The following is a 56,657-nucleotide window of genomic DNA, read 5'->3' on the forward strand; positions in this document are numbered from 1 at the left end:
ATCATCGCCCGCGACCAAGGCTGCGCCTTCCCCGACTGCACCATCCCCGCACCCTGGTGCGAAGCCCACCACATCACCTACTGGTCCCACGGCGGAACCACCGGAACCGACCAGGGCGTCCTGCTCTGCAGCCACCACCACCACGTCATCCACAAAGAACAATGGACCATCACCACGGACTCCGGCGTGCCATGGTTCAAACCCCCGCCCCACGTCGACCCCCGCCAAACACCCCGACGCAACCACCACTTCAGACCCACCCGGACATAAAGCTGCTATGGCGGTCCGGCCACCGACACGGGGGTTGACCGCCGTCGCGCAAAAGCAGGGCAGGCGCGGGCGAATCACCGCTTAGGCGGGCGTCCCGCCGTCGACGTCTGCCATCGCCTGTTCGCGGACGGCCGCCATCCTTTGGACGACTGTGACGCCCGTGGCGGCGGCGAGTACGACAAGGGTCACCAGCAAGACGACGGGGGGCAACCCCAGTCCGGTCAGGCCTGTGACTAGGAGTACCGAGATGAGCCGCTCCGCGCGCTCGGCGATGCCCACATTGGCGTAGAAGCCCAGCGATTCAGCCTTGGCACGGGCGTACGAAACCACCATTCCGAGCACCAAACAGGCCAGGGACGCAATGGCAATCGCGCTGTTCCCGCCGCCCGTGAAGAACCAGATTGCGACGCCGGCGAAAATGGCGCCGTCTGCCAATCGGTCCAGCGTGGAGTCGAGGAAGTTTCCCCAAGGGCCGCTGCGTCCCTGCTCCCTTGCCATGATGCCGTCTACGACGTCGGACAAAGCGAAGATGGCGATCAGCAGCGAACCCCACCAGAGCTGGCCCATGGGGTAGAGAATCAGGGCGCCGAGAACTACGCCAGCGGTGCCGATGACGGTAACGGCGTCAGGCGAGACCCCCACCTTGAGCAGGAATCGGGCAAGGGGCGAGAACAGCCCGGTGAAAAACCCGCGGGCGTGCCGATTAAGCATCCGTCTCCCCGGACAGATCCGAATCTTCCGGCCAGGCGTCGGCCACCTGTTGGCGGACCTCGTCAAGGGTCTGGGTGATGGCCTTCGTCTGGGCGATGATCGGGAAGAAGTTTCCGTCCCCACCCCAGCGCGGAACTACGTGCTGATGGAGGTGGGCGGCGATTCCCGCCCCGCCGGCCACACCTTGGTTCATGCCCAGGTTGAAGCCGCTCGGGTTTGCCACCTTTCGCAGCACCCGCATTGCGGTCTGCGTGAGCTCCGCCATTTCCGCTGTTTCCTGCACGGTAATGTCCGTGTAGTCCGGAACATGCCGGTACGGGCACACCAGCAAATGACCAGGGTTGTAAGGGAACAAATTGAGCACCACGTAGCACGTCTTGCCGCGGCGCACGATGAGGGATTCCTTGTCCGTGCGGCTCGGAGCCACGCAGAACGGGCAGTCGTCCTGATCTTTGAACTGGTTGGGACCGCCCTTGATGTAGGCAAGCCGGTGCGGAGTCCACAGGCGCTGGAAGGCATCGGGAACACCTGCCAGGCCGAAGTCGTCAGTCACTTCGGCATCGCCCGGATAGTCAGCTGTCACGCCCGTGTTCTCCTGCACTGTTTCCTGCCCCCCGCGGTGTCCGACTCGTCAGCTCTCGCGGTTCTTGACGGCGTCCACAATCCTTCGGACGGCCTCGGCAACGGGCACACCGTTGTCTTGGCTGCCATCACGGAAGCGGAACGACACGGCACCGGCCTCTGCGTCCTCTCCGCCGGCAATAAGGACGAAGGGAATCTTGTCCTTGCTCGCAGTGCGGATCTTCTTCGGGAAGCGGTCCGAGGAAATGTCCACCTCGGCACGGATGCCCGCGGCCTTGAGCTGGCCAACGACGTCGAACATGTAGTCGTTGAACGCCTCCGCCACCGGAATGCCAACCACCTGCACGGGCGAAAGCCAGGCGGGGAAGGCCCCTGCGTAGTGTTCGGTGAGTACGCCCATGAAACGCTCCACGGAGCCGAACAAAGCACGGTGGATCATGACCGGACGCTGGCGGGTGCCGTCGGCGGCCTGGAACTCCAGCTCGAACCGCTCAGGCAGGTTGAAGTCCAGCTGGATGGTGGACATCTGCCAGGTGCGGCCCAGCGCGTCCTTGGCCTGCACCGAGATCTTGGGACCGTAGAAAGCGGCTCCACCTGGATCCGGAACCAGTTCCAGCCCCGAGGCCTCAGCTACTTCGGCCAAGGTACGGGTGGCTTCCTCCCAGGCGGCGTCCTCTCCAACGAACTTGTCTTCGTTCTTGGTGGACAGTTCAAGGTAGAAGTCGTCCAGTCCGTAGTCCTTGAGCAGGCCGAGGACGAAGTTCAGGGTGGTGGTGAGCTCGTCCTTCATCTGCTCGCGGGTGCAGTAGATGTGGGCGTCGTCCTGTGTCATGCCGCGCACTCGGGTCAGCCCATGGACAACGCCGGACTTCTCGTAGCGGTACACAGAGCCGAATTCGAAGAGCCGAAGGGGCAGTTCCCGGTAGGAGCGGCCGCGTGAACGGAAGATGAGGTTGTGCATGGGGCAGTTCATCGGCTTCAGGTAGTAGTCCTGGCCGGGCTTGCGCACGGTGCCGTCGTCGTTCAATTCCGCGTCGATGTGCATCGCCGGGAACATGCCTTCCTTGTACCAGTCAAGGTGGCCGGAAACTTCGTAGAGGTGTCCCTTGGTGATGTGCGGGGTGTAGACGAACTCGTATCCGGCGTCCACGTGACGCTGGCGCGAATAGTCCTCCATCGCCTTGCGGATAATCCCGCCCTTGGGGTGGAACACCGGCAGGCCGGAACCCAGCTCATCCGGGAAGGAAAACAGGTCCAGCTCTGCGCCAAGCTTGCGGTGATCGCGGCGCTCGGCCTCGGCGATGCGCTCTTGGTAGGCCTTCAGCGCGTCCTTGGTGGGCCAGGCGGTGCCGTAGATACGCTGCAGCTGCTGGTTGTTCTGGTTGCCCAGCCAGTATGCCGCCGAGGAGCGGGTCAGGGCGAAGGCGTTCGAGATCAGTTTGGTGTTGGGCAGGTGCGGGCCGCGGCAAAGATCGCACCAGACGCTGTCACCGCTCTTGCGGTCCACGTTGTCGTAGATGGTGATGTCCCCGGCGCCCACCTCGACGTTGACGCCCTCGCCGGCGTCGGCGGCGTCGTTCTTCTTGCCCAACAGTTCCAGCTTGTAGGGCTCGCCCTTCATGGCTTCGCGGGCTTCGTCTTCGGTGACGACGCGGCGCACGAACTTCTGGTTCTGGTTGATGATCTTCTGCATCATCTTTTCGAGCTGGCGCAGGTCTTCGGGAGTGAAGGGCTCGGCGACGTCGAAGTCGAAGTAGAAGCCGTCAGTGATGTAGGGGCCGATTCCGAGTTTGGCGTCCGGACGAAGCTGCTGCACGGCCTGGGCCATGACGTGTGCGGTGGAGTGGCGCAGGACGTTCAGGCCGTCCGGCGAGTCGATGGTGATGCCTTCAACCTGGGCGCCCTCGGGCAGCACTTGGTCAAGGTCCTTGAGTTCGCCGTCGACACGGGCCACTACGACGTCGCGGCGCTCAAAGAAGAGTTCCGCGCCGGTGGTCCCTTCCGTCACCTTGGTCTCTTCGCCATCGACGATGAGGGTGATCTGCTGGGCATCTGACACGGGTGTCTCCTGTTCATTGATAAGGCTTCATAGCTTGTGGCGTACGGGGACCACAGCCAGCCATCGTCCATCGTATCCGCTCAAGCAGGGGCAGCCAAAGCAGGCACGGGCGTGCCGTTTCCTGGCCTGCACACCAATGCTTAGTCGGCGGTGGCCCTTGAGTTCGGCCCTACTGAATCTTGTCGCGGAATGGGCGGTCAGGGCTTGGCCTGCAGCAATGCCAGGAGAGCGCTCCCGTCCGGACTGCCCAGGCCCGTGCAGGGATCCCAGCCGGTCCCGGCATGGTAGCTTCCGTTCGAGCCGGTAGTGATGTCGTGGAAGCCCGACGCCGGTTGGGTGCCGTTTTGGTAGAGCAGTGGCTGGATCAGGCCGAATTGCCTGTTGGTTGCCTGGGCGAGCCGGGCGATCAGAGCCGCCCAGAGCGGGGCCACCGCACTGGTTCCGCCGATCACCATGTCTTTCCCGTCGACGCGCACCTGGTAGCCGGTCTGCGGGTCTGCGACACCGCTGACGTCGGGCACGCCCCTTCCGGCCTTCTTGGGCGCAGGCTTGTGCTTGGCGTGTCCAGAGATGCCCGATTGCCAGGACGGAACCGGAAAGACGTCGCTGTATCCTCCGCCGGTAGCCGAGTTGGGGCCGTCGTTCCAGACAGTTTCCGCGTTGATGACACCTGTCGCGGTGTCTGCTTGAAGGCGGGTTCCGCCACAGGCCAGCACGTGAGGGCTCGACGCCGGGAAATCGGCGTGATCCTTGTTGTCCGTTGCGCCGTCCGCACTGCCGTTGTCCCCGGCTGCGGCTGTCACCGTCACTCCGAGGGCCGCAGCGTCGGCCATGGCTTGGTCGAAGGCCGTCCGGGCTTGGGCGGTCCAGGCGTCTTCGCTCTGGCCCCAACTGATGCTGATCGCGGCTGGGGCGGGGTTTGCATGGGAGGCTGCGACAATCGTGTCCAGGAACCCGGCGTCGGTATTGGGAGCGAAATAGACCACAATGTTGGCCTTTGGCGCCAAGGCGCCGACCACTTCGATATCGAGCAGGACTTCCCCGTCGGCGCCCGCCGGATCCTGCCCCGGCTGGTTGGCCCCGCCGTCGACTCCCACTGCGGAGATGTTCGGCGTGGCGATACCAAGGCCCTGGAAGTAAGTGTCAAGGTCTTGCTGCCCGAACCCGCCGCCCAGCTCGAGGATGGCTACGGTTTGGCCGGTCCCGTCAGTTCCCTCGGGGAAGTTGTAGATCTTTCCCAGCTGGGGCGGGGTGTAGCTGGTACCGGCCGCGGCCAGCGGAATGACGCGGAATTGGGCCCGGGCCTGCGGCCGGTCGTCAAGGCCGAGGACGGCAACTACGACGCCGTCGAGGGCTGCAGGTACTTGGAGCTCTCCGGTGCGATGCCGGTGGGTGACAGCGGCGCCGTCCGGGCTGCGGCTCGTCAGCTCGTCAAGGGACGTCCCGAATATGCTGCTCATCCGCTCGACAGTTCCAGCCAGCCGAATCCTGCGGCTGGCTGCGTCCTGCTCCACAACGTCGAGACCTAGGTTCGCGAAAGTCTGTACAGCCAGATCCAGGTCTGCGGCCGATGCGCCGTATCGGGATGCCAGTTCGTCCCGCGAAAGCGCTGCGGACGGAACTTCGGTCATTTCTTCCTGGCGCCTCAGGATTACCGTCGCCTCGATCCGGCGGGAAGGATCAACGGGACCGAGAATGTCCCGGACGCCCGGAGCGGGAGCCCTCTCTGATCCTGGCAGCGGAACGCTTTGCGTTTGCTGGGGGTTTGAACTTTCGGGGCTGCTCTGATTCGACACTTTTTCTCCTATCGTCGTGCCGCGGTGACAGACTCCGTCCGCGGCCGAACACGGCACCTTTGTGCACTGTTAAAAGGATTCGGGTTGTCATACGTCCCGGTTTTGGGCGATGCATCGTTCGGGTTGGCGTGGAACGCAATGGCTTGGGACGGCCAGTCCCACCAGCGCCGGGGTGCCGGTTCCGCGCGCCATCGCATCGCCTTTTGGCTCTTCTGCTCGCCATGAGGAGACCTCTCTCGGCCTGGCAGTGAGGACCGTAGCCGGCCCTACTTGAGATTATGCCCCCGGACGCGAGCGGGAACCATGCCTTTAGTAATGATGGCCAACGAAGGGCTTGGGCACGGCGGCCACCCGCGGTAGCGTGGGGCCTTGGCGGGCCATGCGACTACAGCGGCCGGCGCTGCGGCGAGTCAAAGGAGCGAACCATCAATAGGTCACACCGAACATCAGCCCATGAACCCGACACTGCAGTTGAGCTGAATCCGGTGTTCAGCCGACCGGGAGAATCCAGTATTTTTCCACGGTTCACCATTCCGGACGGGGAGTCCCTCCCTTCGACTGCCTATCAGGTTGTCCACGACGAAGCCATGTTGGACGGCAACTCCCGCCTGAACCTGGCCACGTTCGTTGGAACGTGGATGGAACCGGAAGCGTCGAAACTGTACGCCGAGACGTTCGACAAGAACATGATCGACAAGGACGAATACCCCCAGACGGCCTTGATCGAGACCCGCTGCTGGCGGATGCTCGCAGACTTGTGGAACGCACCCGATCCCGCCAAGTCCGTCGGCACCTCCACGATCGGTTCCTCGGAGGCCTGCATGCTGGGCGGCCTGGCCTTGAAGCGTCGCTGGCAGCACGCGCGGCGGGCGGCCGGCCTCCCGACAGACAAACCAAACCTGGTCCTCAGCTCGGCCGTGCAGGTGTGCTGGGAGAAATTCTGTAACTACTGGGACGTGGAAGCCCGGTACGTTCCTGTATCAAAGGAACACCAAGTGCTGGACGGCTACGAGCTGGACAAGTACGTGGACGAGAACACCATTGGCGTTGTAGCCATCATGGGCGTGACCTACACGGGGGCCTACGAACCCGTGGAAAAGATCTCGGCGGCGCTGGACGAAATCCAGGAAAAGCACGGCTTTGATGTTCCGATCCACGTCGACGGCGCCTCCGGTGCCATGGTGGCGCCCTTCCTGCAGCGCGAGACTGTCTGGGACTTCCGCCTGCCGCGGGTTGCCTCGATCAACACATCCGGCCACAAGTACGGCCTGGTTTATCCCGGCCTTGGCTGGATCATCTGGCGTGACGAGCAAGCGCTCCCCGAGGACTTGATCTTCCATGTCAGCTACCTGGGTGGGAACATGCCCAGTTTTGCCCTGAACTTCTCACGGCCCGGCGCCCAGGTGCTCCTTCAGTACTACCTGTTCCTTCGGCTCGGATACGAGGGATACAAGTCCGTTCAGGCAACCTCCCAGGACGTGGCGCTCTACCTCTCCGGTGAAATAGGGGCGATGGAGTCGTTTACCTTGTGGAGCGACGGATCGGACATTCCGGTCTTTGCCTGGCAACTCGCCGACGGCTACACGGAGAAGTGGAACCTCCACCACTTGTCCGAACGGCTGCGGATGAATGGATGGCTCGTCCCCGCCTACCCCATGCCGGAGGGACTGAGCGAGATCACTGTCCAACGGATCGTTGTCCGCAACGGTTTCACTCGCGACCTCGCCTCCAGTTTCCTGGCGGATCTCAAGAAGGAAGTCGCCTACTTGGACGGCCTCACTGCACCGATGCCCGCCGGTGGGCAAACCCAGGCGTTCCACCACTAGCCAGCAGCTTCACGTAAGCCGCTTCAAGGAAGGATGCGTGCCATGTGCCGATTGTTCGGCTTGCATGCCGGTTCGCAAGCAGTCCGGGCCACTTTTTGGCTTTTGGACGCACCGGACAGCCTCGCTGACCAGAGCCGGCGCGAGCCCGACGGCGCCGGCATAGGCACCTTTGACGGTGACGGTAAGGCCCACGTGGCCAAACAGCCGCTCGCCGCATGGGAGGACCACGCCTTCGCGCGTGAGGCCAGGGTCCTGAAGAGCACGACGTTCCTGGCCCATGTGCGGTATGCCAGCACCGGTGCGCACACCATGGTCAACACGCACCCGTTCGAGCAGGACGGGCGGTTGTTAGCCCACAACGGCGCCTTCGGCGATCTTGAACGGCTGGATCGGCGGCTGGCTGAGTTCGGAGTTGCGGATCTGGTGGAGGGCCAGACCGACAGCGAGCGCCTCTTCGCGCTGATCACTGCGGAGAGCAGACGAGCAGATGGCGACGTCGGTGAAAGTATCACACAAGCGATCAGCTGGATCGCCAAGGAGCTTCCAGTGTTCAGCTTGAACCTCATCCTGACGACGGCGAGCGACCTTTGGGCAGTCAGGTTTCCGGACACGCATGAGTTGCACATCCTGGAACGCTTGCCTGCCCGCTCCGACGAGGCGGCTCCCCTCGACGCACGGAGCCCCCGCATCCGCGCGCATAGCAAGGATCTGGCCCGTTCCGGCCACGTCCTCATCGCCACCGAACCGATGGATGACAATCCGGAGTGGAGTGAGCTGCCCGCCGGAGCACTGGTCCACGTCAATCCGGACTTAGGCGTGACTACCAGCTACCCTTTCCCGGAGGCGCCGACACATCCGCTCACGCTGTCCGATCTCTCCCCTTCCGCCGCCGCATCCCAGAAGCCATGATCCTCGAAGACAATGCCGCCGTCGGCGTCATACCCTGAACGCCGCGTGTTCAGCGCGTCCACGCACCCCGCCGCACATAAGATCGATCCATGACCGCTGAAGTCGAATCCGAAACCGCCTTCGTCCCGGCCGTGCAACTGGACGGACAAATGAGCATCAACGACGTCCTGCTTGAGTTGGGGCGGGAACCTGTGGTGTATCCGTCCGCGAACGCCGACGCCGGAGATTTCCACATTTTCTAGGACGACGCCGGGTCTCGGACGACGCCGGGGCCATCACCGCTGCTGGGGAATGTCCGCTGATAGAGGTACTGGCAGGGACTCCCTTCCGGCGCAGAAATGTCACTATCGTTGATCGCATGGACAACCGGAACGACGCTCGCGATTTCCTTGCTTCCCGGCGTGCGAAGATCTCCCCCGAACAGGCGGGACTGCCGACGTCCGGCGGCAACCGGCGCGTACCCGGGCTCCGTCGCGGAGAAGTCGCAACCCTGGCCGGGGTGAGCGTTGAGTATTACACCCGGCTCGAGCGCGGGAACCTTGCCGGAGTGTCTGAAAGCGTCCTGGAAGCATTGGCTAGGGCTCTGCACCTTGACGAAGCTGAGAGCGCACACCTGTTCGATCTGGCCCGCGCCGCTGGAACAAGCAAGCGGCAGCGTCGGTCGGCACCACAACAGGTCAGGCCAAGTGTCCAGTTTGCCCTTGATGCCATCACTGATGCGCCGGCATTTGTCCGCAATGCACGCATGGACATTCTTGCCGCCAACAGGCTCGGCCACGCATTGCACTCCGAGATGTACGTCAACCCGGTCCGGCCGGCCAACTACGCGCGCTTCATTTTCCTGGATGAGGAACGGGCGCGGCGGTTCTTCCCGGACTGGGAACTCGCTGCCAACAACATGGTGGCCATCCTCCGCACAGAGGCCGGCCGCGACCCCTTCGACCGCGGACTGAGCGACCTCGTGGGAGAGCTTTCTACCCGCAGCGATGAATTCCGCACCCGATGGGCCGCACACAACGTCCGCCGCCACTACAGCGGTTTCAAGCATTTCCATCACCCCGTGGTGGGCGAACTCCGTCTGCTGTTCGAGGCGATGGAATTGTCAGCGGACACCGGCCTCTCCCTTTTCATCTACCCGGCGGAGCCTGGCTCCCCCTCTGCAGATGCCCTGCGCCTCCTCGCGAGCTGGGCCGCTACCCAGGAAATGGCAGAGCAAGCTCAAGCCGCACCTACTGCAGGTGGAGTGTGACTGCTGTCTAGGGCGTTGGTTGGGCTGCAATCAGGCTGGCCTTCAGCCACGAAACGGCGTGTCCTCTCTGAGCGGACGGAAAAGCGTGGCCGCCGTCGAAGGAAACGAAATCGGCGACGCCTTCCCGAAAGGAACTGACGAGGCTCTGGACGTCCTGAAACGGGAACAGCGGATCTTCCTGTCCGGCGACGATCAGGACACGCTGGTTTTCGATGGCTTGAGCCACCAGATGCACGTCGCCGGCTTTGCGAAGATTGGGCACAAACCAGGCCGGGTTATGGGAAATGCCCTCACGTTCGAAGGACTCAAGTGTCCCGATCCCGCAACTAAGGACCCCGGCACGCAGTCGCGGATCGCAAGCGAGATTGAATAGCCCCACTTGACCGCCCAAGGAATGACCGACTATCCCGAGGGGTCCGGTCACGTCATCGCATGCTTCAAGCCACGAGGTAGCCATGGCAATATCCCTCGTGTGGACGCCCTGCAGCGTTGACCCACCAGCCAGGAGATCCTGCGCATCGCGGTTTTCGGCTAGCCGACCGTCCACTGCGTCACGCTGACGTTCTTCGAATCCGAGGAGGTCCGGGACAAGCGCCGGGACGCCGGACTCGGCCAATTCGGCGGCGAAAGCCATTTGCGGGTCACCTTCAAGCCCGGCAAGCTCGCTCTTTCCCAGGGCATAGTTTCCGGCGTGTTGGTGGACCGCCACCACGGCACCCACTTGATGATCGTCATCGATTGGCCGAAGGAACAAGCAAGGGACCATATCCCCTCCGTCCGTCCAAAGCTCGATCCGCTCCCGCAGGACATTCCCCTGGCGCAGGCGCGGGCCGCGAACTACTTCGTCCGCTACACAAGACCGGATAGGGCCCAGGCCAATAAGTGCGAGGACCTCAGACCGTGCTGCATCCACCACACGGTTCCCCTCAATGTCGGTGCAGTCGATTCACCAGCTGGACCGCCCTCAGCTATGCGATCCCGAGGAAGACCAACAGCGCCCGTTCCACTTCCACAAGCTGGCCAGAGGTGAGGCGCCCTACGCGGGACTGGACGTTGGACCGGCGCACTGTGGTGATCTTGTCGATCATGATGTGGCTTTCGCGGACTAGTCCTGACAGGTCAGAGGGTGTCACCGGGATACGTAACAAAGGGGCGTCCCGGAGGGTTGATGTCATTGGCAGCACGGTCAGGGACTCCGAATCGCTGAAGCGATCGTCCTGAATGACCAGCGCCGGACGTGGCTTCGAGGCGAAGACGCCGCCAGCGACCGTCCAGATCTCGCCGCGGATCACTCCTCTTCGTCCCAGAATACGGAAACGGCGTCGACAAAGTCCTGATCATCTGAATGCCGGTCCGCTTCTGCCACGATGGCACTCTGCCGCCTCGCTTCCTCGGCGAACGTCTTGGCCCGGGTGTCCGGCACCCACACCTGAATAGGCCGGAAGCCCTGCTCCCGCATCCGGCGCCGATACTCACTGACTCGATCCTTCACCGTTCCCATGCCACAATTGTTACATGTAACCGCTTCGGATGGTATAGAGCGATCACACTCGCGACGAAGGCCGCCCCGGCGCCCGGACTAGGCCCTGCTCTTGGCTCACGATCTCGGACCTCGGCCCTCCTCGTCGCCTTGGTCGTCGTCGCGCTCCCGTCGGGTTTCGCCGTCGTCCCTGTCCGAGCGGCCGCCCGCATCGGGTTCCAACTCCCCTGCCCGCCGCAGCCTGTCCTGCGAGACTTCATTGGCCCGCTCGGCAGCCTCCTGCTTGTCCGTAGCCTCTTTGTGCAACCGTTCCGCTTCGCTCTCGGCACGGGCGGCGTCGGCCGTCGCTCGAGCGGCCTCAGCGCTGCGCTCATGAGCTCCGAGGGCATCGGCACGGGCTTTCTCGCGGAGCTCCGCGGCGCGCTTGCGGTCGGCCGCGGTCTTCGCGCGGCGCCCAAAAACGACGACGGCGACGATCAGCGCGATGATTACAATCGCCACCACGATCCAAATCCATAGTTGCCCGTCCATTGCGGCCCTCCTCGATGGACTGTGCTTCCGCCGCCGCACCGGTTCCGCCTTGTGGCCGACGCCGCACATAATAAGTAAGCTTATGATATTCGGGATTGATGAGAGGTTGGTCGAAGGCCATGCGATTCGGGTCGTTTTTCGGGCTGATCGTGGCGATCTGGCTCGTCATAGGAGCGGTAGCCGCCGGCCAGCGGGGCTACTTCAACGCGGTTCCCGCGCAGTGCTCCCAGTTCGCAACGATTTCTTTGAATATAGTTGCCGGTCCACTGAACTACATGGGACTAGACCCTGTGACAGGCTGCCAACTGCCGCGGCCGTCGTGAGCCACCCGGAGGATCCGTTGCCGCCTGGGGCTCAGGCCGACACCAGGCATGAGTCCGAGGATCAGCGGATGGACCGCAACTGGAATGAGCTTCTCCAAGAACTACGCGTCCTGCAGACGGGTGCCCAGATCATTGGAGGCTTCCTTCTGACCCTTCCGTTCCAGCAACGGTTTAGCACCTTGACCGAACTGGAAAAGTGGCTGCACCTCGTGTTGGTGGTCCTGGCGACCATGACGACCGGACTCATGCTGGTTCTCCAGTGTTGCTCTCGGGCCGCCGGCCAGAACCAGAATCAGGCAAGGAGCCAGAAAACCAGCAACCCTAATTCGGGACCCAAAGCGGCCCAGTGTAGACCGCTTGGATAAGGATAGTAAGTTTGCTGATCGATTTTCCTAAATCCATGGACAATAGTCCGCCCGGCCAACTAGTTTCGATGTGGTGGCAGGCTCAATTGGCCTTGGTTCTTGGTAGCCGATTCCTGATTTTCCATCAAGGTTCAACTAGCACGGAAAGGACAGCGCGGACATGGACCAGCACCACGCAGCCGAGGAAGCGGAATACGGCGGCTACGGAACTCCGACCCCCGAACAGGAATTGCCAGGAGGCGAGCCTCCGCAGGCGGATCAACGAAAGGAAGAGGCCGCTTCGGCGTCAGAGGAGGACAGTGACGGTTCAGCCGCCGTGCCCTCGCCCGATGCCGAGCTGGACGATTCGAACACGGAACCCTCCGAGCCCGGCAAGTCTTTTTCGTCCGAACCGAAGGGCGACGCAACAGGGCTGCCCGAGGAGAAGTCGCCAAAGGACGACGACGGCGAAACATTCGACGCTGGCTAAAACGTATTCGCGACAAATCCCGGCAGGAACAAGCTCAAGCAAGGAGCATGAACATGGCTACCGTTAGTCAAATAGTCGACGTGGACGTTCCCGTTTCAGTGGCTTACAACCAATGGACCCAGTTTGAAACCTTCCCGGAATTCATGAAGGGCGTCGAAGCGGTCGAGCAAATCGACGAGACCGCCCTGCATTTCTCCACCAATGTCGGAGGTGTCAAGCGCGACTACAACGCCCAAATCCTTGAGCAGGTTCCGGATTCGCTGGTCAGTTGGGCCAGCATTGATGGACCGCGCCATGCAGGGACTGTACGTTTCGAGCCGCTTGGTTCGGATAGCACGCGTGTCAGTGTGGAGATTGAATGGGAGCCTGAGAGCCTCGCCGAAAAGGCGGGTTCGCTGGTAGGTATCGACGATTTGCGGGTTTCAGCCGACCTCGACAAGTTCAAGAAATTCATCGAGGCGCGCGGCTACGAGACGGGCGGCTGGCGAGGCTCCATGGCCGACGGCGACGTCGACGACGCCGGGGCAGAACCCCACGTCGGGCAGTACACCGAGGGCGACTACGGCACCGAGCGCGTCTCGGACCTCCCCGCTGAACGGATCCAAGGCGACTACACCGCGGAAGAAACACCGCGTTCAACCGAGCAGTGAGCAAACAATGAGCGAGTTCCCTCCCGACCCAACGCGGGACCCGGACCTGCCCTTCCCGCGCTCGCGACCTTTGGGAGAGCCGCCCCTCACGATCGTGTAGTCCCGCCGAGTGGGACAGGCCGCCCGCTCGGAGTGAATGAAAGGGAACTGAGATGTCAAAAGACCAAGAAATGCAGCCCGCACCATTGGAGGCCGGAGATGCGGATTTCATCCGGGCACTAGCCACGCAATTGCGTGTGGACTCCATCAGGTGCAGCACCCGCGCCGGCTCGGGTCACCCCACATCGTCTTTGTCGGCCGCGGATCTCATGGCCGTCCTCCTCACGCGGCACCTGCGCTACGACTGGGAACGCCCGTCGTTGCCGAACAACGACCACCTCATTTTTTCCAAAGGACATGCTTCGCCCCTTCTGTACTCCATGTATCGGGCCGTGGGCGTAGTCGATGAGGATGAGCTGCTAAACACCTACCGTCAATTCGGCGCCCGACTCCAGGGCCACCCGACCCCGGTGCTGCCTTGGGTTGATGTGGCTACCGGCTCGCTGGGACAAGGGCTGCCGGTTGCCGTCGGGGTAAGTATCGCAGGACGGTACCTGGACAAGCTGCCTTTCCATACATGGGTGTTGTGCGGAGATAGCGAACTAGCTGAAGGTTCCATCTGGGAGGCCCTGGACAAGGCGGCCTACTACAGACTCGGCAACCTCACCGCCGTGGTGGACGTCAATCGGCTCGGCCAAGACGGTCCGACCGAATTGCAATGGGACATGGACCGCTATGCCAGGCGCGTAGAAGCATTCGGGGCCCAAGCCCTCATCATCGACGGTCATGACCTTGGCCAGATCGACGACGCCCTGGGCCGGGCGCGCAGCGATCCTGACAAACCGACGGTCATTCTGGCCAAGACGATCAAGGGCAAAGGTGTGCCTGAGATCGAAGACCAAAACGGCTGGCACGGCAAAGCGTTACCGGCAGACATGGGCGAGAAAGCCATAGCCGCCCTTGGCGGGCCAAGCAGCGTCCACGTGACCGCCCGCCCTCCGGAACCGGGTACGCCGGCAATCACGCCGGACACCCAAGCTGCGGTCACACTGCCGCAATGGAAGGTTGGCGATAAGGTGGCGACCAGGGCCGCCTTCGGCGCCGCCGTGTCCGCGCTTGCGGCCCGACCCGAAGTGGTGGTCCTGGATGGAGAGGTGGGGAATTCCACCCACGCCGGGGACTTCAAGGAGGTGGCCCCTGAGCGGTATTTCGAAATTTTCATTGCCGAGCAGCAACTCGTTGCCGCCGCCATCGGCCTATCGGTTCGCGGCTACGTGGCCTTCGCCTCAAGTTTCGCGGCTTTCCTGGTTTCGCGGCCATTCGACTTTATCCGCATGGCCGGAGTCTCCGAGGTGAACATCCGGCTCGTCGGCACACATGCGGGCGTTGAAATCGGGCAGGATGGTCCTTCGCAAATGGCACTGGAGGACATTGCAGCCATGCGGGCAGTGCATAGTTCCACGGTGCTCTATCCGGCCGACGCCCCCTCGACTGCGCAACTCGTGAGCACCATGTCAGACATGCCCGGCATCTCCTACCTGCGCGCCACTCGTGGAGCCTATCCCGTGATTTACGGACCGGACGAGCAGTTCTCCCCCGGCGGCAGCAAGGTCCACGGAGCCAGCCCCGACGACCAGGTAGCGCTCGTCGGCGCCGGCGTCACACTCCACGAATGCCTCGCAGCTAACGAGCAGCTCGCCGAGTCAGGAATCAAAGCCCGCGTCATCGACCTCTACTCCATCAAGCCGATCGACGTCGACACTCTGCGCCGGACGTGCCTCGAAACCGGTGGCCGGATTGTTGTCGCGGAAGACCACTACGCGCAAGGCGGCATCGGCTCGGCCGTCCTTGAAGCCCTCGCGAGTGCAAACACCCCCAAACTCCATATGGCACTGCTCGCCGTCAGGGAACTTCCGGGTTCCGGCGAACCCAAGGACTTGCTCAACGCAGCCGGTATTTCCGCACGCCACATTGCCGCGGCCGCACGCGACCTCGTCATGGACTGACAAGCAACAACGCGACGGCCGCAATTGTGTTCGCGTCACAAATCGTCGTTTCGATGCCATATTCATCTTTCTGATCCTTAAGCGGTGAACAATCCGGGCGCCCTCATTACTATCGAGAGTGGATGGGGGCGAATTCCGGACTCAGCTGGGAATTGCCGGGATGAAATATCAGGAGCTGGCAGTGTCGGAACCTTTGGAGTCTCAAGACCCACTAGTCGAGCCGGAGCCGGTTCGGGTTTCCGCGGGCGGATGTGACAGCCTCGCAGGCCTGCGCGAGCAAGCGCAGGACATCATCGACGAAGTCCTGAGCGGAACCGAGCCTAGCGGAGAACATCTCCGGGCAAAACTCCGGTCCAGCATTGCCCGACACCCCGGATTCCCGGAACTTGCCCTGCTAGAGCACCTGATGAATCGGGCCAGCGGCAGCTGACTCGCTTGTCCTGGGTTACCTGCGGCCCGGGGGTTGCACACGTTTTACACAGCGTTTACCCAACCGGTCTTGTTAGCCTCAACGGAGTTAGCACAGACTGAATATCACGTGATAAACGATTCACGGTGGTTGTTCAACCAGAGCAGCGGACGAGGAATGCAGCGATGCTCCGTCCCGCTCGGTAGCGAAGTCGCTACCGGTGGGATCCGCAGACCGGGAGGGTGGCAGTGGCCGGCATATTCGAAGTGTTTGTTGACGGGGAGTCCTTTTTCAGGTTCCGCCTCAAATCACCTGACGGAGTGGTCATAGCTGTTTCGGCGCCGTTCGAGGACAAGCACGCGGTTGTCGCCGGCATCGCCGCCGCGCGGGAGTGCGCAGGCATGGGACTGGTCACCGACCTTTGCCCGGCGGCGAGCGTACGGGAATCCACCGCGACCGTTCGTCCGAGCGCAATTCCCCAGAGCACAGTTCCGCACGGCGCAATTCCGCAGACATGTGAGGAGCCGCGCAAGACGGGCGACGGATTCCGCACCCGCGCCAGGGAACTCCGGCGAGCGGCAACCGCGCCCAGATGGACCGGCGCGGCGTAACAGGTCGATCAATGTCAGGACCGACGGCGCACTGGGGGACTCACCTGGGTCTCAGCAGGCGAGATGCGCCGCCGGCCGTTTTGGTCCAGCCCTAATTCTCCCACTGTTTTCCCATGATGCACAGCAAGGCTTCGCCCTTCAGCCAGTCGTGCGGCGCGCTCGACTCGGCTGTACCCGCGGCGGCTCGCCCGGCATCTTTGGGTAGTCAGGCGGGAACGGCATCTCCCCGAGCCCCGCGCCGACGTCGCGTTCCCACCATTGAAGCAGGATGTCGATCTTCCCCGCTTTGGAATTCATGTCACTCCACGGATCGCCAACGGCTTTCAACCTGCCGGGCACGGTGAGGATGGTGAAGTTCCTTGGATCCGCCGATTCGAGTTCGTCCCATGTGATGGGACACGAGACGGAAGCATGTGCGAGCGCCCTCGGGCTGTAGGCGCCGGCTATGGTCCGGTCACGGTTGGCTTGGTTGAAATCGACGAACACCCGTTCACCCCGTTCTTCCTTCCACCAGGCCGTGGTGACTCTGTCCGGCATTCGGCGCTCGAGCTCCCGGGCGCCGGCAATCACGGCATGCCGTACGTCCAGGAACTCATGCGAGGGCTCGATCGGGGCATAGACGTGGAGCCCACGGTTTCCGGAAGTCTTGATGAATGTAGTCAGCCCGGCCTCCGAGAGAACGTCTTTCAGCTCAAGGGCAGCGCGAATCGCGTCGTCGAAATCTGTTCCGGGCTGCGGGTCCAAGTCAATCCGCAGTTGGTCAGGGTTGTCCGTGTTTTCGACCCGTGAGGGCCATGGGTGAAAGACCACCGTGTTCATTTGGACGGCCCACACGGCAGCAGCTGGTTCATCGAGCACCAATTGGGGATGCGAGCGCGCACTCGGATAGACAACCTTCACGGATCGGATGAAGTCCGGTGTCCCTTTGGGCGGATTCTTGGAGAAGAACTGTTCGCCGTCGATGTTGCCCGAAAAGCGCTGCAGCGAGACCGGCCGGTCTCCGTTTGCAGAGATGAATGCTTCTCCGACATCAACGAAGTACCGCGCGAGATCCAGCTTGGTCAGGCCCAGCTCCGGCCAAAGGACCCGGCTAGGACTGGAGATCCGTATTTCTCGGGGACCGTTCGGTCCGTCAACGGTGAGAGTTGTTGCTTCGGTAGCCATGGGGTCAAGCTACTCCGGCGTTGCCCCCGGTGTCAGCACCATCCAGTAGCGGGAGGGCCGAATCGACCCTCCCGCTAAGGGATGCGGGCGCCGGAGCCAGCCTTCTGGCGGGGAACCCCTAGCGCTTATCGGCGTCCGAGTTGCCCTCAGCGTGGGCACGGTCCGGCTTGTGCTGGTCCTCGCCCTTGGACTCGTGGTCCGCCTTGCTGTGGCCAGCGTCGTCGTCCTTGGCTTCCTTCATTCCGTTGTCGTCACGATCAGCGGGCTGAACCGCCGGGGTTTCGGACGAAGGTGATGCCTCGGTAGGAATGTGTGCTGGTGAACTCGGAGCGGGCGCCGGGGCGCTGGGCTCCTGCTCAGCTGGCTCCTCAGTTGCGCGAGCCGACGACGATGGACCCGAGGGCTCCGTCTCGGGAGCCTTCGCAGGAGGCACCGCCGTCGTCCGGGGAACTGTTGTCGTCGGGGAGACCGGAGCCGCCGACGGCGACGGGCTGCCGGATGCGGTGGACGCAGGGGCCGGCACTTCCGTGGTGGTGATGCTGGTAAAGGCGGCGGCGCCGCCTCCTGCTGCGATGGCGCCCGCCGTGATCATGGTGATCACGGCTTTACTGGCTGCAAGGCTGGTCAGAATAGGCATTGGAGACCTCCGGAATTCTCTTCTTGATTGCTCATTGGATATTTCACGGACTGGGTTGCGGTTGCCTCACCGCGCGTTCCGGTAGTCGGAACTCCCGCAGCCAACGTAGGCACATAAGCGGCCGGATTTCAGCCCTTCGGACGGCGGATCGAGCCTTTGTTAACCTGCTGTTCACCTTGCGGGAGAACTTTCGGCGGATCCGTAACTTTCCCTCTGCGCGGGACGATTACCCCAGAGGGGACGAATGTCCATGGCCGTGCAAGGGGGCCTAGACTGTACGGGCTCCGTCGGTTCGAAGAAAGCGAGGCGTGACCGTGCCGGATGATCCCGTCACTGGAGACAGCGGTGCTCTTGTAGCAGGTCGATACAGGCTGGGAACCCTGATTGGCCGCGGCGCGACGGCGTCGGTGTACCGGGCCCAGGATGAGAGGCTAGGCCGCGACGTGGCGCTGAAACTCTTTGCTCCCCTGCTGGGAGGTCCCGATGGGCTTGCCCGGCATGAAAACGAGATGCGGCTCCTGGCGACATTCAACCATCCCTCGCTCGTGACTCTCTTCGACGCCGGCACTGACCACCGGGACCCGGAGCGTCCCCGGACATTCCTCACCATGGAACTGATTCACGGACCGGACCTGCATGCCAGATTGCGGGGCCGTCCGCTGGAGACCCAGGACGTAGCCCACATCGGAGAAGGTCTGGCTTCGGCCCTGGGGTATGTGCACGGGCGCGGGATCATCCACCGCGATATCAAACCTGCGAATGTCCTCCTGGCTGATGCTCCCGTAGGGTCCCCCATCCGGCCCAAACTCACGGACTTCGGAATCGCCCGCATCATCGAGGGAACGCGCCTGACCGCAACAGGCACCATGGTAGGAACCGCCGCGTACCTCAGCCCGGAACAGGCCACCGGCTCTGCGCTCGGACCGGCTAGCGATATCTACTCCCTTGGACTTCTCCTCCTCGAATGCCTGACCGGAAAGCTCGAGTACCCGGGAACCAGTGTGGAGTCGGCCGTTGCGAGGCTCCACCGGCCACCCCGTGTGCCGGAGGCCCTTGGGACGCGGTGGATTGAGCTCCTCACCGCCATGACATCGACTCAGCCTTCTGGACGGCCTGGCGCACTAGAGGTTGAGCAAACACTCCGGAGTGCCTTCAGTTCCGGCGTCCCAGCGGCGACGCCCGTTGGCGCCAACGGAGCCACGCAGACCCTTCCCCGCATGCCCGACCGCCCGCCCCGCACAGCCAAGGCAACCATCCAGATGCGGGTGCAGCCCGCGGCAATGGCGAGCGAAAGCGCGGGCGATGGCTCCGTCGTCGTGACGCCCGCACGAAACAGGCGCCAACGGCGAGGGAAACCGCTAAGCCGCGCGCGCAGATCGGCATGGGCTGTCGGGGCCGCACTTCTTACCACCGCCCTCGTGGTCATTGGTGTGAGCGCCTTCCAGCCGCCTGCTCCCGCCGCCCCGGACCCGTCCGTCTCGGCAACTCCCACCCCCACGCCCAGCACCCCTACGCCAACGCCCTCAGCGAGCGTTGAGCCATCGACGCCGGTTGCGCCGGTTCCTGTGGCCCCGGCCCCGGGGCGCCACAAGGGCAGCGGCAAAGGTAACGGCGGTTAGGAACCGGTGCCTGAGCTGAGGACGGACTAGCTTGCCGGGTCGTACATGAACTCGCGGAGCTCCTGCGGGCAACGGCAGGCCACCGCGATCTTCCTCGCCCACTCGACCGCGTCCCCGCGCGTCGGCAGTTCCAGCACCGTGAACCCACCCTTGAGTTCGGAGCCCGGATAGATATCGGTGCTCACCGAGCCGTCGGCGGAAACCAGCACGGGATCGGTTTCCTCCTAGATCCCGCCGCCGAAGACGTAGCCTCGATGGTCCCCCGCGGGCGGGCCGGACGGCAACGACTGTTGCTAGATTCCGCCGTCGCGGCTGTCCCGGGTCACGATGCGGTCCCCCGTGACCGGGTCTACTGTGGCGCGGCTTTCGCTGATTCGACGGGTCCGGCGCGGGCCGAACACGAAGAGGGAGACGATCAAGCCGATGACGCCGACGACCATGAGGATGTAGCCGACCATATGGAGGTCGATGAATGACACGACATCTCCGGGGATGGCGAAGGCCAGAATGGCGCCGATGGCGATAAGGAAGATGGATGATCCGATACCCACTGCTGTACCTCCTGCTGAACCGCGGTCCCGGCGGTGGCGGGTAATACTAAGCTTACTTGGTATCGCCAAAATTACACGCCAGGACTCCATCCGGCAACCACATGCAGCGGATCGGGCATCGGCGCGGCACGGCACGGCACGGCAGAGAAAAACGCTAAGGGTGCTTTGCGTTTTTGGTAACCTCCGGGTACGGTCCGTTAAGGACCACGTGTCTCTATTGGGGGAGGTCAGCGAATGGCAGGCAAGTTTGAACTTTTTGTCGATGGCCGGGACCGGTATAGGTTCCGGTTGAAGGCCGCGGACGGGACTGTCATGGCAGTCTCCAAGGATTTTGATACCAAGCGTGCCGCAGTGGTGGGAATCCGCGAAGTGCGGGCATGCGCGGGAATGGGACTGATCACAGACCTATGCCCAAGCCAGCCGGCAGCATCCGGACCGCCGGAAATCTCACCGCCAGCCCTGGCCAGCGCGGGGCCACTCCGGGTCCGGAATTGGCTGGGCCGAACCTTGATCGTGCGTAGGCGCGGCCGCAAGCGCTGGCTGAATCTGGTCAAATAGCGCCGAATTACAGAAGTCGAACCGCGGAAAAGGCCGGGACTCACTGAGTCCCGGCCTTTGTCTGTTTGGCCTACTTTGAAACTGTGGCCTACTTTGAGACCTGGGTCTTCTTTCCGGTCAACGCGGCCCAACGGGAAGCCAGCCCCCACTTGGTGACGTTGATCATGGCCTCAACAACAATGTTGCCGCTCATCTTGGAGGCCCCGAGCTCGCGCTCCACGAAGGTGATGGGGCGTTCGACGATCTTCAGGCCAAGCTTGGCGACCCGCCACGCCAGGTCCACCTGGAAGCCGTAGCCAACCGATTCGACCTGGTCCAGCTTGAGCGCCTCAAGGGTGCTACGGCGGAACGCACGGTAGCCTCCGGTGATGTCTTTGATCTTCAAGCCGAGCATGAGCCGGGCATAAGTGCTGCCCGTGCGTGAAATCGCTTGGCGGTAGAGCGGCCAGTTCACCGTGCCCCCGCCCGGAACCCAGCGTGAGCCCATGGCGAGGTCGGCGCCGTCGTTGATCGCATCCAGCAGCAACGGCAGTTGCTCGGGCTGGTGCGAACCATCAGCGTCCATCTCAACGAGGACGTCGTAGCCGGCGGCCATACCCCACTTGAATCCGGCAATGTACGCGGCCCCGAGGCCTTCCTTGCCCTTGCGGTGCAGGACATGGACCTGGCTGTCCTCGGCGGCGATGCTGTCGGCGAGCTGTCCCGTGCCGTCAGGGCTGTTGTCGTCGACAACCAGGACGTCGGAGGCGGGTACAGCCGCGCGCAGCCGTCCGAGGGTCTTGGGTAGCGATTCCAGCTCGTTGTACGTGGGGATGATCGTCAGGACACGCAAGAAGAGGCCTTTCCTTGATGGAGCGGTCAGTGGGCCGGAGCAGCAGCGTGGCTGGCATTCAGGCGCAACTCTCCATTATAGGACGACAACTTGACGTACCTAGAGCCATCTGTGGCGTCCGCCACACCGGTCGCTCTTGGCCGCGGGCAGGTCCACAAGCCCAGGTCCAGTGCCGGCCCGCGTGTTGAAGTCGAGGCCGAACCGTTTTCTGCAGCACAGTGGACCTGCCCACTACGAGTGCCCCGGTCTTGGAAAACGGGTCCGTTGACTGATTTTGACGACGGAACCGACCGCGGCCAGACCACCAGGTATTCCCTGTGGCAGCCTGTTGACCTCAAATGCTACGGACTTCACAAATCCTGTCAAGCGCCGCCTGAGCTGGGGCTTTATTCATACACGCAGGTCAGGGGCCCTCAGGACCAGCAAGCTATCTGCAACTATGACCGCAAAGTTTCACTCGTGAAGATCTCCTGGCCTTCGCGCACGGTCTGCAGGCAAGCGGGATCGCTACCGCTGTCCAGCGCGGGGAGGAGGGGCGTTCGCGCGCGTGGATCAGTGGACCAGGACTGGACGCGGTCGTCGGCCACTTGCACCATCAGTTCTTCGACTTCCCACACCGCAAAACTTGCAGGGGCGCCGGGGACCAATTGCCCCATGAGCGGATTGCGCTCCTTGCTGGCCCGCCAACCGGCCCGGGTGTGTCCCAGGAATGCAGCCCGCGCCGAGATGCGTTGATCCGGATTGCTGTGCTCCAAGCATGCCCTGACGCTGGACCACGGGCGCAACGGGGTGACCGGGCTATCGCTTCCAAAGCACACCGGCACGCCGGTGGAGTAGTACGAAGCGAACGGGTTCATGGCCAGGCTTCGCGCCCCCAGGCGCTGCTCGTACAGTTTTCCGGCCCCGCCCCACGCGGCATCGAAAGCGGGCTGCGCGCTCACTGTAATCGAATACTTCGCAAGCCTGGCGAGATCGCCGGCATCCGCCATTTCCACGTGCTCTAGGCGATGCGCAGCGGCACGGACCCGCTGCTCCCCCACTTCCGACGCGGCAAGGTCGAAGGCATCCAGCGCCGTCTTCAGGCCCGCGTCGCCAATGACGTGGAAGCCTGCCTGGATACCGAGCGTCGAACAGGCCGCAATGTGGCGGGCGGCTTCGTCGACGGACACATAGAGGCTTCCGCGGTGGCCCGGCGCGTCGGCGTAGTCTGCACTGATGGCAGCCGTTCGCGATCCGAGGGAACCATCGATGTTCAAGTCGCCGGCCAGGCCAAGAACGGGCACGTCCAAGCCTTCAAGGATGGCAGCGGCATGCTCGGCGGATGTGGCCAGTTCGCCCCAATAGGGAAGGATTCCGGGGACACCTGCCCTACCCCCGTTCCGCGATTCCGAGTTCCACGACGTAGACATCCGAAGGTCTTCCACACTGCAAATGTGCGGGGCCGCCATTTCGGCCAATGCGACATAGCCGTTGGCCGCAGCCTCGCGAAGGGCCAGTTCCTGGTATCGGCGGCGTTCGGTGTCGGGGAACTGCCTGGCGACCAGCCGCGCGGCGGTGTGGGCGACCCTTAGGACGTGCGCGGAACCGTCGTACCCGTCAAGGCCGTCCAGGCCCGCGGCGGATGCCAAGGAGGATGAGGCAAGCGCCGAGTGCGCATCCACGCGCGCCAGGTACACCCTGCGCCCGCCTGCGGCACGGTCGAGCTCCTCTGGCGGCGGCAGCGTCCTTTCCTGCCACACCGACTCATCCCAACCATGACCGAGTACGGCGCCGGTCGCGCCAAGATCCCTGGCGGCCAGGGCGACGGCGTCGAGCAGTTCCCGTGCCGAGTGGACACCGGCCAGTTGGAGGGAATCGGAAGCAATTCCGGTCTCCGTGAGGTGCATGTGGGAGTCTACGAAACCGGGCGCCAGCAAGGCTCCCCGCAGATCGATGACTTCCATCGAAGAATCGGCAATCGACGTAGCTGCCTGTTCCGAACCGACCCAGGCAACAGTGTCTCCGTCAACCAGCATTGCGGTCGCGAAGGGATCAGCGGCGGTGTAGACGGAGCCGTTCCGGTACATTGTGACCTTGCGGGGCCGGGTATCGGCGGGCACGCCTGGATGGGTCATGGAAATGCTCCTTGCTGGGAATCTGTGGTGGGTCAGGAGACGTTGGAATACGCTACGACGCCGCGGCGGACCAGATCGATCGCTTCGCGGCATATCTTCGTTTGGCGCCGTTCGAGCCCTGGAATCTTGGCCATCTGGTCCAGCAGGTCGATCACCTGCTTCGCCCAGCGCACGAAGTCGCCTGCGGCGAGGTCGGTGCCGCTGAGAACCTCTTGAAGATGGCGGCCCTTGGCCCATTTGAAGATGGGCCACACAAGTCCCAGCTCCGGCTCAGCGGTCAATGGCAGCCTGTTCTTGTCCTCGACGTCCTCCAGCGCAGACCACTCATGCACCACGATGTCCACGGATGATTCGAGGGATACCGACGGCATTTTGGGTCGCAGGCCGCGATCATCGCGCTTGGCCTGGTAGACCATCGTGCTGGCCAGCGCAGCCAGCTCGGCGGCGTCGAGGTCCTTGATGGCCCCTTGCCGTATGGATTGGGAGATCAGCAGGTCTTTTTCGCCGTAGATGCGGCGCAAGCGCTGGCCGTCCGCGCTGATGGAGACATGGCCGGCGTCGGACGTCTGGAGGTAACCGTAAGCGGCGAGGACGTCGCACACGCGGTCGAATGTCTTCGCGATCGTATTGGTACGGCCCTGGATCTGGCGGACGAGCCCATCAGTTTCATGGCGCAGTTTCCACCAGCGCTCGGCCCAGCGTGCGTGGTCCTCACGTTCGCTGCAGCCGTGGCAAGGATGGGCACGCAGTGCCCGGCGGAGGTCCGCAATCTTCTTTTCCTGGTCCGGCATGTAGCGGGCCCGGCCAAAGTCCTCGCTCCGGTTCGTTCCGCGGGCTGGCGGACGTCCCTCGCGCACAGCATTCCGCATGGCGGATGCGAGATCACGGCGGGATTTGGGCAGCTTCGCGTTGAACGACTTGGGAATCCGGATCCAGGACACGGGAGCGACCGGCCCTTCGACTTCGTGGGCGCCGATCCTGTGCAGCTGGCTGTCTTCCGTGAGGACCGCGGGACGCGGTTCACGCGAGTTGGGATCGGCGTTGAGCACGACCGCGTAGCCCGGCGTGCGTCCGCCGGGAACCTTGACGATGTCGCCAGGCATGAGCCGGGTCAGGGAGTCCACGGTCAGCGACTTGCGGGCCCGCGATGTGCTTCGCGAGGCAAATTGCTCGGCCTCGCTAAGGTCCCGCCGGAGTTTGGCGTACTCGGTGAAGTCGCCCAGATGGCACTTCATGGATTCCGCATAGCCGGCCAGCGACTCTTCACGGCTTCGAACCTGCCGGGCCAGCCCCACCACCGAACGGTCGGCCTGGAACTGGGCGAACGACGATTCGAGGATCTGCCGTGCCCTGGGCCGACCGAACTGGGCAATCAGGTTGATGCTCATGTTGTATGTGGGCCGGAAGCTTGAGTTGAGCGGATAGGTGCGCCGCGAAGCAAGGCCGGCGACGGCAGCAGGATCAGTACCCGGTTGCCAAAGGACCACGGCGTGGCCTTCGACGTCGATTCCACGCCTTCCCGCGCGACCGGTCAACTGGGTGTACTCCCCCGCGGTGATGTTGACGTGGGCTTCGCCGTTGAACTTGTCGAGCTTTTCCAGGACGACGCAGCGGGCGGGCATGTTGACGCCAAGCGCGAGGGTCTCCGTGGCAAAAACGGCTTTCACCAGGCCATCGGCGAAGAGCGTCTCCACGACTTCCTTGAAGGTCGGCAGCAAACCGGCATGGTGCGCTGCGAGACCGCGGAGCAGGCCGTCACGCCAGCTCCAAAAACCCAGGACATCGAGGTCGTCAGCGGGAATCTCGCGGCTCGCCTCATCTACCCGGGACGCGATGATCTGTTGTTCGCGCTCCGTCGTGAGCCACAGCCCGGCCGCGGCACACTGCGCGACTGCCCCGTCGCAACCTGCACGGGAGAAAATGAAGGTAATGGCTGGCAGCAGTCCTTGGCGGTCCAGGCTCGCAATGATCTGGGGCCGGCTGGCCTTGCGCACTGGACTGCGCTGCTCCCCGGCACTGTTGTCGCGCTGGCGGTCCTGCCGGCGGCGACTGCGCCCGCCGTGGCCAAAGCGGCCACGGAAATTCATCTGGCTTTCCGCCCGGGCCATTGACAGTAGTTCCGGGTTGACCTCGAATTCCCTCTGCAGGGGATTCCGGTCCGGCTCCCGCACTACCTCCGGCGCGGGCGCTTCGCCGTCGGATGCCCCTGGAGCAATCTCGTCGAAGGTGGTGTCCCCCGCGAAGAGGTCGACGATCTCACGCCCCACCATGACGTGCTGCCACAAGGGGACGGGCCGGTGTTCGGAGACAATCACATCGGTGTGTCCGCGCACGGTGTCCAGCCACGCGCCAAACTCTTCCGCGTTGGACACAGTGGCGCTGAGGGAAACCACTTGGACCTCGCTGGGCAGGTGGATGATCACCTCTTCCCAGACTGCGCCGCGGAAGCGGTCTGCCAGGTAGTGCACCTCATCCATCACCACGTAGCCAAGGTCCCCCAGGGTGTCCGAGTCCGCGTACAGCATGTTCCTCAGGACCTCAGTGGTCATCACCACAATCGGAGCCTCGCCGTTGATGGTGGTGTCACCGGTCAGCAGTCCCACGCTTGAGGCACCGTACTTCGCCGAGAGCTCGGAGAACTTCTGGTTGCTCAGTGCTTTGATGGGCGTCGTATAAAACGCCTTGAGCCCGCGTTCGAGCGCCAGGTAGATAGCGAACTCGCCGACGATTGTCTTCCCGGCCCCGGTGGGCGCCGCCACGAGCACGCCCTTGCCTTCCTGGAGCGAACGGCACGCGTCACGCTGGAAATCGTCAAGTTCGAACTCCAATGACTGGGCGAAGGTGCCTAGATAGGTTTTCGACTCAGCACTCCGTTGCGCTGCGGCTTGAAAGGCTTCTGAGGGCGAAAGGGCCCCTGAATTGGAGGACATGCTTCAAGCCTAGTGGCCGTAAGACTACAGACTCTCCAGATCGGAGGCAGGTGTGGCGACGTCGGCCGTGGCTTCCGTCTCAGCGGCAATCTTCGACTGCTGGCGCGCGCGCCGTTTGTCGTTCAGCATGCAGAGCCCGATCGCGGCGAAGAACAGCGCAAGGAGGGGGCCGGCGAGCATGAACATCGACAAAGCGTCCGCACCGGGCGCGGCAACAGCCGCCAGGACGAACACGAGGAAGACCGTGATGCGCCAAGCTTTGAGGATGGTCCTGCCGCTCAAGACGCCTGCCATGTTCACGCCCACCAGAACCACCGGCACCAAGAAGGCGATGCCAAGGAAAAGAAGCATGTGCGTGGCGAACGTCAGGTACTGCGATGCGTCGATGTTGTTGGCACCGTTTTGGGGCGTGAACTGCAGAAGCGCGCGCACGACGTTCGGAATGACCGTCCATGCTACGTACACGCCAACCAGGAACAACGGCACCGCAGCGGCCATGTACCCGAGCGTGTAGCGGCGCTCCTTCTTGGTCAGGCCGGGAGTGATGAACGCCCAAACCTGGTAGATCCAGATGGGGCTGGAGAGCACCAAGCCGATCTGGATGGCAATCCGGAGCTTGAAGTCGAAGGGATCCGCCACGCTCGCGAAATTCAGGACCGCGGTCCGTTTGGTCTCCTGGGCGATCTTGACCAACGGATCCGACAGGCTGTTGACCACCGGCTCATACAGGAACCACCCTGCCACGGCTCCCAGGAGCACGCCGATGGCAGACTTGATCAGCCGATTCTTAAGCTCCCTGAGGTGGTCTAGGAGCGCCATCCGCCCTTCGGGGTTGGCTTTGCGGCCCGTTGTCGTTGCCACTACTGCTTAGCTACGCGTTGCGGGCGGAACGTCAGTGTCGTTGCCGCTCTTGTTCGCTTCGGGGTGGTTGACCACTTTGCCTTCAACGGGGTCCGTGTCGTCCTTGGCCGCCGGCTTGCCGTCGTTCTTCATTTCCTTGACTTCGGATCTGATGATGCGCATCGACTGGCCGAGGCTGCGGGCCATGGCAGGCAGCTTGGGTGCCGCAAACAGCAGCAGGGCCACGATGATGATAATGACAATTGGCCAAGGGCCATCAAATAGTCGTCCCACGGGAAGTCCTTTCGTTGGAATACATCCTACGTCTAACTGAATTCGATGTCGTGCAGAGACTGGGGTTGGCCCCGTTCTGCTTTGCGCTTAACGCGCTTTTGGCGACGCACTTCCTGGCGGGAGGCCTTGGCCGTCACGTAATCATGACGCATCTGTTCCGGTGTGGCAAAAACAGCCGCACCGAACACTTTCGCCGAAGCCTCGCCGTCGTCGCCGTCGTCGTCGGCGCGTTCGGGAAGGTGCGTGCGATGCCCTAGCTGCTCCCCTGCGGCACTCAGTTCATGCACCGTGGCCATGAACTTCCGGAAAAGCCGGACGCCCAGCAGGACATAGCAAAGCAGCGATACCGCTATCAGCGCGACCCACAGAAGGATCCAGGACCACCAAGGCATTTGAGTAGTCTAACCAGCCTTCATGGTTTGTGTCGGGTCCGCTTGCTTGTACTGCTGGAGGGCCGCCGCCACCCACGCTGCAGAAGCGTCCGCCAACTCGACGGGCTGCAAAATACGGGCCGCACCGCCGTGCTGCGCAACGAACATCGGCAACCAGTCCGCATTTCCGAACCGAACCTCGGCGAGCAAGCCGCCGTCAGGAAGCACAGCGGTCCGCTCCGCATAATAATCATCCGCCAGCCCGACGCCCTGCCGGGTCAATTGGAGGACGACGACGACGTCGTCGTCGTTGGGCGTGTACAGCTTCACCGGAACGCCCTCCTCGGCGCCGGCACTCTTGGAAACCGGTCGACCGTTGGGCGCGATCTCCTCGATGCGGTCCAGGCGGAAGTTTCGCAGTCCGGCTTTGCTATGGCAGTACGCCTCGAAATACCACGTGTTGTCCAATGAATACAGCCTCAAAGGATCGACGTCCCGCTCGGAGACTGAGTCGTGCTGCTGTGACAGGTAGCGAAGCCGCAGTTGATGGCCCGACTGGATTGCCCGGGTGACGGTGTCGAACGCCCCGGCGTCGGCCGGGGTTACGGGTGGGCCAGCGACGGCCGCCGCCAAACGGCCGGCCTCCCCCGCTGCACCGGTGAGCTTCAGGGTCACAGACTCCAGGGCTCCGCTTTGCTCGTCCTCCGACATTCCGCCCTGTGCCGGAAGTCCGCCCAGCGTCGCCAAGCCCGTCAGCAGGGCGCAAGCCTCGTCAACGCTGAAGCGGATGGGCCGGTTGAGTTCGAGGTGCTCGCGGATGTACACGTGCTCGCTTTCCCAATCGATATCAAACAAGTCGTCCGGATAGCCTTCGGGGCGGCCGGAGCAAATCAGTATCGTCAGGTCGTCCACCAGTTCCTCGCGGGTGACACCGAAGCGGTCCGCCACCTCCTGGATGGGCAGGCCCTGGTTGTGGACAAGGAACGGGACCAGCTGCAGCATGCGGTTGAGTTGGTCTTCCGAGGTCCGCTTGCGCGCCCGCGGCGCCGGTCCGGCGCCGGAGAAGCGGACTTCGACGGCGGGGCTCGCAGCGAATGCGGCGGCGGCTTCAAGCCGCCGGATCACGGCGTAACGCAGCTCGGGAGGTCCGGCCACGCGCACGTGGGGACCATAGGAGGCCAGTTCTTCGGCGAGCAGCTCACTGTCCCGGAACGGCACGGAGAGCCGGTCCATGCCCATTTGGGAGCCACCGGCGCCATCGGCGCCAGCGACACTCACCGCACGCTTGCGGAGACCCAGCAAACGGCCTTCGGCCACGTCGAGGTGGGCCTCCTGCAGGGGAAGTTCACGGAGGCTGTCCAGTTCGGCGCGGGTATCAAACCCTGGAGGTATCTCGCAGTGATACCCGGTCTCAACGTGAACATCGCTCGTCATCCGGGACAGCCGGAAGAAGCGTTTCGCGTTCCGACCCTGGTCGAAGCCCACCAGGTACCACTGGCCGAAGCGGCTCCCGAGGCCCCAAGGCTCCACGATGCGGCGTTCGTCCTTGCCGGTGCTGGCGGCACGGTATCCGAAACTCACGGGGTGCTGGCCGTTCATGGCCACGATGATGTCGTCAAAAGCCTGGCCAGCGGGCTTGATGCGCGGCTGCACGCCAGCAGGGAGTTCGACGTCGGCAAGGTCGCCGGAAGCCTGCAGCTTCCGTAGCGCACTTGCGGCGGCCGAGCCGAGCGCCGCGCGTTCCCACAGCCGCGCAGCCAGGAGCAGCACCGTGCCCTCCGCCGGCGTCAGTTGCACATACGGCAGCCGATTGGATTCCTTGCCGATGCGGTAGCGGGCCGAAGCGGGATCGTCTGAGCCAAGCCCGTGCTCAAAGAGCGTTTCGATATCGAAGCCAAATTGCTTCAGGTCCGACTTGTCCCGTTCAAACATGCGTCCGAACGCGACGCCGCTGCCGCCGGCGTCGTGATAGACCTTCTCCCTGAGAACGGCCCGGGACAGGCCGTATTTCGTGTTCAGAAGGGCGATCAGCAGGTTCAGGAGTCGTTCGGTACGTGATGCGGACACGCCTGCAAGGTTACTAAATTCCTCCGGCAAAGGCGGAAGGCGCGTCTGCGGCCGGATTCCTCCGGCTGCAGACGCGCCTTCCTGTGCTGCGAAACCTAGCGGACTGCCACGAGGTCCACCACGAAGATCAGGGCTTCGTTGGGCTTGATGGACCCGCCCGCGCCACGGGAGCCGTAGGCAAGCTCGGAGGGGATTTCAAGGCGACGGCGGCCGCCGACCTTCATGCCAAGCAGTCCCTGGTCCCAGCCCTGGATGACCTGGCCGACGCCCACGCGGAAGTCCAGCGGTGCGCCACGGCCCCACGATGCGTCGAATTCCTCGCCTGTGGACCAGGCAACGCCAACGTAGTGGGTGGAGACGGTGTCGCCGGCCTGAGCCTCGGCGCCGTCACCAACGATGATGTCCTTGATAACGAGTTCCGTGGGGACATCGCCCTCCGGGAAGTCGATCTCCGGCTTAGTGCGGTCGTAATCACGCTGACCAAATGACATGGGTACTCCTCAATTTATTGGGATGGTGATGCGGATGTTTGCGGAAGGTTACTGGGCGCCCAGGATGTCCACGACGAATACGAGAGTTCCTGCGGGCTGACCCTGTGCTGCGGCGCCGGCGCCATAAGCGAGGTCCGTGGGGATAACCAGGAGGACACGGGAGCCGACCGTCTTGCCGGCAAGGCCTTGGGTCCAGCCCTTGATGACGCCGTTCAGCGCGAAGCTGGCGGTCTGGCCCTTGTCGTAGCTGGAGTCGAACTTCTTGCCGTCAGCCAAGGTGACGCCGACGTAGTTGACCGTCAGGGTGTCCGTTTCCTTGACGACTGCGCCCTTGCCCTTGATGAGATCCTGGGAGACGAGGGCCTGAGGGGCCTTCGCGCCGTCAATGGAAATCTGCGGAACTCCCTTGTCATCGACCTTCACCGTGGGGAGGCCGGCGGGCGGAGTGACGGTATCGCCCTCGGGCTTGTCCAGGGGCTTGACTGCGTCCTTGACGCCCGTGATCTTGAAGACCACCAGCTGGGATGATGTTGCCGCTGCTTCGGCCGACGCCGCAGTTCCGGGGACGGCGAAAGCGATGTCAGCGCCCACCTTCGCACCGACCAGCGCGTTATAAAGCACAGCGCTGCCAGTCTTGAGCTGGTCGTTCAGTTCGACGGGCTGTGACCCGGTCGGGAACGTGTCTTCGAGGGTCTTGCCGTCCTTGCCGTCGACGGCAATGTAGGTGATCTGCGCCACCTGGCCGGCCTTCACTTTGTCGCCGGTGCCGTCGCTGACCATTTTGATGGTTGGCTGCGTTACGTCCAAGGGCTTGTTGAATTCCAGGCCGGGTGCCTTCTTGTCGCCATTGTCGGAGACCTTGAGGGAATCCAGCTTGGCGACTTCGCCGGCGGACTGACTGGTGGGCTCCGGGGTTGCTGTTGGTGCCGGACTTCCGCCGCAGGCGGTGAGCAGCAACAGGCCGGGGATAAGAATTGCTAGTAGACGTCGCACAAATTGAACTTTCGTCGGGGCAAAAGGAGGGCATGGCCGGGCCAGGCTCGGCCATGCGCGTAGAGGCCTAGTGAAAGGCCAACCTCCAGACTAGCTGGTGAAACTGGGAGTCAGCTCATTGAGTCCAGGAGGGCATCCACTCTTTCGTCGACGCTTCGGAAGGGATCCTTGCACAAAATCGTCTGGTGCGCGCGGTCGTTCAACTTCAGATGGACCCAGTCCACGGTGTAGTCACGGCCGAGCTCCTGGGCGCGCCGGACGAAGTCACCACGGAGTTTTGCCCTGGTGGTCTGGGGCGGCGCGTCCACCGCATCCTTGATGTCGGTGTCGGCCACGAGGCGCCGTGCCGCGCCACGGGACTGGAGCAGGAAGAAGAGCCCGCGCTTGCGCGAGATGTCGTGATAGGTGAGGTCCAGTTGCGCGATTCTCGAGGAGTCGAGGCCGATTCCGTGGCGACGCATGTAGGCATCCATCAGCTTCTTCTTGATGGCCCAGTCCACTTCCGTGTCGATTCCGCTGGTGTCGCCGCTATCGATCGCGTCCAGCGTCCGTTCCCAAAGGTCCAGGATGAGCGGTACGTGCGGATTGTGGGCTCCGTTTGATGCGACAAAGGCACTGACCTTTGCAAGGTACTCACGCTGAATGTCCAGGGCCGTCAGTTGCCTGCCGTTGGCCAGGCGCACCAACGCTTTGCCGCTCAGGTCGTGGGATATTTCCCGGATGCTGCGAATGGGGTTCTCCATGCGCATGTCCCGCATGATCACTCCGGCCTCAATCATGCGCAGGAGCAGATCCACCGTTCCCACCTTCAAGAGGGCGGTGGTCTCGGACATGTTGGAATCGCCAACGATCACATGCAGTCGGCGGTAGAACTCGGCGTCGGCGTGCGGCTCATCACGGGTGTTGATGATGGGGCGGGATCTCGTGGTTGCCGAAGATACGCCTTCCCAAATGTGGTCGGCACGTTGGGAGAACGCGAACGTGGCTCCGTGGGGTGTCTTCAGGACCTTCCCCGCGCCGGCGATCAGCTGCCGTGTGACGAGGAAGGGAATGAGGATCTCGGCGAGCCGGGAGAACTCGCCCCGTCGTGGAATCAGGTAGTTTTCGTGGCTCCCGTAGGAATTGCCGGCGGAATCGGTGTTGTTCTTGAACAGGTAGACCGTTCCGTTGAATCCCTCTGCCGCAAGTCGCGCCTGCGCTTCATCAACGAGGTCATCGAGAATGAGCTCTCCGGCCCGGTCGTGGGCGATCAGCTGCGCGAGGTCGTCACATTCCGCAGTGGCGTACTCGGGGTGCGAGCCGACATCCAGGTACAGGCGCGAGCCATTGGTCAGGAAGACGTTGGAGGAACGTCCCCAGCTCACTACTTTGCGAAAGAGGTACCTGGCGACTTCCTCGGGAGCCAACGGACGCGAGTCCGGGCTCGAATACGAAATGCCGAACTCGGTTTCAATCCCGAATATTCTTTTGTCCATCTCAGGCCTCCCCTGCCAGCAGCTGCGTGATTTCTTCTGCCCGGAGCCGCCGGAAGGCCCGGCGGGATCCGCGCCCGCTTTCCGGACTTCGGTCCAACACTGCGGCCTCGACGGCGGTGCCGGGCAGGGCGTCCACTTCCTTGTCCGTGGCCAGCGCCTTGACGGCCAGTCGCAATGCACCGGCCAGGTTGAGGTCAGCCTTCCAACCGCCGGCCACGGTCTCAGCTACCTGCTCGGCCAAGCCGCCCATGACCACAAAACCGTTCTCGTCGGCAATCGAACCGTCGAAGGTCAGCCGATAAAGGTGGTCCCCGGCCTGCGTGTGCCCGACCTCTGCCACTGCAAGCTCAACTTCGAACGGCTTTTGTTCCGCAGTGAAGACGGCGCCAAGGCTCTGCGCGTAAACACTGGCCAGCCCGCGGGCCGTGACGTCCTCGCGATCGTATGAATAGCCGCGGACGTCAGCATAGCGGACACCCGCTTGCCGAAGACTTTCAAACTCGTTGTACTTGCCCACGGCTGCGAAGGCGATCTTGTCGTAGATCTCGCCGATCTTATGGAGCGACGGCGAAGGGTTTTCCGCCACCAACGCGATGCCGTCAGCGCAACTGATCACGACGACGGAACGGCCACGGGCGATGCCCTTCCGCGCGAAATCCGCGCGGTCCTTCATCAGCTGCTCAGGCGAAACATAAAACTGCTGGGTCATCTCAGGCCTCCCGTCCGGCAACTGCTCGCGATTCAACAATGGATCCGGCGATCGCCGCCAACTCCCGTTCCGGCACTCGGCGGGCACCGGCGCGGTTGACGGTGTACACCACCGGCCAGAGCTGCCGGACGGGATCCGGACCGCCCGTGGCGGAGTCGTCGTCGGCGGCGTCATAGAGGGCTTCCACCGCGACGGCGACTGCATCGCCTTCGGTGAGGTTCGGCCGCCACAGTTTCTTCAAGGCGCCACGTGCGAAGACGGAACCGGAACCGACCGAGTGGTGTTCCAATTCCTCGTACCGCCCGCCCGTCACATCGTAGGAAAACAGCCGTCCCACGCCGGCTGCCTGGTCGAAGCCCGCGAAGAGCGGGATCACCGCGAGACCCTGCATGGCCATCGGCAGGTTTCCCCGAATCATGGCTCCAAGCCGGTTGGCTTTGCCGTCCAGGCTCAGCAGCGTGCCCTCGATCTTTTCGTAGTGCTCCAATTCCACCTGGAACAACCGTGTGATGTCGATGGCCAGGCCCGCCGTTCCGGCAATTCCCAGGACGGAGTATTCGTCGGCCGGGAAGACCTTCTCGATGTGCCTGCTGGCAATCACGTTGCCCATGGTGGCACGCCGATCCCCGGCCATCAGGACGCCGCCGGGGTAGCTGAGGGCGACGATTGTTGTGGCGTGGGGCACCGGCGGAATCTGTCCCGCGGGCAGCGTTTGGCTAAAGGGAAGGAGTTCAGGCCTGGAGCGTTGGAGATGCTCTATGAACGAAGACGTTGCCTGGGTGGCCAGATGGCCGGTTGCTGGATCCTGCATTGCTGCGCTCCTTCGACTCTGACATCCGATGCCCGGCGGCCTCGCGCCGGCCGGGCCCTTAGCCTAGCTGGCGGCTGGCTACTGACCGCCCTTTTGCACAAATGCCCGTACGAATTCCTCGGCGTTCGATTCGAGTACACCGTCGATTTCGTCGAGGAGATCGTCCACGCCCTGCGTGGCGACCGAGGCCTGTGCCTCTGGCGCTGCGGGCGGTGCCTCGGGGGCGTCGGCCTCTGCCTCTACGTCCCGCGACTGCGGTTGCTGCTGCTCCTGAGCTGCCATTTCCTTCTCCATTCTGTCCATCCCCGGCAACGGGGACTTCCTGTAATGCCATACTGCCACGGGGCGGGCCGCGACGCTGCGATTTTAAGGGCCCGTTTGGCAGCCTTTAGCCAGCTGCCCGTTCAGGCGGGCGGGGCCGGGTCCAGGCCGAGCAATTCACGGAGGAACGCACCCGCTGTGGCGTGTTTCCGAAACAGCTGACCGGTGAGCGCTTCCGTGCCGCGGAGGGGTTCCCGGGTGGGCACCCGCTGCAGTTTCCCGATGCCTGGAACGTCGAAGATGACCGAATCCCAGCTGGCGCCGACCACGTCCTTGCCAAAGCTCGAAACGCACTTCCCACGGAAATATGCGCGGGTGTCCGACGGCGGCTCGACGACAGCGCGGCCGATCGCGGCGTCGTCGACGATCGTCTGCATCCGGTCGCGGGAAAGCAGACGGTAGTACAGGCCTTTTTCCGGCCTCACGTCGGACCATTGCAGATCGACAAGCCCCAGGCGGGCGTCGTTCCATTCCAAGCCATCACGGTTCCGGTAGCCATCAAGCAGGGACAGTTTGGCCAGCCATTCGACAGAAGACGCGGCACTTGCGGGGTTGCTCCCCAAGAGCCCCAGCGTCGACTCCCACCGTTCCAGGACATCGCGGGTGTGGCCGTCTCCAGTGAAGGAATCGGAGACCCCGGTTTCCTGCCCAAGTTTGGCCGCTGCCTCGTAGTACATCCACTGGATATCAAGCGCTGTTACGCGCCGCCCGTCGAGAAGCCTGACGGTGGCAGTCAGGGAGGTGTCGTGGCTGATTGCCTGCAGGCCCGCCACGGGCTCATGCACTTCGATTTTCGGAGCCTGGCCGGCTTCGATAAGGCTCAGGACCAGTGCCGTCGTGCCAAACTTCAAGTAGTTCGACACCTGGCTCAGGTTGGCGTCGCCGATGATGACATGCAGGCGCCGGTATTTGTCCGCGGTGGCATGCGGTTCATCGCGCGTATTGATGATCGGACGCCTGATAGTGGTTTCCAGCCCCACCTCGGCTTCGAAGAAATCCGCACGCTGACTGATCTGGAATCCGGCAGTTGAACCGTCCTGGCCCTTGCCGAGCCGCCCGGCACCGCAGATGACCTGGCGCGTGACGAAGAATGGCGTCAGGCCGCGGACAATGTCCCCGAAAGGCACCGAGCGCGGCATGAGGTAGTTCTCGTGGGAGCCGTAGGACACCGATTTGTTGTCGGTGTTGTTCTTATACAGATTGATGGCCGGCAGATCGGGATCCGCTGCCACTTTCCGGACCGTGGCCAGGGCGACGAGGTCACCGGCTGCGTCCCACGCAACGATGTCGCGGGGATTGGTGACCTCGGGACTGGAATATTCCGGATGGGCATGGTCCACGTACAGGCGAGCCCCGTTGCCAAGGACCATGTTCATCAGCAACGATCCTGACTCGTCGCCGCCGTCTGCTTCCAGCTCCTGCCGACCGTACGCCAACGCGACGGCCTCGGCGTCGAGCACCGGAGGCCTGTCTGTCAGCTGGCTGGGATCTGCGGCGCTACGCTCCACTGTCCAACCGCGCGCATCATGCAGGGGTTCTTCGTCCGTATAATCCCAGCGGGTCTCAGCGCCCCCGGCCGCCCGCTGTCGCGTCAGATTGGCGTAAGCCTGGATGATTCGCGCGGACATCATCGTGGCGTTGGCACCCGGCGCAGAGGGCGCGTGGATACCGTATTCAGTTTCCGAACCCATGACCCGCATGGCCCCGCCCACGGGAAGCTTGTCCGAAGGCAGGCCTTCCGGCCGGGCCGTCACAGGTACTGGCCGGTGTTGGGAGTCGTTTCGATCGACTTCCCGGGCTCCTGGCCGGCCTTGCCCTGGACGATGGTACGGATGTAGGTGATGCGTTCGCCCTTCTTGCCTGAGATGCGTGCCCAGTCATCCGGGTTGGTGGTGTTGGGCATGTCCTCGTGTTCGCGGAATTCGTCGACGACGGCGCGCAGGAAGTGGTCGATCCGCAGGCCTTTCTGCTGGCTCAGCAGGAGATCCTTGATGGCGTACTTCTTGGCCCGATCCACGACGTTCTGGACAACCGCACCGGAATTGAAGTCCTTGAAGTAGAGCATCTCGGTATCGCCGTTGGCGTAGGTGACTTCGAGATACTCGTTGGATTTCTCCGTCGAATACATGGCTTCAACGGTGCGCTGGATAATGGCGTCAACCGTGGCCTGGACGTCGCCGCCATGCTCTGCCAGATCCGTCGCGTGGAAAGGAAGGTCGGTGGTGATGTACTTGGCGAAAATGTCCGCAGCCGCTTCGGCGTCGGGCCGCTGGATCTTGACCTTCACATCCAGGCGGCCGGGACGAAGGATAGCCGGATCGATCATGTCTTCACGGTTCGAGGCGCCGATCACGATGACGTTGTCCAGGCGTTCGACGCCGTCGATCTCGCTCAGGAGCTGCGGGACGATGGTTGTTTCGACGTCGGAAGAGACACCGGTGCCGCGGGTGCGGAACAGTGAGTCCATCTCGTCGAAGAACACCACCACGGGGCTGCCATCCGAGGCTTTCTCCCGGGCGCGCGCAAAAATCAGGCGGATGTGCCGCTCGGTTTCGCCGACGTATTTGTCAAGGAGTTCAGGACCCTTGATGTTCAGGAAGTAGCTCTTCAGGTCCACGTTGCCGGCCCGCTCGGAGGCGCGGGCGGCAAGCGAGTTGGCAACGGCCTTCGCGATCAGTGTCTTGCCGCACCCCGGAGGGCCGTAGAGCAGGATACCCTTGGGTGCTTTGAGCCCGTGTTCGCGGTACAGGTCCGGGTGCAGGAACGGGAGTTCCACCGCATCGCGGATCTGTTCGATTTGCGGGCCCAGGCCGCCGATGTCCTCGTAGGTAATATCCGGGACTTCCTCGAGGACAAGGTTTTCGACCTCTGCCCGGGGCACCTTCTCCAAGGCGTAGCCCGTACGGGAATCCAGCGACAAAGCATCACCGACGCGCAGGTGCACCTTCTGCAAAGCGCCTGAAAGCCTGACTACCCGCTCTTCATCGGCCCTGCCCACTACCAGGGCGCGGTCCGTGCCAAGCATTTCCTTAAGCGTGACGAGTTCGCCTGCCCGTTCATAGCCCAGGCCGGTCACCACGAGCAGGGCCTCATTGAGGAGGACTTCCTGTCCGACGGCCAGCTGGTTGATGTTCACGAGCGGGCTGACGCCCACGCGCATCTTGCGGCCGGCATTGAAGATGTCAACCGATTCCTCGGTGGCCGCCTGGCCGGTGCTGCCTGCCGTTGGCTGGCGCCTGGGATTGATCTGCAAGATGGTCCCGAAGCTGTACGGCGGTTGGCCGTCCTGTTCGAGGGCGCCTTTGAGCCGCAGGATTTCGGCCTTCGCCGTCTCCAACATGGTCACGAGCTTGGTGTTGTTCTGGGTGGCTGCGGCAAGCTGACGGTCGATGTGGCGCAGTTTGTCTCGAAGGATGTTTATCTGGCGTTCCGCGACAGTGAGTTCCCCGGAGTCGTCCACCGGTTGGATTGTCCCACCCCCGTGTCCCACTTTTCCCTCAGCCACAGCCTTGTTCGATGGCTCCTCCGGCGTTGTCCGCCCGAAGTCATTGTTCGACGTATCCACGAAGCATCAGCTCCTTCCCGCTTTCTATAAATAGACCTTAGCCCTCAAAAGCGTCGGGAAACCTGTGACATCCGGAATGCGGACCAGTTTGTGATCTTTCCTTAGGGAGCGGGCGTCGGGTCGTCCTTGACGTTGGTGCCGGCAATCGCATCGCGTGCCGCCCGCCGCAGTTTCTTGTCGGAAACCGCACGCTCTCCTACGGCTCCCGGTGTCCAGGCATTCAGGTCCTCTTCGCTGAACTCGGTCTTGGACGGACGCCGTTTGACGGAGATTCCGGTCACGCCGTCGGCGAGGCGACGGGTCACCAAGAGGAAGCCGGTGTGGGCCACCATGCGGTGGTCGGGACGGACGGCGAGGCCCTCAAGGTGCCAGCCACGGACCATGGACTCCCAGGCGTCCGGTTCCGTGAACCGACCGTCGGCACGGATGGCTTCTGCGGTACGGGAGAGCTGGGTCACGGTGGCCACATAGTTGATCCACACGCCGCCGGGGGCCAAAACGGTGGCTACGGCGTCGAGGCATTCCCAAGGAGCGAGCATGTCCAGCACCACGCGGTCCACGGATCCGGGCTCTTCGCTGCGGACAACTTCCTCCTGGAAGTCGCCCAGCGAGATCTTCCAGGCAGGGTGCGGACCGCCGAAAATGGTTTCCACGTTGCCCCGGGCGATGTCGGCGAATTCTTCGCGACGCTCGAAAGAGTGCAGGTAACCGCCGTCGCCCACTGCACGAAGCAGGGAGATCGAAAGGGCGCCGGACCCAACGCCGGCTTCCACAACGCGAGCACCCGGGAAGATATCCGCCATGGTGACGATCTGGCCGGCATCCTTGGGGTACACCACTGCGGCACCGCGGGGCATGGACAACACGAAGTCTGAGAGCAGCGGCCGGAGCGTCTGGTACTGCTGGCCGATGTTGTTGGCCACCACGGAGCCGTCAACCTGGCCAATGATTTCGTCGTGGTTCAGGAAGCCGCGGTGCGTGTGGAAAGCGCCGCCTTCCTCCAAGGTGATGGTGTTCATCCGGCCGCGTTCGTCCGTGAGTTGAACCCGCTCGCCCACACGGAACGGCCCTCGGCGCCGTGCCGCACCAGTCGGCTGGATGGCGGTGTTGGCGGCGCCTGTGGCCGTGTAGTTGGCGGCGGTTTCGCTGCTCATGGGTGTTTCCTCGCTCCTGTACGGCTGGGCCGTCATTTGTTGCCGCAGTTACTGCTTAGTGATGCGCACTGCCGGCCGGGTTATTTCACGGCCGGCAGGTAACTCTACCGGGAAGGTCCTATGGGCGTCCGCTCCGCCGGGCTACTTTACCTGTAATGGCTGTCACTACGGCCTGCTGCCGCAGCAGACCCCTGACTGTACCGATTTCGTCCACGACGGCGTATTCGGCGCCGCTGAGCTGCGCCAGGTACTGGATCAGCTCCTGGCCGCTTGAAGTCCAAGGCACGTAGGCGCCGTCGGCAAGGGGGGTCGAAACCGCCGTCACCAGCGTTGCGGATACCTGGGAGGCCGGCACGGCCGCAGCGGCAGCCGGATCGACGAGACCCTGCGGCCGGCCATCCGGTCCGCAGATCACGACGGCGGGACTACCGTAGGGTGCCACGCGCAGCACGTCCGCAACGGTAGCCGAGTTAGGAATCCCGACGGCGGGTTCGGCCAAGGCGGCGGCACTCACCGAGGGGAGGCGGCCGCGGAGCGTGGCCTGCTGGATGGCACCCGAGGCGCCCATCCAGAGAAAGCTGCAGACCAGGACAGCGATGAGCGTCTGAAGGAGATCGGGGCTGTTTCCGCCCAACAATTGCGCGACAATGAAGCTCACAACCAAGACGATCGCGATGACCCGTCCTGCCCACCCGGCGGCAACCGTACCCTTCTCCTGGCTGCCCGTCGCTTTCCATACTGCGGACTCCACCAAGCGGCCCCCGTCAAGCGGCAGGCCCGGGAGCACATTGAAAATGCCAATCAGGAAATTGGCCCACATGAAGATGTTCGTCAAGGTGTCCCCTACCCCGGTGAAGACACCCGCCTGCAGCAGCAGCCAGGCCCCACCCGCGAGGACAAAATTGGCCGCGGGTCCTGCCAAGGCAACAACCACCGAGCGGCCCGGGGAAGCGATGAAACTCTCGAACTGGGTGTGCCCGCCCCAAAGATTCAACACGATCTTCTCCGTGGGCCACTTGAAGGCCTTGGCGCTCAAAGCATGGGCGAGTTCGTGGACCAGCACGGAAAGCGCAAGGAGCACGGCATAGGCAAAGGCAACAAAGTAGGCGCCGATTCCCAAGGAGTGGTTCCGCAAGAGCAGCGCCGGTCCATAGGCGATCACGGTGAACGCCGCGATGATGAACCAGGAGTAAGCAAGGTACACGGGGATTCCCGCAATGCGGCCGAGCGGAATCCCGTCCTTGCTGCTGCTACGGCTGCTGTGGCCACCGTTCCGGGGAGCGCTCACTTAGTTTGCCTGCCCAAAGAGAGCCTGGGCCGGCACATTGGCGGATGCCCGGGCGGCAACCAGTGCTTCAAGGTCGGCGACCTTGCGTCCCTTGAGTGTGTCCCAGGTTGCCCGGCGGGGATCCTCGGGCAATGGCATCTGGTGCGGAATTCCGACAGTGACCACGCCGGAGGCGATCGCGGAAGCAACCCCCGGGACGGAATCCTCGAGCGCGACGCAATGATCCGCGGTCAGCCCGGGGTCTGTGGTCTGGAGGCGCTCGACGGCGGTGAGGTAAGCCTCCGGGTGGGGCTTTCCTTGGCTGACGGTGTCCCCCGTGATGAGGAACTCGAAGTAGGGCTTGGGGAGGTTGGCTACGACTTCCCGCGCCATCGGGCCTTCGGACATGGTCACGAGGGCGCAGCGGACGCCCGTTTGGTACAGCTCGTCAAGCAGTTCCTTGGCGCCGGGCCGCCACGGCACCTCGACGCGGAGACGGTCGATGACCTGACCGCTCAAAGCGTCGATGATCTCCCGCTTCTCAAGGTTCACACCGGCCGTCTGGAGAATGCCGGCCGAGTGCATCAGCGACTGTCCTACGAGCTGCATGGCTTGTTCATGGCTCCAGGCGCCGCCGTGCGACTCTACGAGGGTGCGCTCCGCGGCAATCCAGTATGGTTCGGTGTCCACCAGGGTGCCATCCATGTCCCATAGCGCGGCTTTGAGCTCGGCTTTTACAAAGGGCTGGGTGGCTGAAGCAAGCATGCCTAAAGTCTACGTGGAAGGAGGCAGGGCAATTGCCGCTCTACGCCCGGGGCGAAGTACGGCCACGCCGGCCCGCTCACGCCATGCATCGGTGGCGGTGTTGGACGTAGGGTGAGTGAATGAACAGTTTGGACGGAGCCCCTGACGGACAGGCCACTTCACCGGAGCCTGAGCGCCTTCTCCAGCCTGTAGCCGAAGGCCAGCGCATCACCGTGATGCTCGCGGCTTTCGAAGGCTGGAACGACGCCGGCGAGGCGGCCAGTGATTCCCTGCACTACTTAAACAAGTTGTGGCAAGGAAAGAAAGTGGCATCCGTTGATGCCGACGACTACTACGACTTCCAGTTCACCAGGCCGACCGTGCGACGCACGGCGGCCGGAACGCGCAAGGTGAAATGGCCTTCCACGCGCCTGTACAAGGCCAGCGTCCCGGACAGCAACGTCGATGTGGTGTTCGTGCTCGGCACCGAGCCTTCCTATCGCTGGCGCGCCTACACGGCAGAGCTTCTGGTCCATGCCGAAACGCTCAAAGTTGACTACGTTGTGCTGATCGGCGCCCTCCTGGCAGATGTCCCGCACAGCCGCCCGATCCCCGTTAGCACCACCTCGGACGACAGCGGACTGAGGCAGCGCTTGAACCTGGAGGCTTCGCAGTACGAGGGGCCGGTAGGCATTGTGGGGGTACTGGCGGAATTCGCCCTGCTCGCGGGGCTGCCCACGGTGTCGCTGTGGGCAGCCGTGCCGCACTATGTCGCACAGCCGCCCTCCCCCAAGGCGCAACTGGCCATCTTGAACAGGATCGAAGATCTGCTCCAGGTGCCCTTGGACACCCATCCCCTCAACGAGGAATCCGAGGCTTGGGAGCGCGGCGTAGACGAACTGGCCACTGAAGACCCCGAAATCGCTGCCTACGTGCGGCAGCTCGAAGAGGCCAAGGACACGGCTGACCTACCGGAGGCCAGTGGCGAATCCATTGCACGCGAGTTCGAGCGCTACCTCAAGCGCAGGGGCAAGGACAAGCCTTAACCCAACGCGGGGTCACTTACGGCCCGTCCAAGAGGACATTATGGGCCGTAAGTGACCCCGCGTTGTTTAGATATTAGAGTTCGACGCCGAGCAACGCGTTGACGCCGTCGCTCACCAGCGCGCCGTCCAACGGGCAAGACTTGGCGTTGGACGGGTCGCTGAGGGCCACCGCTGCCCAGGCATCCACGGCGGCGATCGCGCCGGGAGCATTGAGGTCGTTGGCCAGCTCGGCACGCATCCGCGTCAGCAATTGCGCGGCTGTCCCCTCGGGAGCAATGTCCCGGGCGGCCCGCCACGTGTTGAGCCGTTCCTTGGCCTCCGCAAATCCTCCATCGGTCCAGGACCAGTCCGAGCGGTAGTGGTTGGCCAGGATCGCCAGGCGGATTGCTGCGGGCTCTTCGCCCGCAGCACGGAGCTTGGACACAAGCACCAGGTTGCCCTTGGACTTGCTCATCTTTTCACCATCCAGGCCCACCATTCCGGCGTGGGCATAGTGGCGTGCCAAGGGAATGCCGCTGAGCGAATACGCGTGTCCAGCGCCCATTTCGTGGTGCGGGAACACGAGGTCCGATCCGCCGCCCTGCACAGTGAAGGGGGCCGGCAGGTACTTCTGGGCGATGACAGTACATTCAATATGCCAGCCGGGACGTCCGTCACCGAGGCTTGCGCCGGGCCAGCTCGGCTCGCCGTCGCGGGCAACGCGCCACAGCAAAGGATCAAGGGGATTTCGCTTGCCGGACCGGCCGGGATCGCCTCCGCGTTCCGCGAAAAGCTCCAGCATTTCCACTTCGCCGAGCCCCGAGATGTCGCCGAGTGTCCACGCGTCCGGGCTATCCGAAGCCTTGCCGGCTGCCTCGACGTCGTAATAGACGTCGCCGTCGGGTTCGCCATCGGTGCCGTGCACGCGGTAGGCGAGCTCGTCCGCGATCAACTTCTCGATAGCCGGGACAATCATCGGGATCGCCTCGACGGCTCCGATGTAGTGAGTCGGAGCCAGCACGTTGAGGGCGTCCATGTCAGTGTGGAAAAGCTCGATCTGGCTTGCCGCCAGCTCCCGCCAGTCAACGCCGGTGGCGGTAGCGCGCTCCAGGAGGGGGTCGTCGACGTCGGTGACGTTCTGGACGTACGCAACCCGCTGGCCGCTGTCCCGCCATGCCCGGTTGAGCAGGTCGAAGGCGACGTAGCTGGCCGCATGGCCCATGTGGGTGGCGTCGTAGGGCGTGATGCCGCAGACGTACATGGATTGCTCCGCGCGCGGCTCGACCTCCACCACGGCCCTGAGGGCGGTATCGAAAAGCCTCAATGAGGGCATGCTGCCGGGTAGTTCAGGCACAGGGCGGGAGATCCACGATTTCACAGCCTCAACCATAGTGCTAGGCGCTGATGACATTGAAACCGAGCAATACATAGAGGGCGAGTCCTAGGAGAATGCGGTACCACACGAAGACACGGTAGCTGTGGGTGGAAATGAATTTGAGGAACCAGCCAATGATGATGAAGCCCACAACGAACGCGATGACGGTGGCCAGGGCTGTTTCAGGCAGGCCGAAGGGCCCGGTGATTCCGTCCTTCGACACCACCTTGTACAGCTGGTACAGGCCGCTGCCGAAGACAGCGGGTATGGCCAGCAGGAACGAATACCGCGCGGCCGCTTCACGGGTGTACCCCATCAACAGGCCGGCGGTGATGGTTCCACCGGAGCGGGAGACGCCCGGGATGAGCGCCATGGCCTGGGCCAGCCCGTAAAGGATGCCGTGCTTGAAGGTCAATTGGCTCAGCTCGCGTTCCTGCCGGCCAACGGCGTCGGCTACCGCAAGGATCATGCCGAAGACGATGAGCATGGTGGCCACGATCCACAGGCTGCGCAGGACGGATTCGATCTGGTTCTGGAAGAGCAAGCCAAGCACGATGATGGGCAGGCTGCCGAGGATGACCAACCAGCCCATCCGCGCGTCGGGATCGTCCCTCGAGACCTTGCCGCGCAGCGATCCGAACCAGGCGCGCACGATCCTGACGATGTCCCGCCAAAAGAAGACGATGACGGCCGTCTCGGTGCCCAGCTGGGTGATGGCCGTGAAAGCAGCACCGGGATCCGCCGCATTGGGCAGGAACGAGCCGACAATTCGCAGGTGTGCGCTTGAAGAAATCGGAAGGAATTCTGTCAGGCCCTGCACGAGGCCAAGGAAGGCTGCTTCTATCCAGTTCACGTGAATAGACCCTACGTCATGATCTACCCGATCTCCCCGTAAGCTATCAGCTATGCAGCAGCGTTACGTCGGCAACAGTGGGTTTAGGGTGTCCACCCTTTCCCTGGGCACCATGTCCTGGGCGGAAGAAACGGACGAACAGGATGCACGGGAGCTGCTCCATACGTTCATCGCGGCAGGCGGCACCATGATCGATACCGCGGCTTCCTACGCAGGTGGACAGGCCGAGGCTCTCCTGGGTTCCATGCTGGGGGACGTTGTGGCGCGTTCGGAGGTTGTCCTCTCCACGAAGGCGGGCGTCTCGGCGTCGGACGGCCGGCGCAGCGTCGATGCCTCCCGCGGTTCCATGCTGTCCGCGCTCGACGCCAGCCTAGCCCGTTTGGGCACCGACTACGTGGATATCTGGTTCGCGCATGCTTGGGACGGCAACGTTCCGCTGGACGAAACGCTTTCCGCACTTGACCTTGCGCTGCGCTCGGGACGTGCACGGTACGTAGGCATCTCCAACTACAACGGCTGGCAGACCGCCAAGGCTGCGGCCGTCGCGGGATTCACCGTGGTGGCCAACCAATCTGAGTACTCGCTCCTGCACAGGAAGCCCGAAGACGAACTGGTGCCCGCCGTCGAGGATGCCGGCCTCGGCCTCATGGCTTGGGGGCCCCTCGGTCGCGGGGTGCTCAGCGGCAAATACCGTGGACAGATTCCGTCCGAATCACGTGCGGCGGAGGGCCGCCTCAGCGGCTACGTCGAAAAGTACCTCGACGCGCGAGGGGCACGGATCGTCGAGGCAGCGGCAATGGCCGCGCGTGGACTGGGACGGTCCGCCGTCGACGTTTCGCTGAGCTGGTTGCTCTCCCGCCCGGGCGTATCAACGGCCGTAGTGGGCGCACGCAATGCGGTCCAGCTCAAGGAACTGCTCGATGCTCAGCTAGCGCCTCTTCCCGCCGAAATTTCGCGGGCACTGGAAGACGTTTCAGCGATCTGACTCAGCTGTTACTGCGGCATTACTGGTCCGGCATTACTGATCGAGGATCTCCAGCTCGTCTTCATCGAGGAGTTCATTGTTGTCCTCGTCGTCATCTTCTTCATCGTCGTCGAACACCTGAAGTGGTGTGACTTCCGAGTAGGCCTCGTATAGTGAGTCCTCATATACCTCAAAGGCATCTGCGACGGCGAAAAACGCTGCCTCCACAGTGGGATCTCCTTCGCCCCGGCGGGCGGAAGCGGCAATCAGGTGCTCTTCCAAGGCGGCTGTCAATGACTGAAGCGCGACACGCGGATCGATGCTCATGACTTCACGTTAGCCCGAAAAAGACGAAAATGGAGAGGGATGAGAGAACAATTTCTGAGCAGTTCAGTGGAGCGTCAGAGGGACTACGCAAGGCAGTACGAGTATCTCGTACTGACTGTCAGCCCTGACGATTCCTTGCCCGAGGCGCGACGTCGGCTCGTGGAGCACTCCGAGTATGGCAAGTGGGAACTGGAGCGGAGCATCCTCTATATCGGCGGCGGTCGCCGGTTCTGGCTGCGCCGTAGAGTACTCAACGTGCAGCGCACCGTGTAGCAGCGGCCGTGCTTTCGGGTTGCCCACTCCAGCTTTCGAGCGTTTCAACTTTCGAGCGGGCCGAGCCACGCGTTGGCGACCGTGGTGTGCGCTGATTCGTCATTGGAGGGATGGAAGATCCCGGCCAGCACATCGCGATACAGCCGTTCGAGTTCGGAGCCACGGAAGTAGCTTGAGCCTCCGGAGACCCGGATGGCGACATCCACCATGCTCCGGGCGTTCTCCGTAGCCCGCACTTTGAGCCCGACGAATTTAGGAAACCACTGCGCACCGTGATCGACGAGGGCATCTACGTCACGGGCAACTGACGCCAGCTGTGGCTGGATGGAATCCATTGCCATGGCGGCGTCGGCGATCTTCCAGCGGATGTCCGGGTCTTGCGAGAAGCTTCGGCCGCCGTACTTGGCCGAAGTACGGCGCTTGGCGGACTCAACCGCCAGCGTGAATGCCCGCTCCCCAATGCCCGTGTAGACGGCGGCAAGCAGCGTTTCGAAGCACGCGAAGATCGCGAAGATCAACGGATCCTGGTTGGGTCCCACGGGCAGTTTCCGGAAGATCCGTTCCGGCGGCACCGTGGCGCCGCGGAGGAGCGTGGTGTTCGATTGGCTGGCCCGCATGCCCAGGGTGTCCCAGTCGCTCAGTGTCTCGTGGCCCGGGGCGTCGCGTTGGATGAAGCCGAAAACCAGCTCTCCTTCCCCCTCCCGTGCGCCGCCGTCCTTGCCGAAGATCCCGAGGCGGGTCCACGCCGGTGAAAGGCTCGTGAAGATCTTTCTTCCGGTGAAGCTGTACCCGCCGTCTGGCTGGGGTTCCGCCGTAGTCCCCGAGTCAAAGAGCATGGAGTCGTTACCCGGTTCGGAAATCCCGAAGGCAAAGACCTCGCCCTGTCCGGCCTCCTTGAGGACATAGTCGAGAGATGTGTCGCCACGGGCCGCCAGGACGTGTGCGACGCCGGTCCAGACAAGGTGCATGTTGACAGCCAACGCTGTGGCCGGGGCAGCCGTGGCGAGCCGGCGCTGAAGCGCCGCCGCGGCTTCGAGCCCGAGCCCCAGTCCGCCGTCGGCCTCGGGGACAAAGATCTTCAGGTAACCCGCCGCAGCGAGCTCCCCAAGGTCCTCGTGGAAGAACGAGTTGTTCTGGTCGTAGCCCGCGGCACGGCCCCGGATGCGGTCGAGCAGCTCGTCGGGCAGGATCTCCTCGAGGATCAACGCGTTCTCCCTAGTAGTTGCTGAGAAGGGTGTTGAGCACCCGGGATCCGAACCTGAGCGAATCGGCCGGGACGCGTTCGTCAACCCCGTGGAACATCCCGGTGAAATCGAGTTCCTCCGGGAGCATCAACGGGGCGAACCCGTAACCTGTGATGCCGATCTTGCTGAGCGACTTGTTGTCGGTGCCGCCGGACAAGGTGTAGGGCAGCACCTTGGCGCCGGGGTCTTCCGAGTGCAAGGCGTCGATCATGGCGTCTACCAGATTGCCGGCAAACGGCACCTCCAGGGACACGTCCTTGTTGACGTAGCTGACCTCCACGCCGTCTCCCGCAAGTTGTTTGATGGTTTCGAAGACCATCTCCTGCTGGCCGGGCAGCGTGCGGCAGTCAACCAGCGCTTCCGCCGATTCGGGGATGACGTTGTGCTTGTATCCGGAGCTCAGCAGCGTGGGGTTCGAGGTGTTTTGCAGGGTAGCGCCGACGAAACGCGCTACGGTGCCGAGTTCCTTCAGCAGGGCCTCGGGGTTGTCCGGATCGAACTCGACGCCGGTAAGTTCCGTGACACCGTCGAGGAACTGGCGGGTGGTGGGGGTCAGCTCGATCGGCCAGGGGTATTCGCCGATTCTGGTGACTGCCCCGGCCAGGCGGGTGATCGCGTTGTCCGTGTTGATTTGCGAACCGTGCCCGGCACGGCCGTGGGCCACGAGACGCAGCCAGGAAAGGCCCTTCTCCGCGGTCTGGAGCAAGTAGGTGCGCTGGCCTCCGATGGTGGCCGAGAAGCCGCCTACTTCGGAGATCGCTTCCGTAGCCCCGTCGAAGAGTTCCCTGCGGTGCTCGACGGCGTAGCGCGCGCCGTAGTTGCCCCCGGCTTCCTCGTCAGCGAAGAAGGCGAAGATGATGTCGCGTTTGGGCTTGCGTCCCGTGCGGGCGAAGTCACGCATGACCGAGAGAATCATGGCGTCCATGTCCTTCATGTCCACGGCGCCGCGTCCCCAGATGAGTCCATCCTTGAGTTCGCCGCTGAAGGGATCCACAGACCACTGGTCCTTGAGGGCAGGAACGACGTCGAGATGGCCGTGCACCACGAGGGCGCCGGCCGAGGGGTCCTCCCCCGCCATGCGCGTGACGACATTGGCCCGGCCCGGAGCCGACTCAAAGATTTCAGCGTCCAATCCCACTTCGCTAATAAGCGCCGCGGTGTATTCCGCTGCAGCGCGTTCCCCGGGACCGGAATCGTCACCGAAGTTCGAGGTGTCTATGCGGATGAGCTCCTGGCAGATCCGGACTACTTCGTCCTCGGGTCGGATATCAGTCATGGAACTCTCCTTGCTGGCTGGGATTCACGTGCTCCGGCGGTCAGCGTCATGGTGCGGACGCTTCCCCCGCGCTTCACTCAGCCTACCCACCGCATGCCCGTTTGGCCGCGTGTTTTCCGGCGTTTTGGCGCGGATTGACGAGCGCCAATTGCCATTGCCGGCCCGCTCTCCAGCTCCCGTTTTTTCATTTCCCAGAAACCGTGTTAGAGTTTTTCTCGCTGCTTCGGAGGAAAGAGAAGCGCCGAGAGGCGCAGAACGAAGGCTCCGAACACCACCTGCGCGGGTGGCGGAATGGCAGACGCGCTAGCTTGAGGTGCTAGTCCTCGAAAGGGGGTGGGGGTTCAAGTCCCCCTCCGCGCACAATTACAAGGCCTGGAATTATGATAATTCCAGGCCTTGTTTGTTTAACGTGAATTTGTGTTTTCAGACACTAATGCGGCGTTCATCACATTTATTAAATTGCATTACCGGTAATTCATTCGAGGCAGTGATCAGGCCTCCGGCCCTTTCTCCGATCCTGTGTCCGAGAAGCACGACGGCGGCCCCCCACGTGGGTGACCGCCGTCGTCGTTGTATTGAAACCTCAGGGCGGAGCCTTAAAGCGCCGTCACGGATCCGCTGAAGTGCCTCCTGCCGCTTCGTGGGTTCCAGGCGACGTAGTCCGACCGCTCCCACGACCCTGACGCGGAGTGGACCGTGCCGATCTCCAGGGCCACCCGCGCCGGGAGGAACACCGGCGCCTCGAAATTCACGTCCCATCGGAACGCTTCCGACTTCACCGAGCCGACGTCGGCCAAGGCCCGGGAGGCAAGGTACATGCCGTGCGCGATTGACCGCGGCAGGCCCAGCGCCTTGGCCGAGAGGAGGCTCAAGTGGATCGGATTGAAGTCTCCGGAGACGGCGGCGTAGAGGCGGCCGGTATCCACGCCGAGCTCCCATACGGCAGTTTGTGCGGGTGCCGTGAACTCCGGTGGAGCGGCGGCCGCGGCGGCCTTATCGACTCCCGGGAGGAAGACCCCCTTGGCCAAATACGTCGAGATGCCCCGCCAGAGCAAGGCCCCGTCGCTGCTTGATCGAACTTCGGCGACGACGTCCAGTTGGGTTCCTGCCCTGTGGCCGCGCATGTCCTCGGCCCAGGACCGGACGTCGAGCGGCTCATTGAACTGAACGGCCCGGAACTGCTCAACTTGGTTCTTCAAATGGATCATCCCCAGCAGCGGAAGCGGGAAGTCGTCCCTGTTCAGTACGCTCATGGAAACCGGAAACGCGAGGGCATGGATGAATCCAGCGGGCAGTGCGTCACTCGCAGTCTCGCCGATCAGGTGCTGGTACGCGGTGAGGTTCGCGACGTCGGCCCGCACCCCGCGGACCTCATGGCTCCCTTGGGGCAGCGCGGTGGCAGCCTGGAACCCCAGCACCCTCCGCCGTGCCGCCGTCGCCGCCGCATTCACGTACAGCTTCGAGAGGGACGGCAGATCCCCCAGGATGAGCGGTTGTTCCGTCGTCATGCACCCACCAGGTTCTGTCCACAGACCCTGAGCACTTCTCCCGTGATTCCGGCGGCCGCATCCGATGCCAGGAACGCAATTGCCTCTGCCACGTCCCCAGGCAGGCCGCCCTGCTGCAGCGAATTCAGCCTGCGGGCCACTTCCCGGGTAGCGAAGGGGATCCGGGCGGTCATGTCGGTCTCGATGAAGCCGGGCGCGACGGCGTTGATGGAGCCGCCGCGTTCTGCAAGTAAGGGCGCCGTGGCCCTGACCATGCCGATCACTCCCCCCTTGGAAGCAGCGTAGTTGGTCTGCCCGCGGTTGCCGGCAATACCGCTGGTCGAGGCCACCGACACGATCCGTGGGGTTTTATGGAGCTGGTCCGAGCCCAGGAGTGCCTCGTTGATTCTCAATTGCGAAGCGATGTTCACGCCGATGACGGAATTCCAGCGGCCCTCATCCATGTTCGCCAGGAGCTTGTCACGGGTGATGCCGGCATTGTGGATGACGATATCGAGGCCGCCATGGCGTTCCACGGCGTGGTCGATGATCCGTCTCCCGGCGTCCTCGGCCGTGATGTCCAATTGCAGGGCAGTGCCATGGACCTCGTTGGCGACGGCGGCGAGGTGGTCCCCCGCAGCGGGAATATCCACCACCACCAGCCGGGCGCCGTCCCGGTACAGGGTTCGCGCGATCGCCGCTCCGATTCCGCGGGCGGCTCCCGTGACGACGGCTACCTTCCCTGCCAAGGGCTTATCGGCGTCGGCGGAAAGCCGGCCGGCGCCTGACGTGACAGTCAGGAACTGACCATCCACGAACGCGGACCGGCCGGACAGGAAAAAGCTCAGCGCACCCAGTGTGCTGGGGCTCGTGGTGCCGGCACCGTCCGCCAGGAGAATGCCATTGGCCGTGGCGCCTGCCCGGAGTTCCTTGGCCAGCGAACGCAGCAGCCCGTCGACGCCTTGACGAGCGGCGGCAACAGCCGGGTTGGCCGCAGAGGCGGAAGTGCGGGAGATTGTGACGACCCTTGCGCCGGGGGCCAAATCGCGGAGGGATGGAGCCGCAGTGAGAACGGGTCCGGCAAGCTCATCGGGGTGCTCGACGGCGTCAAGCACGAGGATGATCGCGCCCAGCTTTTCCTTGGGCAACGCTGCGCGCCGAACGTCGAGGCCCCAGCCCACAAGGGCTGCAGCCAATTCGTCGGCGCCCACGGTGCTGCCGTTCCCGTTCCCCAACACAAGGACCGGACCCGGGACCAGCGGTTCCCCCGCTTTGTACCGCCGGAGAACGACGGGTTGGGGCAGGCCGAGCTTTTTGGCCAGGTCCTTGCCAACCCCGTGACTGACAAACTGTGTGTATTTGTCCGTCATGCCGGCTACCGCCCTTCCGGAGCCGAGTAGGCCTCAAGGATCGCGACGACGCCCTGACCTCCGGCTGCGCAGATGGAGATGAGTCCGCGGGCGGGACGGCCGTCCACCGGGCCGTTGTCGTGGAGCATCTTCGCCAGCGAGGCGACGATCCGCCCGCCAGTGGCGGCAAAGGGATGGCCTGCGGCGAGGGATGAGCCGTTGACGTTGAGCTTGGCACGGTCGATCTTGCCGAGGGCACCATCCAGTCCCAGCCGGGTACGGCCGAATTCCTCGTCCTCCCACGCGGCGAGCGTACTCAGGACGGTGCCCGCAAAGGCTTCGTGAATTTCGAAGAAGTCGATGTCTTCGAAGGACAGCCCGTTGCGTGCGAGGAGTCGCGGCACTGCAAAGGCCGGGGCCATGAGGAGTCCGTCCTTCCCATGGACGAAATCGACGGCCGCCGCCTCGCCGTCGACGACTACAGCCAGCTTGGGCAGGCCGCGGGCGTCCGCCCATTCCTCCGTGCCGAGGAGCACCGTGGAAGCACCGTCCGTGAGCGGGGTGGAATTGCCGGCCGTCATGGTGGCCTCCGCTCCAAGGCTCTTGCCGAAGACGGGCTTGAGGGTGGCCAGCTTCTCCATGGACGTATCGGGCCGGAGGTTCGAATCACGGCTAAGCCCACGGTACGGAGTCACGAGGTCATCAAAGAAGCCACGTTCGTAGGCTGCGGCGAGGTTGTGGTGGCTATTGAACGCAATCTCGTCCTGCGCTTCGCGGCTGATCTTCCATTGGGCCGTGGTGAGCGCCTGGTGCTCTCCCATGGACAGGCCGGTCCTCAGTTCCCCGGTGTTCGGAGCATCCGGGGCGAGGTCCTTGGGACGCAGCCGCGAAAGGACCTTAAGCCGCTCAGGCAGGGACTTGGCGCGATTGAGGTCAAGCAGGATTTCGCGGAGGCCCTCACTCACGGCAATAGGGGCATCCGACGCAGAGTCGACGCCGCCGGCGATGGCCGAGTCGATTTGGCCAAGCTTGATCTTGTTGGCGAGGCCCAGGACGGTCTCAAGGCCGGTGGCGCACGCCTGCTGGAGATCGTAGGCAGGCGTCTCCGCGGAGAGGGCAGATCCAAGCACGGCTTCGCGCGTCAGGTTGAAGTCGCGGGAGTGCTTCAGGACAGCTCCGGCGGCGACCTCACCGATCCGCTCCTCTTGAAGTCCGAAACGTGCGATCAGCCCGTCCAGTGCCGCCGTCAACATGTCCTGGTTCGATGATTTGGTGTAGGCGCCGCCGGTCCGGGCAAAGGGGATCCTGTTCCCGCCAACCACCACGGCCCTGCGGAGTGTGCCCTGGCCTACGGGGGTTTCGTGTGGTGCGCTCTCGGAATGTGCTGCTGCAGGCATGCGTTTCTCCTTATGATCACATCGGGTTACTGATACCCAGCGTACCTGATACGCTGAGTATCGTGAACATCCCCAGCCCAGGACTTCCTGCCGACCCCGACGCCGGGACCCCGCCTCCCGCAGACGGCGAGGCTCCCGCCGTCGACGGCCGTGCCGCCCGCTGGCAGGCCCACCGCGAAGAGCGCCGGCGCGATCTCATCAAGGCCGCCCGCAAGGCTGTCCATTCGCTGGGCAGCGAAGCCTCCATGGAGGACATCGCAACCGCCGCCAGTACCTCCAAATCGGTGTACTACCGCTATTTCGGGGACAAAGCCGGCCTGCAGCAGGCAATGGGCGAAGTAGTGCTGGGACAAATGCAACGGCGGATGAAAGAAGCGGCAGAGAGCGCGCAGACTCCGCGCGAAGGCCTGTTCGCCATGGTCTCCGCGTACTTGCAGATGGCGGAGTCCAGCCCCGCCGTCTACGCGTTCATCACGCGGCTCTCGCAAGGCGAACCCTCTGCGCAAGACGCCATCGCCGCCTCGGGAGCCCTCGGCCACTTCTTCGAGTCGATCAGTGCCATGATCGCCCGGCCCATGCGGGAACACCTGGGGGCGGAAAAGGAAGCACTGATCGACTACTGGCCCACTGCGGCCATCGGTCTGGTCCGCAATGCCGGCGAGAGGTGGCTCGGTAGTCCCGCCTCCCCCGCAAAGCCCGACCAGGAAACCATGGCGGCCCAGATCACCGATTGGCTGTGCGTGGGAATCGCCCCGGAACTCAAGATCAACTCCCCTGAATATCAGCAATGACACATCAGTTGTTCGGAACCAAAGAAGGAATCACCATGACTGAAGTAGTGGACCGCACCTCCTCCAGCAACCGCGCGGCCGCCGGAACGGCTGCAACCACACAGCCCGCTGCGCCTGCCGCAGCTACGGTGGATGCGGCGGAACTTGGCGAACTGCTGCTGGGCAAGTGGGCCCACATCCGGCACACGGCCCGTGACCTCGCCGGCCGCCCCGAGGTGCACAAGATCGAGGGCTTGACGCATACCGAGCACCGCAAGCGTGTATTCGGGCAGCTGAAGTACCTCGTCGAGAACAACGCCGTGCACCGGGCTTTCCCCGCCAGCCTGGGCGGATCGGATGACCATGGTGGCAACATCGCCGGCTTCGAGGAGCTCGTCACAGCCGATCCTTCACTTCAGATCAAGGCCGGGGTCCAGTGGGGTCTCTTCGGTTCGGCGGTCATGCACCTCGGCACGGAGGAGCACCAGAACAAATGGCTGCCCGGAATCATGAGCCTGGAGATCCCCGGCTGCTTCGCCATGACTGAAACCGGACACGGCTCCGATGTTGCGAGCATTGCCACCACGGCCACGTATGACGAGGCCACGCAGGAGTTCGTCATCAACACTCCGTTCCGTGCCGCATGGAAGGACTACATCGGCAACGCAGCCGAGGACGGCCTGGCCGCCGTCGTGTTCGCCCAACTGGTGACCCGCAACGTGAGCCATGGCGTCCACGCGTTCTATGTTCAGCTGAGGGACCCGGACACCAAAGAGTTCCTGCCTGGAATCGGCGGCGAGGACGACGGCGTCAAGGGTGGCCTCAACGGCATCGACAACGGCCGCCTGCACTTCACCGATGTCCGCGTCCCGCGCACCAACCTGCTCAACCGCTACGGCAACGTCTCCCCCGAAGGCGAGTACACCTCGCCGATCGCCAGCCCGGGACGGCGCTTCTTCACGATGCTCGGCACCTTGGTGCAGGGCCGCGTCTCCCTCGACGGCGCAGCGGTCGCGGCAAGCAAGGTGGCCTTGACCGCCGCCATCCGGTACGCCGCCGAGCGGCGCCAGTTCAACGCCTCTTCGCCCACTGAGGAGGAAGTCCTGCTGGACTACCAGCGGCACCAGCGCCGCTTGTTCACCCGGCTTGCCACCACCTTTGCGGCGAGCTTCGCACACGAGCAGCTGCTCGAAAAGTTCGACGACGTCTTCTCCGGCCGGCACGACACCGACGCCGACCGCCAGGACCTCGAGACCCTCGCCGCGGCCCTCAAGCCGATGAGTACCTGGCACGCCCTCGACACGCTGCAAGAGTGCCGCGAGGCCTGCGGCGGCGTAGGATTCCTCATCGAGAACCGTTTCGCCTCGCTCCGCGCTGACCTGGACGTCTATGCCACTTTCGAGGGTGACAACACCGTGCTGCTCCAGCTCGTCGCGAAGCGCCTCCTGGCCGACTACGCCAAGGAGTTCCGCAACGTCGGCTTTGGCGTGCTCGCCCGCTTCGTGGCTGCCCAAGCCGCGGATGTCGCCATCAACCGCACCGGCCTGCGGCAAGTGGCGCAGTTCGTGGCAGACACCGGATCAGTGCAAAAAGCTGCCTTGGCCCTGCGGGACGAAGAAGGCCAACGCACGCTCCTGACAGACCGGGTGCAGTCCATGGTGGCGGAGGTGGGTTCTGCGCTCAAGGGTGCAAACAAGCTTCCACAACACCAGGGCGCCGCACTGTTCAACCAACATCAGGACGATTTGATTGAAGCCGCCCAGGCCCACGCAGAACTCCTGCAATGGGAAGCGTTCACGGAAGCACTCGGCAAGGTCAGTGATCCGGGTACCTTGCAAGTGCTGACATGGCTTCGCGACCTGTTTGGCCTCTCCCTCATCGAAAAGCACTTGTCCTGGTACCTCATGAACGGCCGCCTTTCCATGCAGCGCGGACGCACCGTGGGCGCCTACATCAACAGGCTGCTCGTCAAGATCCGTCCCCACGCCCTGGACCTGGTTGATTCCTTCGGATACGGTCCGGAGCACCTGCGGGCGGCGATCGCCTCGGGGGCCGAGAAGGAACGCCAGGACGAAGCCCGCGGCTACTTCCGGGCGCAACGGGCAAGCGGCAACGCCCCCGCCGAGGAGAAGAGCCTCCTCGCCTTGAAGGGAAGGAAATCCAGCTAGCATCCCGCCGTGACCGGCCGGTGAACAGTTGCCGAATCCTTTTAGACGACGACGGCGCCGCACCCCTTAGCGGGAGTGCGGCGCCGTCGTCGTTCTTCCCCAAGTGACTCGCAGTTGTTGTCGCTATGAGCCCTCAAAACGACACTTACTGCGAGCTAGTTGGGCTCGCGGGTTGGGGGGTTAGGGGGCGAGGACCGAACGATAGACCTCAAGGGTTGTTTCGGTAATCGACTCCCAGGAAAAATGCTCCTCCGCCCGGACACGGCCCGCGGCACCCATGACCTTGGCTCGCGCAGGATCGGACACGACCTCGTTGAGGGCGGCGGCGAAATCTGCGACAAACTTTTCGGGATCCAG

57 protein-coding genes and 1 tRNA gene (1 of these 58 running past the window's edge) are annotated in these 56,657 nt (G+C 63.5%); 18 read left to right on the forward strand and 40 right to left on the reverse strand.

Features of this window, described 5'->3' with window-relative positions; all coding sequences use genetic code 11:
* Positions 1 to 270: HNH endonuclease signature motif containing protein (locus tag NFJ07_RS21780; protein ID WP_269997759.1), on the forward strand; the 270-nt coding region annotated here is incomplete at its 5' end.
* A gap of 81 nt (positions 271 to 351) precedes the next feature.
* Here NFJ07_RS21780 and pgsA read toward each other — a convergent pair.
* From pgsA to NFJ07_RS21800, 4 genes are all read right to left on the reverse strand, one after another.
* Entirely contained in the window at positions 352 to 981 is a 630-nt protein-coding gene (pgsA, locus tag NFJ07_RS21785) for a phosphatidylinositol phosphate synthase (protein WP_269997760.1), read from the reverse strand.
* Positions 974 to 1,582, reverse strand: a complete 609-nt coding sequence (locus NFJ07_RS21790) for an HIT family protein (protein ID WP_269997761.1) — start codon at positions 1,580 to 1,582, stop codon at positions 974 to 976. The genes pgsA and NFJ07_RS21790 overlap by 8 nt, the downstream gene beginning before the upstream one ends.
* Positions 1,583 to 1,612: 30 nt before the next feature.
* The gene (thrS, locus tag NFJ07_RS21795) at positions 1,613 to 3,622 is read right to left on the reverse strand and encodes a threonine--tRNA ligase (RefSeq protein WP_269997762.1); all 2,010 of its coding nucleotides are present in this window, start codon (positions 3,620 to 3,622) and stop codon (positions 1,613 to 1,615) included.
* A gap of 197 nt (positions 3,623 to 3,819) precedes the next feature.
* Positions 3,820 to 5,418 (reverse strand): S53 family peptidase, encoded by a 1,599-nt coding sequence (locus NFJ07_RS21800; protein ID WP_269997763.1) that lies wholly within the window; start codon positions 5,416 to 5,418, stop codon positions 3,820 to 3,822.
* 425 nt (positions 5,419 to 5,843) lie between these two features.
* Here NFJ07_RS21800 and NFJ07_RS21805 point away from each other — a divergent pair, with 425 nt between their 5' ends.
* The 4 genes from NFJ07_RS21805 (at position 5,844) to NFJ07_RS21820 (ending at position 9,402) form a co-directional block, all read left to right on the forward strand.
* On the forward strand, positions 5,844 to 7,244 hold the full coding sequence (locus NFJ07_RS21805; protein ID WP_269997831.1) for a glutamate decarboxylase: 1,401 nt from the start codon (positions 5,844 to 5,846) through the stop codon (positions 7,242 to 7,244).
* Positions 7,245 to 7,286: 42 nt separating this feature from the next.
* A complete protein-coding gene (locus NFJ07_RS21810) occupies positions 7,287 to 8,153 on the forward strand; it encodes a class II glutamine amidotransferase (RefSeq protein ID WP_269997765.1) in 867 nt (288 codons plus the stop codon).
* Positions 8,154 to 8,242: 89 nt separating this feature from the next.
* On the forward strand, positions 8,243 to 8,395 hold the full coding sequence (locus NFJ07_RS21815) for a hypothetical protein (protein WP_172465612.1): 153 nt from the start codon (positions 8,243 to 8,245) through the stop codon (positions 8,393 to 8,395).
* A gap of 116 nt (positions 8,396 to 8,511) precedes the next feature.
* Positions 8,512 to 9,402 (forward strand): helix-turn-helix transcriptional regulator, encoded by an 891-nt coding sequence (locus tag NFJ07_RS21820; RefSeq protein WP_269997769.1) that lies wholly within the window; start codon positions 8,512 to 8,514, stop codon positions 9,400 to 9,402.
* Positions 9,403 to 9,409: 7 nt separating this feature from the next.
* On the opposite strand, the gene NFJ07_RS21825 is transcribed toward NFJ07_RS21820, so the two are convergent.
* From NFJ07_RS21825 to NFJ07_RS21840, 4 genes are all read right to left on the reverse strand, one after another.
* A complete protein-coding gene (locus NFJ07_RS21825; RefSeq protein ID WP_269997771.1) occupies positions 9,410 to 10,156 on the reverse strand; it encodes a dienelactone hydrolase family protein in 747 nt (248 codons plus the stop codon).
* 214 nt (positions 10,157 to 10,370) lie between these two features.
* Positions 10,371 to 10,694, reverse strand: coding sequence for a type II toxin-antitoxin system PemK/MazF family toxin (locus tag NFJ07_RS21830; RefSeq protein ID WP_269997772.1), 324 nt, complete (start codon positions 10,692 to 10,694; stop codon positions 10,371 to 10,373).
* Entirely contained in the window at positions 10,691 to 10,903 is a 213-nt protein-coding gene (locus NFJ07_RS21835) for an antitoxin MazE family protein (protein WP_269997773.1), read from the reverse strand. The genes NFJ07_RS21830 and NFJ07_RS21835 overlap by 4 nt, the downstream gene beginning before the upstream one ends.
* Before the next feature lie 96 nt (positions 10,904 to 10,999).
* Positions 11,000 to 11,386, reverse strand: coding sequence for a hypothetical protein (locus NFJ07_RS21840; protein ID WP_269997774.1), 387 nt, complete (start codon positions 11,384 to 11,386; stop codon positions 11,000 to 11,002).
* Between the two features lie 109 nt (positions 11,387 to 11,495).
* On the opposite strand from NFJ07_RS21840, the gene NFJ07_RS21845 reads away from it, so the two are divergent.
* The 4 genes from NFJ07_RS21845 to NFJ07_RS21860 all read left to right on the forward strand — a co-directional run bounded on the left by NFJ07_RS21845 (position 11,496) and on the right by NFJ07_RS21860 (position 15,265).
* Positions 11,496 to 12,101, forward strand: coding sequence for a DUF6328 family protein (locus NFJ07_RS21845; protein WP_269997832.1), 606 nt, complete (start codon positions 11,496 to 11,498; stop codon positions 12,099 to 12,101).
* 160 nt (positions 12,102 to 12,261) lie between these two features.
* A complete protein-coding gene (locus NFJ07_RS21850) occupies positions 12,262 to 12,570 on the forward strand; it encodes a hypothetical protein (RefSeq protein ID WP_269997775.1) in 309 nt (102 codons plus the stop codon).
* Between the two features lie 53 nt (positions 12,571 to 12,623).
* Entirely contained in the window at positions 12,624 to 13,220 is a 597-nt protein-coding gene (locus NFJ07_RS21855) for an SRPBCC family protein (RefSeq protein ID WP_269997776.1), read from the forward strand.
* A gap of 152 nt (positions 13,221 to 13,372) precedes the next feature.
* On the forward strand, positions 13,373 to 15,265 hold the full coding sequence (locus tag NFJ07_RS21860) for a transketolase (RefSeq protein WP_269997778.1): 1,893 nt from the start codon (positions 13,373 to 13,375) through the stop codon (positions 15,263 to 15,265).
* Positions 15,266 to 15,476: 211 nt separating this feature from the next.
* Here NFJ07_RS21860 and NFJ07_RS21865 read toward each other — a convergent pair whose 3' ends face one another.
* Positions 15,477 to 15,635 (reverse strand): hypothetical protein, encoded by a 159-nt coding sequence (locus NFJ07_RS21865; protein WP_269997779.1) that lies wholly within the window; start codon positions 15,633 to 15,635, stop codon positions 15,477 to 15,479.
* 287 nt (positions 15,636 to 15,922) lie between these two features.
* On the opposite strand from NFJ07_RS21865, the gene NFJ07_RS21870 reads away from it, so the two are divergent.
* Positions 15,923 to 16,285, forward strand: coding sequence for a YegP family protein (locus NFJ07_RS21870; protein WP_269997780.1), 363 nt, complete (start codon positions 15,923 to 15,925; stop codon positions 16,283 to 16,285).
* 138 nt (positions 16,286 to 16,423) lie between these two features.
* Here the strand turns inward: NFJ07_RS21870 and ligD are convergent, their stop codons facing one another.
* Positions 16,424 to 17,449: a non-homologous end-joining DNA ligase gene (gene ligD, locus NFJ07_RS21875; protein ID WP_269997782.1), complete on the reverse strand. Its 1,026-nt coding sequence runs from the start codon at positions 17,447 to 17,449 to the stop codon at positions 16,424 to 16,426.
* 118 nt (positions 17,450 to 17,567) lie between these two features.
* Positions 17,568 to 18,086, reverse strand: coding sequence for a hypothetical protein (locus NFJ07_RS21880; RefSeq protein ID WP_269997783.1), 519 nt, complete (start codon positions 18,084 to 18,086; stop codon positions 17,568 to 17,570).
* A gap of 308 nt (positions 18,087 to 18,394) precedes the next feature.
* Here NFJ07_RS21880 and NFJ07_RS21885 point away from each other — a divergent pair, with 308 nt between their 5' ends.
* Entirely contained in the window at positions 18,395 to 19,705 is a 1,311-nt protein-coding gene (locus NFJ07_RS21885; RefSeq protein WP_269997784.1) for a serine/threonine-protein kinase, read from the forward strand.
* Positions 19,706 to 19,731: 26 nt separating this feature from the next.
* On the opposite strand, the gene NFJ07_RS21890 is transcribed toward NFJ07_RS21885, so the two are convergent.
* The gene (locus tag NFJ07_RS21890; protein ID WP_269997786.1) at positions 19,732 to 19,914 is read right to left on the reverse strand and encodes a hypothetical protein; all 183 of its coding nucleotides are present in this window, start codon (positions 19,912 to 19,914) and stop codon (positions 19,732 to 19,734) included.
* Between the two features lie 84 nt (positions 19,915 to 19,998).
* Complete coding sequence (locus tag NFJ07_RS21895) at positions 19,999 to 20,256, reverse strand: DUF6458 family protein (RefSeq protein WP_269997787.1); 258 nt, start codon at positions 20,254 to 20,256, stop codon at positions 19,999 to 20,001.
* A gap of 234 nt (positions 20,257 to 20,490) precedes the next feature.
* Here NFJ07_RS21895 and NFJ07_RS21900 point away from each other — a divergent pair, with 234 nt between their 5' ends.
* Positions 20,491 to 20,814, forward strand: a complete 324-nt coding sequence (locus NFJ07_RS21900; protein ID WP_269997788.1) for a YegP family protein — start codon at positions 20,491 to 20,493, stop codon at positions 20,812 to 20,814.
* An 88-nt stretch (positions 20,815 to 20,902) separates the two neighbouring features.
* On the opposite strand, the gene NFJ07_RS21905 is transcribed toward NFJ07_RS21900, so the two are convergent.
* The 18 genes from NFJ07_RS21905 to NFJ07_RS21990 form a co-directional block, all read right to left on the reverse strand.
* Positions 20,903 to 21,646 (reverse strand): polyprenol monophosphomannose synthase, encoded by a 744-nt coding sequence (locus NFJ07_RS21905; RefSeq protein ID WP_269997790.1) that lies wholly within the window; start codon positions 21,644 to 21,646, stop codon positions 20,903 to 20,905.
* Positions 21,647 to 22,083: 437 nt separating this feature from the next.
* The gene (locus tag NFJ07_RS21910) at positions 22,084 to 23,760 is read right to left on the reverse strand and encodes an amidohydrolase (RefSeq protein ID WP_269997792.1); all 1,677 of its coding nucleotides are present in this window, start codon (positions 23,758 to 23,760) and stop codon (positions 22,084 to 22,086) included.
* Positions 23,761 to 23,792: 32 nt separating this feature from the next.
* Positions 23,793 to 26,690 carry a DEAD/DEAH box helicase gene (locus NFJ07_RS21915; protein ID WP_269997794.1) on the reverse strand — a complete coding sequence of 966 codons (2,898 nt, stop codon included), beginning with the start codon at positions 26,688 to 26,690 and terminating at the stop codon, positions 23,793 to 23,795.
* A gap of 24 nt (positions 26,691 to 26,714) precedes the next feature.
* Positions 26,715 to 27,509, reverse strand: coding sequence for a twin-arginine translocase subunit TatC (tatC, locus tag NFJ07_RS21920; RefSeq protein WP_269997833.1), 795 nt, complete (start codon positions 27,507 to 27,509; stop codon positions 26,715 to 26,717).
* 48 nt (positions 27,510 to 27,557) lie between these two features.
* Positions 27,558 to 27,824, reverse strand: a complete 267-nt coding sequence (gene tatA / locus NFJ07_RS21925) for a Sec-independent protein translocase subunit TatA (RefSeq protein WP_236810992.1) — start codon at positions 27,822 to 27,824, stop codon at positions 27,558 to 27,560.
* Positions 27,825 to 27,856: 32 nt separating this feature from the next.
* Complete coding sequence (locus NFJ07_RS21930; RefSeq protein ID WP_269997796.1) at positions 27,857 to 28,216, reverse strand: hypothetical protein; 360 nt, start codon at positions 28,214 to 28,216, stop codon at positions 27,857 to 27,859.
* A 9-nt stretch (positions 28,217 to 28,225) separates the two neighbouring features.
* Positions 28,226 to 30,262 (reverse strand): helix-turn-helix transcriptional regulator, encoded by a 2,037-nt coding sequence (locus NFJ07_RS21935; RefSeq protein ID WP_269997797.1) that lies wholly within the window; start codon positions 30,260 to 30,262, stop codon positions 28,226 to 28,228.
* A gap of 95 nt (positions 30,263 to 30,357) precedes the next feature.
* Positions 30,358 to 30,753 carry an FKBP-type peptidyl-prolyl cis-trans isomerase gene (locus tag NFJ07_RS21940; protein ID WP_269997799.1) on the reverse strand — a complete coding sequence of 132 codons (396 nt, stop codon included), beginning with the start codon at positions 30,751 to 30,753 and terminating at the stop codon, positions 30,358 to 30,360.
* 48 nt (positions 30,754 to 30,801) lie between these two features.
* Positions 30,802 to 31,746 carry an FKBP-type peptidyl-prolyl cis-trans isomerase gene (locus NFJ07_RS21945; protein ID WP_269997800.1) on the reverse strand — a complete coding sequence of 315 codons (945 nt, stop codon included), beginning with the start codon at positions 31,744 to 31,746 and terminating at the stop codon, positions 30,802 to 30,804.
* Between the two features lie 110 nt (positions 31,747 to 31,856).
* The gene (gene pafA, locus NFJ07_RS21950) at positions 31,857 to 33,221 is read right to left on the reverse strand and encodes a Pup--protein ligase (protein ID WP_269997802.1); all 1,365 of its coding nucleotides are present in this window, start codon (positions 33,219 to 33,221) and stop codon (positions 31,857 to 31,859) included.
* Between the two features lies 1 nt (position 33,222).
* A complete protein-coding gene (gene prcA / locus NFJ07_RS21955) occupies positions 33,223 to 33,930 on the reverse strand; it encodes a proteasome subunit alpha (protein ID WP_269997803.1) in 708 nt (235 codons plus the stop codon).
* Position 33,931: 1 nt separating this feature from the next.
* Positions 33,932 to 34,741: a proteasome subunit beta gene (gene prcB, locus NFJ07_RS21960; protein ID WP_269997805.1), complete on the reverse strand. Its 810-nt coding sequence runs from the start codon at positions 34,739 to 34,741 to the stop codon at positions 33,932 to 33,934.
* A gap of 78 nt (positions 34,742 to 34,819) precedes the next feature.
* Complete coding sequence (locus NFJ07_RS21965; protein ID WP_234749319.1) at positions 34,820 to 35,023, reverse strand: ubiquitin-like protein Pup; 204 nt, start codon at positions 35,021 to 35,023, stop codon at positions 34,820 to 34,822.
* A 122-nt stretch (positions 35,024 to 35,145) separates the two neighbouring features.
* Entirely contained in the window at positions 35,146 to 36,762 is a 1,617-nt protein-coding gene (gene dop / locus NFJ07_RS21970) for a depupylase/deamidase Dop (protein ID WP_269997835.1), read from the reverse strand.
* A gap of 50 nt (positions 36,763 to 36,812) precedes the next feature.
* Positions 36,813 to 38,627, reverse strand: a complete 1,815-nt coding sequence (gene arc / locus NFJ07_RS21975) for a proteasome ATPase (protein WP_269997808.1) — start codon at positions 38,625 to 38,627, stop codon at positions 36,813 to 36,815.
* A gap of 101 nt (positions 38,628 to 38,728) precedes the next feature.
* Positions 38,729 to 39,781, reverse strand: a complete 1,053-nt coding sequence (locus NFJ07_RS21980) for a tRNA (adenine-N1)-methyltransferase (protein WP_269997809.1) — start codon at positions 39,779 to 39,781, stop codon at positions 38,729 to 38,731.
* 118 nt (positions 39,782 to 39,899) lie between these two features.
* The gene (locus NFJ07_RS21985) at positions 39,900 to 41,069 is read right to left on the reverse strand and encodes a site-2 protease family protein (protein WP_269997810.1); all 1,170 of its coding nucleotides are present in this window, start codon (positions 41,067 to 41,069) and stop codon (positions 39,900 to 39,902) included.
* Positions 41,070 to 41,813, reverse strand: coding sequence for an HAD family hydrolase (locus tag NFJ07_RS21990; RefSeq protein ID WP_269997812.1), 744 nt, complete (start codon positions 41,811 to 41,813; stop codon positions 41,070 to 41,072). It lies immediately after the preceding gene.
* 119 nt (positions 41,814 to 41,932) lie between these two features.
* Between NFJ07_RS21990 and NFJ07_RS21995 the strand changes: the two genes are divergently transcribed.
* On the forward strand, positions 41,933 to 42,838 hold the full coding sequence (locus NFJ07_RS21995) for a PAC2 family protein (protein WP_269997814.1): 906 nt from the start codon (positions 41,933 to 41,935) through the stop codon (positions 42,836 to 42,838).
* Positions 42,839 to 42,911: 73 nt separating this feature from the next.
* Here the strand turns inward: NFJ07_RS21995 and mshC are convergent, their stop codons facing one another.
* Both mshC and NFJ07_RS22005 read right to left on the reverse strand, forming a co-directional pair.
* On the reverse strand, positions 42,912 to 44,195 hold the full coding sequence (gene mshC, locus NFJ07_RS22000; protein WP_269997816.1) for a cysteine--1-D-myo-inosityl 2-amino-2-deoxy-alpha-D-glucopyranoside ligase: 1,284 nt from the start codon (positions 44,193 to 44,195) through the stop codon (positions 42,912 to 42,914).
* A gap of 16 nt (positions 44,196 to 44,211) precedes the next feature.
* Positions 44,212 to 45,045 carry an undecaprenyl-diphosphate phosphatase gene (locus tag NFJ07_RS22005; protein WP_269997817.1) on the reverse strand — a complete coding sequence of 278 codons (834 nt, stop codon included), beginning with the start codon at positions 45,043 to 45,045 and terminating at the stop codon, positions 44,212 to 44,214.
* Between the two features lie 52 nt (positions 45,046 to 45,097).
* Between NFJ07_RS22005 and NFJ07_RS22010 the strand changes: the two genes are divergently transcribed.
* A complete protein-coding gene (locus tag NFJ07_RS22010; protein ID WP_269997818.1) occupies positions 45,098 to 46,030 on the forward strand; it encodes an aldo/keto reductase in 933 nt (310 codons plus the stop codon).
* 33 nt (positions 46,031 to 46,063) lie between these two features.
* Here the strand turns inward: NFJ07_RS22010 and NFJ07_RS22015 are convergent, their stop codons facing one another.
* Positions 46,064 to 46,336, reverse strand: a complete 273-nt coding sequence (locus tag NFJ07_RS22015) for a hypothetical protein (RefSeq protein WP_059389240.1) — start codon at positions 46,334 to 46,336, stop codon at positions 46,064 to 46,066.
* 39 nt (positions 46,337 to 46,375) lie between these two features.
* Between NFJ07_RS22015 and NFJ07_RS22020 the strand changes: the two genes are divergently transcribed.
* The gene (locus NFJ07_RS22020; RefSeq protein WP_059389241.1) at positions 46,376 to 46,609 is read left to right on the forward strand and encodes a DUF5703 family protein; all 234 of its coding nucleotides are present in this window, start codon (positions 46,376 to 46,378) and stop codon (positions 46,607 to 46,609) included.
* Positions 46,610 to 46,653: 44 nt separating this feature from the next.
* Here the strand turns inward: NFJ07_RS22020 and NFJ07_RS22025 are convergent, their stop codons facing one another.
* Together NFJ07_RS22025 and NFJ07_RS22030 are read right to left on the reverse strand one after the other, a co-directional pair.
* Positions 46,654 to 47,814 carry an acyl-CoA dehydrogenase family protein gene (locus NFJ07_RS22025; protein ID WP_269997820.1) on the reverse strand — a complete coding sequence of 387 codons (1,161 nt, stop codon included), beginning with the start codon at positions 47,812 to 47,814 and terminating at the stop codon, positions 46,654 to 46,656.
* 10 nt (positions 47,815 to 47,824) lie between these two features.
* Positions 47,825 to 49,129 (reverse strand): M20/M25/M40 family metallo-hydrolase, encoded by a 1,305-nt coding sequence (locus NFJ07_RS22030; protein WP_269997821.1) that lies wholly within the window; start codon positions 49,127 to 49,129, stop codon positions 47,825 to 47,827.
* Between the two features lie 277 nt (positions 49,130 to 49,406).
* Here NFJ07_RS22030 and NFJ07_RS22035 point away from each other — a divergent pair.
* Positions 49,407 to 49,489, forward strand: a tRNA-Leu gene (locus NFJ07_RS22035).
* 236 nt (positions 49,490 to 49,725) lie between these two features.
* Here the strand turns inward: NFJ07_RS22035 and NFJ07_RS22040 are convergent.
* From NFJ07_RS22040 to NFJ07_RS22050, 3 genes are read right to left on the reverse strand one after another with little or no spacing between them, the layout of a single operon-like run.
* A complete protein-coding gene (locus NFJ07_RS22040; protein WP_269997823.1) occupies positions 49,726 to 50,637 on the reverse strand; it encodes a MaoC family dehydratase in 912 nt (303 codons plus the stop codon).
* The gene (locus NFJ07_RS22045) at positions 50,634 to 51,986 is read right to left on the reverse strand and encodes a 3-oxoacyl-ACP reductase (protein WP_269997824.1); all 1,353 of its coding nucleotides are present in this window, start codon (positions 51,984 to 51,986) and stop codon (positions 50,634 to 50,636) included. Before NFJ07_RS22045 ends, NFJ07_RS22040 begins: the two co-directional genes overlap by 4 nt.
* Before the next feature lie 5 nt (positions 51,987 to 51,991).
* A complete protein-coding gene (locus tag NFJ07_RS22050; protein WP_269997825.1) occupies positions 51,992 to 53,362 on the reverse strand; it encodes an acetyl-CoA C-acetyltransferase in 1,371 nt (456 codons plus the stop codon).
* Positions 53,363 to 53,430: 68 nt separating this feature from the next.
* Between NFJ07_RS22050 and NFJ07_RS22055 the strand changes: the two genes are divergently transcribed.
* Together NFJ07_RS22055 and NFJ07_RS22060 are read left to right on the forward strand one after the other, a co-directional pair.
* The gene (locus tag NFJ07_RS22055) at positions 53,431 to 54,153 is read left to right on the forward strand and encodes a TetR/AcrR family transcriptional regulator (protein ID WP_269997837.1); all 723 of its coding nucleotides are present in this window, start codon (positions 53,431 to 53,433) and stop codon (positions 54,151 to 54,153) included.
* A 35-nt stretch (positions 54,154 to 54,188) separates the two neighbouring features.
* Positions 54,189 to 56,300: an acyl-CoA dehydrogenase family protein gene (locus tag NFJ07_RS22060; RefSeq protein WP_269997826.1), complete on the forward strand. Its 2,112-nt coding sequence runs from the start codon at positions 54,189 to 54,191 to the stop codon at positions 56,298 to 56,300.
* A 180-nt stretch (positions 56,301 to 56,480) separates the two neighbouring features.
* Here the strand turns inward: NFJ07_RS22060 and glgA are convergent, their stop codons facing one another.
* Positions 56,481 to 56,657: the end of a glycogen synthase gene (gene glgA, locus NFJ07_RS22065; RefSeq protein WP_269997827.1), read on the reverse strand. 1,023 nt of this gene lie beyond the right edge of the window; the window shows 177 of its 1,200 coding nt (coding positions 1,024–1,200); the start codon falls outside the window, past its right edge — the gene reads right to left on this strand; its stop codon occupies positions 56,481 to 56,483.

Origin of the sequence: Arthrobacter sp. B2a2-09 (genome assembly GCF_027587375.1) — a bacterium.
Taxonomy (GTDB): domain Bacteria; phylum Actinomycetota; class Actinomycetes; order Actinomycetales; family Micrococcaceae; genus Arthrobacter.

Coding starts and splice junctions, on each gene's coding strand:
- pgsA (WP_269997760.1), bottom strand. CDS start 981: ATGCTTAATCGGCACGCCCGCGGGTTTTTCACCGGGCTGTTCTCGCCC.
- NFJ07_RS21810 (WP_269997765.1), top strand. CDS start 7,287: ATGTGCCGATTGTTCGGCTTGCATGCCGGTTCGCAAGCAGTCCGGGCC.
- NFJ07_RS21815 (WP_172465612.1), top strand. CDS start 8,243: ATGACCGCTGAAGTCGAATCCGAAACCGCCTTCGTCCCGGCCGTGCAA.
- NFJ07_RS21820 (WP_269997769.1), top strand. CDS start 8,512: ATGGACAACCGGAACGACGCTCGCGATTTCCTTGCTTCCCGGCGTGCG.
- NFJ07_RS21835 (WP_269997773.1), bottom strand. CDS start 10,903: ATGGGAACGGTGAAGGATCGAGTCAGTGAGTATCGGCGCCGGATGCGG.
- NFJ07_RS21845 (WP_269997832.1), top strand. CDS start 11,496: ATGATATTCGGGATTGATGAGAGGTTGGTCGAAGGCCATGCGATTCGG.
- NFJ07_RS21850 (WP_269997775.1), top strand. CDS start 12,262: ATGGACCAGCACCACGCAGCCGAGGAAGCGGAATACGGCGGCTACGGA.
- NFJ07_RS21855 (WP_269997776.1), top strand. CDS start 12,624: ATGGCTACCGTTAGTCAAATAGTCGACGTGGACGTTCCCGTTTCAGTG.
- NFJ07_RS21860 (WP_269997778.1), top strand. CDS start 13,373: ATGTCAAAAGACCAAGAAATGCAGCCCGCACCATTGGAGGCCGGAGAT.
- ligD (WP_269997782.1), bottom strand. CDS start 17,449: ATGGCTACCGAAGCAACAACTCTCACCGTTGACGGACCGAACGGTCCC.
- NFJ07_RS21880 (WP_269997783.1), bottom strand. CDS start 18,086: ATGCCTATTCTGACCAGCCTTGCAGCCAGTAAAGCCGTGATCACCATG.
- NFJ07_RS21900 (WP_269997788.1), top strand. CDS start 20,491: ATGGCAGGCAAGTTTGAACTTTTTGTCGATGGCCGGGACCGGTATAGG.
- NFJ07_RS21910 (WP_269997792.1), bottom strand. CDS start 23,760: ATGACCCATCCAGGCGTGCCCGCCGATACCCGGCCCCGCAAGGTCACA.
- NFJ07_RS21915 (WP_269997794.1), bottom strand. CDS start 26,690: ATGTCCTCCAATTCAGGGGCCCTTTCGCCCTCAGAAGCCTTTCAAGCC.
- tatC (WP_269997833.1), bottom strand. CDS start 27,509: ATGGCGCTCCTAGACCACCTCAGGGAGCTTAAGAATCGGCTGATCAAG.
- NFJ07_RS21930 (WP_269997796.1), bottom strand. CDS start 28,216: ATGCCTTGGTGGTCCTGGATCCTTCTGTGGGTCGCGCTGATAGCGGTA.
- NFJ07_RS21940 (WP_269997799.1), bottom strand. CDS start 30,753: ATGTCATTTGGTCAGCGTGATTACGACCGCACTAAGCCGGAGATCGAC.
- pafA (WP_269997802.1), bottom strand. CDS start 33,221: ATGGACAAAAGAATATTCGGGATTGAAACCGAGTTCGGCATTTCGTAT.
- prcA (WP_269997803.1), bottom strand. CDS start 33,930: ATGACCCAGCAGTTTTATGTTTCGCCTGAGCAGCTGATGAAGGACCGC.
- prcB (WP_269997805.1), bottom strand. CDS start 34,741: ATGCAGGATCCAGCAACCGGCCATCTGGCCACCCAGGCAACGTCTTCG.
- NFJ07_RS21965 (WP_234749319.1), bottom strand. CDS start 35,023: ATGGCAGCTCAGGAGCAGCAGCAACCGCAGTCGCGGGACGTAGAGGCA.
- dop (WP_269997835.1), bottom strand. CDS start 36,762: ATGCGGGTCATGGGTTCGGAAACTGAATACGGTATCCACGCGCCCTCT.
- NFJ07_RS21980 (WP_269997809.1), bottom strand. CDS start 39,781: ATGAGCAGCGAAACCGCCGCCAACTACACGGCCACAGGCGCCGCCAAC.
- NFJ07_RS21990 (WP_269997812.1), bottom strand. CDS start 41,813: ATGCTTGCTTCAGCCACCCAGCCCTTTGTAAAAGCCGAGCTCAAAGCC.
- NFJ07_RS21995 (WP_269997814.1), top strand. CDS start 41,933: ATGAACAGTTTGGACGGAGCCCCTGACGGACAGGCCACTTCACCGGAG.
- NFJ07_RS22010 (WP_269997818.1), top strand. CDS start 45,098: ATGCAGCAGCGTTACGTCGGCAACAGTGGGTTTAGGGTGTCCACCCTT.
- NFJ07_RS22015 (WP_059389240.1), bottom strand. CDS start 46,336: ATGAGCATCGATCCGCGTGTCGCGCTTCAGTCATTGACAGCCGCCTTG.
- NFJ07_RS22020 (WP_059389241.1), top strand. CDS start 46,376: ATGAGAGAACAATTTCTGAGCAGTTCAGTGGAGCGTCAGAGGGACTAC.
- NFJ07_RS22030 (WP_269997821.1), bottom strand. CDS start 49,129: ATGACTGATATCCGACCCGAGGACGAAGTAGTCCGGATCTGCCAGGAG.
- NFJ07_RS22040 (WP_269997823.1), bottom strand. CDS start 50,637: ATGACGACGGAACAACCGCTCATCCTGGGGGATCTGCCGTCCCTCTCG.
- NFJ07_RS22045 (WP_269997824.1), bottom strand. CDS start 51,986: ATGACGGACAAATACACACAGTTTGTCAGTCACGGGGTTGGCAAGGAC.
- NFJ07_RS22050 (WP_269997825.1), bottom strand. CDS start 53,362: ATGCCTGCAGCAGCACATTCCGAGAGCGCACCACACGAAACCCCCGTA.
- NFJ07_RS22060 (WP_269997826.1), top strand. CDS start 54,189: ATGACTGAAGTAGTGGACCGCACCTCCTCCAGCAACCGCGCGGCCGCC.